Origin of the sequence: Mycobacteroides sp. LB1 (genome assembly GCF_013449725.1) — a bacterium.
In the GTDB taxonomy this organism is placed as follows: Bacteria; Actinomycetota; Actinomycetes; order Mycobacteriales; family Mycobacteriaceae; genus Mycobacterium.
The window spans coordinates 1,536,733-1,594,403 of the sequence record NZ_JACCFF010000001.1 but is presented as its reverse complement, the minus strand read 5'-3'; the positions used below and the strand labels follow the sequence as shown (position 1 = coordinate 1,594,403).

At 63.9% G+C, this 57,671-nt stretch carries 51 protein-coding genes and 2 riboswitches (2 of these 53 only partly in view); of the genes, 27 read left to right on the top strand and 24 right to left on the bottom strand.

Annotated features, from left to right (window positions below):
* Positions 1-678: the final stretch of an NtaA/DmoA family FMN-dependent monooxygenase gene (locus MLB1_RS07810; protein WP_180749062.1), read on the top strand. It extends 678 nt beyond the left edge of the window; 678 of the gene's 1,356 nt are visible here — the last part of the coding sequence; its start codon lies beyond the left edge, outside the window; it ends in the stop codon at positions 676-678.
* Positions 679-715: 37 nt separating this feature from the next.
* Here MLB1_RS07810 and MLB1_RS07805 read toward each other — a convergent pair whose 3' ends face one another.
* Complete coding sequence (locus MLB1_RS07805; protein WP_180749061.1) at positions 716-1,459, bottom strand: MBL fold metallo-hydrolase; 744 nt, start codon at positions 1,457-1,459, stop codon at positions 716-718.
* A 68-nt stretch (positions 1,460-1,527) separates the two neighbouring features.
* Here MLB1_RS07805 and fgd point away from each other — a divergent pair, with 68 nt between their 5' ends.
* The 5 genes from fgd to MLB1_RS07780 are packed head-to-tail and all read left to right on the top strand — an operon-like array spanning position 1,528 to position 9,131.
* On the top strand, positions 1,528-2,541 hold the full coding sequence (gene fgd / locus MLB1_RS07800) for a glucose-6-phosphate dehydrogenase (coenzyme-F420) (RefSeq protein WP_358145440.1): 1,014 nt from the start codon (positions 1,528-1,530) through the stop codon (positions 2,539-2,541).
* Between the two features lie 28 nt (positions 2,542-2,569).
* On the top strand, positions 2,570-2,917 hold the full coding sequence (locus MLB1_RS07795) for a hypothetical protein (protein WP_180749057.1): 348 nt from the start codon (positions 2,570-2,572) through the stop codon (positions 2,915-2,917).
* A 30-nt stretch (positions 2,918-2,947) separates the two neighbouring features.
* Positions 2,948-5,941 carry a glycoside hydrolase family 38 C-terminal domain-containing protein gene (locus MLB1_RS07790; protein WP_180749056.1) on the top strand — a complete coding sequence of 998 codons (2,994 nt, stop codon included), beginning with the start codon at positions 2,948-2,950 and terminating at the stop codon, positions 5,939-5,941.
* Positions 5,938-8,016, top strand: a complete 2,079-nt coding sequence (gene pta, locus MLB1_RS07785; RefSeq protein ID WP_180749055.1) for a phosphate acetyltransferase — start codon at positions 5,938-5,940, stop codon at positions 8,014-8,016. Before MLB1_RS07790 ends, pta begins: the two co-directional genes overlap by 4 nt.
* On the top strand, positions 8,013-9,131 hold the full coding sequence (locus MLB1_RS07780; protein WP_180749054.1) for an acetate kinase: 1,119 nt from the start codon (positions 8,013-8,015) through the stop codon (positions 9,129-9,131). The genes pta and MLB1_RS07780 overlap by 4 nt, the downstream gene beginning before the upstream one ends.
* On the opposite strand, the gene MLB1_RS07775 is transcribed toward MLB1_RS07780, so the two are convergent.
* From MLB1_RS07775 to MLB1_RS07765, 3 genes are read right to left on the bottom strand one after another with little or no spacing between them, the layout of a single operon-like run.
* A complete protein-coding gene (locus MLB1_RS07775) occupies positions 9,120-11,402 on the bottom strand; it encodes a serine/threonine-protein kinase PknG (RefSeq protein ID WP_180749053.1) in 2,283 nt (760 codons plus the stop codon). The genes MLB1_RS07780 and MLB1_RS07775 overlap by 12 nt on opposite strands.
* Positions 11,402-12,382 carry a glutamate ABC transporter substrate-binding protein gene (locus MLB1_RS07770; protein ID WP_371750595.1) on the bottom strand — a complete coding sequence of 327 codons (981 nt, stop codon included), beginning with the start codon at positions 12,380-12,382 and terminating at the stop codon, positions 11,402-11,404. The genes MLB1_RS07775 and MLB1_RS07770 overlap by 1 nt, the downstream gene beginning before the upstream one ends.
* Positions 12,379-13,707, bottom strand: coding sequence for a hypothetical protein (locus tag MLB1_RS07765; RefSeq protein WP_180749052.1), 1,329 nt, complete (start codon positions 13,705-13,707; stop codon positions 12,379-12,381). The genes MLB1_RS07770 and MLB1_RS07765 overlap by 4 nt, the downstream gene beginning before the upstream one ends.
* A 77-nt stretch (positions 13,708-13,784) precedes the next feature.
* Between MLB1_RS07765 and MLB1_RS07760 the strand changes: the two genes are divergently transcribed.
* Positions 13,785-14,333, top strand: a complete 549-nt coding sequence (locus MLB1_RS07760; protein WP_180749051.1) for an NUDIX domain-containing protein — start codon at positions 13,785-13,787, stop codon at positions 14,331-14,333.
* Positions 14,334-14,401: 68 nt separating this feature from the next.
* Here the strand turns inward: MLB1_RS07760 and thiE are convergent, their stop codons facing one another.
* On the bottom strand, positions 14,402-15,076 hold the full coding sequence (thiE, locus tag MLB1_RS07755) for a thiamine phosphate synthase (protein WP_180749050.1): 675 nt from the start codon (positions 15,074-15,076) through the stop codon (positions 14,402-14,404).
* 24 nt (positions 15,077-15,100) lie between these two features.
* A riboswitch (TPP riboswitch) is annotated at positions 15,101-15,216 on the top strand.
* Here thiE and thiO point away from each other — a divergent pair.
* From thiO to MLB1_RS07715, 8 genes are all read left to right on the top strand, one after another.
* Positions 15,213-16,262 carry a glycine oxidase ThiO gene (gene thiO, locus MLB1_RS07750; RefSeq protein WP_180749049.1) on the top strand — a complete coding sequence of 350 codons (1,050 nt, stop codon included), beginning with the start codon at positions 15,213-15,215 and terminating at the stop codon, positions 16,260-16,262. It overlaps the preceding riboswitch by 4 nt.
* The gene (thiS, locus tag MLB1_RS07745; protein WP_180749048.1) at positions 16,259-16,456 is read left to right on the top strand and encodes a sulfur carrier protein ThiS; all 198 of its coding nucleotides are present in this window, start codon (positions 16,259-16,261) and stop codon (positions 16,454-16,456) included. The genes thiO and thiS overlap by 4 nt, the downstream gene beginning before the upstream one ends.
* 5 nt (positions 16,457-16,461) lie before the next feature.
* A complete protein-coding gene (locus MLB1_RS07740) occupies positions 16,462-17,244 on the top strand; it encodes a thiazole synthase (RefSeq protein WP_180749047.1) in 783 nt (260 codons plus the stop codon).
* 30 nt (positions 17,245-17,274) lie between these two features.
* A complete protein-coding gene (locus tag MLB1_RS07735; RefSeq protein ID WP_180749045.1) occupies positions 17,275-18,249 on the top strand; it encodes an ATP-binding cassette domain-containing protein in 975 nt (324 codons plus the stop codon).
* Positions 18,249-19,001 (top strand): ABC transporter permease, encoded by a 753-nt coding sequence (locus MLB1_RS07730; protein WP_180749044.1) that lies wholly within the window; start codon positions 18,249-18,251, stop codon positions 18,999-19,001. The genes MLB1_RS07735 and MLB1_RS07730 overlap by 1 nt, the downstream gene beginning before the upstream one ends.
* A gap of 20 nt (positions 19,002-19,021) precedes the next feature.
* Positions 19,022-20,524 carry a M28 family peptidase gene (locus MLB1_RS07725; protein ID WP_180749042.1) on the top strand — a complete coding sequence of 501 codons (1,503 nt, stop codon included), beginning with the start codon at positions 19,022-19,024 and terminating at the stop codon, positions 20,522-20,524.
* 175 nt (positions 20,525-20,699) lie between these two features.
* The gene (locus MLB1_RS07720; protein ID WP_180749040.1) at positions 20,700-22,199 is read left to right on the top strand and encodes a M28 family metallopeptidase; all 1,500 of its coding nucleotides are present in this window, start codon (positions 20,700-20,702) and stop codon (positions 22,197-22,199) included.
* A 38-nt stretch (positions 22,200-22,237) separates the two neighbouring features.
* Positions 22,238-22,633 (top strand): hypothetical protein, encoded by a 396-nt coding sequence (locus tag MLB1_RS07715; protein WP_180749754.1) that lies wholly within the window; start codon positions 22,238-22,240, stop codon positions 22,631-22,633.
* Between the two features lie 3 nt (positions 22,634-22,636).
* Here MLB1_RS07715 and MLB1_RS07710 read toward each other — a convergent pair whose 3' ends face one another.
* The gene (locus tag MLB1_RS07710; protein ID WP_180749038.1) at positions 22,637-23,356 is read right to left on the bottom strand and encodes a CoA pyrophosphatase; all 720 of its coding nucleotides are present in this window, start codon (positions 23,354-23,356) and stop codon (positions 22,637-22,639) included.
* Between the two features lie 85 nt (positions 23,357-23,441).
* Here MLB1_RS07710 and MLB1_RS07705 point away from each other — a divergent pair, with 85 nt between their 5' ends.
* A complete protein-coding gene (locus MLB1_RS07705) occupies positions 23,442-24,386 on the top strand; it encodes a TauD/TfdA dioxygenase family protein (RefSeq protein WP_371750570.1) in 945 nt (314 codons plus the stop codon).
* A gap of 4 nt (positions 24,387-24,390) precedes the next feature.
* Here the strand turns inward: MLB1_RS07705 and MLB1_RS07700 are convergent, their stop codons facing one another.
* The 4 genes from MLB1_RS07700 to gabT form a co-directional block, all read right to left on the bottom strand.
* The gene (locus MLB1_RS07700) at positions 24,391-26,397 is read right to left on the bottom strand and encodes an amidase (protein ID WP_180749036.1); all 2,007 of its coding nucleotides are present in this window, start codon (positions 26,395-26,397) and stop codon (positions 24,391-24,393) included.
* Positions 26,398-26,400: 3 nt separating this feature from the next.
* Positions 26,401-27,426, bottom strand: coding sequence for an agmatine deiminase family protein (locus MLB1_RS07695; RefSeq protein ID WP_180749034.1), 1,026 nt, complete (start codon positions 27,424-27,426; stop codon positions 26,401-26,403).
* A 107-nt stretch (positions 27,427-27,533) separates the two neighbouring features.
* Positions 27,534-28,988: an NAD-dependent succinate-semialdehyde dehydrogenase gene (locus MLB1_RS07690; RefSeq protein ID WP_180749032.1), complete on the bottom strand. Its 1,455-nt coding sequence runs from the start codon at positions 28,986-28,988 to the stop codon at positions 27,534-27,536.
* Positions 28,985-30,334 carry a 4-aminobutyrate--2-oxoglutarate transaminase gene (gene gabT, locus MLB1_RS07685; RefSeq protein ID WP_180749031.1) on the bottom strand — a complete coding sequence of 450 codons (1,350 nt, stop codon included), beginning with the start codon at positions 30,332-30,334 and terminating at the stop codon, positions 28,985-28,987. Before gabT ends, MLB1_RS07690 begins: the two co-directional genes overlap by 4 nt.
* A gap of 800 nt (positions 30,335-31,134) precedes the next feature.
* Between gabT and MLB1_RS07680 the strand changes: the two genes are divergently transcribed.
* Together MLB1_RS07680 and MLB1_RS07675 are read left to right on the top strand one after the other, a co-directional pair.
* The gene (locus MLB1_RS07680) at positions 31,135-32,316 is read left to right on the top strand and encodes a hypothetical protein (RefSeq protein ID WP_180749030.1); all 1,182 of its coding nucleotides are present in this window, start codon (positions 31,135-31,137) and stop codon (positions 32,314-32,316) included.
* Positions 32,317-32,335: 19 nt separating this feature from the next.
* Entirely contained in the window at positions 32,336-32,950 is a 615-nt protein-coding gene (locus MLB1_RS07675; protein WP_180749029.1) for a hypothetical protein, read from the top strand.
* Positions 32,951-32,989: 39 nt separating this feature from the next.
* Here the strand turns inward: MLB1_RS07675 and MLB1_RS07670 are convergent, their stop codons facing one another.
* Genes MLB1_RS07670 through MLB1_RS07655 form a run of 4 tightly spaced genes read right to left on the bottom strand, consistent with a single transcriptional unit; the run spans position 32,990 to position 38,799 of the window.
* Entirely contained in the window at positions 32,990-34,531 is a 1,542-nt protein-coding gene (locus MLB1_RS07670; protein ID WP_180749028.1) for an APC family permease, read from the bottom strand.
* Positions 34,524-35,414, bottom strand: coding sequence for a universal stress protein (locus MLB1_RS07665; protein ID WP_180749027.1), 891 nt, complete (start codon positions 35,412-35,414; stop codon positions 34,524-34,526). The genes MLB1_RS07670 and MLB1_RS07665 overlap by 8 nt, the downstream gene beginning before the upstream one ends.
* Positions 35,415-35,416: 2 nt before the next feature.
* Positions 35,417-37,360, bottom strand: coding sequence for a primary-amine oxidase (locus tag MLB1_RS07660; protein WP_180749026.1), 1,944 nt, complete (start codon positions 37,358-37,360; stop codon positions 35,417-35,419).
* A 2-nt stretch (positions 37,361-37,362) separates the two neighbouring features.
* Entirely contained in the window at positions 37,363-38,799 is a 1,437-nt protein-coding gene (locus MLB1_RS07655) for a gamma-aminobutyraldehyde dehydrogenase (RefSeq protein ID WP_180749025.1), read from the bottom strand.
* Positions 38,800-38,960: 161 nt separating this feature from the next.
* On the opposite strand from MLB1_RS07655, the gene MLB1_RS07650 reads away from it, so the two are divergent.
* Positions 38,961-40,490 carry a PucR family transcriptional regulator gene (locus MLB1_RS07650; RefSeq protein ID WP_180749753.1) on the top strand — a complete coding sequence of 510 codons (1,530 nt, stop codon included), beginning with the start codon at positions 38,961-38,963 and terminating at the stop codon, positions 40,488-40,490.
* A 102-nt stretch (positions 40,491-40,592) separates the two neighbouring features.
* Entirely contained in the window at positions 40,593-41,207 is a 615-nt protein-coding gene (locus MLB1_RS07645; RefSeq protein ID WP_180749752.1) for a TetR family transcriptional regulator, read from the top strand.
* On the opposite strand, the gene MLB1_RS07640 is transcribed toward MLB1_RS07645, so the two are convergent.
* The 3 genes from MLB1_RS07640 to thiC form a co-directional block, all read right to left on the bottom strand.
* Positions 41,204-41,839, bottom strand: a complete 636-nt coding sequence (locus tag MLB1_RS07640; RefSeq protein WP_180749024.1) for an alpha/beta family hydrolase — start codon at positions 41,837-41,839, stop codon at positions 41,204-41,206. The genes MLB1_RS07645 and MLB1_RS07640 overlap by 4 nt on opposite strands.
* Positions 41,840-41,870: 31 nt before the next feature.
* Positions 41,871-42,701 carry a bifunctional hydroxymethylpyrimidine kinase/phosphomethylpyrimidine kinase gene (thiD, locus tag MLB1_RS07635; RefSeq protein ID WP_180749751.1) on the bottom strand — a complete coding sequence of 277 codons (831 nt, stop codon included), beginning with the start codon at positions 42,699-42,701 and terminating at the stop codon, positions 41,871-41,873.
* 2 nt (positions 42,702-42,703) lie between these two features.
* Positions 42,704-44,344 (bottom strand): phosphomethylpyrimidine synthase ThiC, encoded by a 1,641-nt coding sequence (gene thiC / locus MLB1_RS07630; RefSeq protein WP_180749023.1) that lies wholly within the window; start codon positions 44,342-44,344, stop codon positions 42,704-42,706.
* A riboswitch (TPP riboswitch) is annotated at positions 44,336-44,444 on the bottom strand. It overlaps the preceding gene by 9 nt.
* A gap of 228 nt (positions 44,445-44,672) precedes the next feature.
* On the opposite strand from thiC, the gene MLB1_RS07625 reads away from it, so the two are divergent.
* Both MLB1_RS07625 and MLB1_RS07620 read left to right on the top strand, forming a co-directional pair.
* On the top strand, positions 44,673-46,415 hold the full coding sequence (locus MLB1_RS07625; protein ID WP_180749022.1) for an MFS transporter: 1,743 nt from the start codon (positions 44,673-44,675) through the stop codon (positions 46,413-46,415).
* A 27-nt stretch (positions 46,416-46,442) separates the two neighbouring features.
* A complete protein-coding gene (locus MLB1_RS07620) occupies positions 46,443-47,753 on the top strand; it encodes a hypothetical protein (protein WP_180749021.1) in 1,311 nt (436 codons plus the stop codon).
* Here MLB1_RS07620 and MLB1_RS07615 read toward each other — a convergent pair.
* Genes MLB1_RS07615 through MLB1_RS07590 form a run of 6 tightly spaced genes read right to left on the bottom strand, consistent with a single transcriptional unit; the run spans position 47,716 to position 51,856 of the window.
* The gene (locus MLB1_RS07615) at positions 47,716-48,264 is read right to left on the bottom strand and encodes a hypothetical protein (protein ID WP_180749020.1); all 549 of its coding nucleotides are present in this window, start codon (positions 48,262-48,264) and stop codon (positions 47,716-47,718) included. The genes MLB1_RS07620 and MLB1_RS07615 overlap by 38 nt on opposite strands.
* A complete protein-coding gene (locus MLB1_RS07610; protein ID WP_371750569.1) occupies positions 48,261-48,845 on the bottom strand; it encodes a hypothetical protein in 585 nt (194 codons plus the stop codon). Before MLB1_RS07610 ends, MLB1_RS07615 begins: the two co-directional genes overlap by 4 nt.
* Positions 48,842-49,510 carry a hypothetical protein gene (locus MLB1_RS07605; protein WP_180749019.1) on the bottom strand — a complete coding sequence of 223 codons (669 nt, stop codon included), beginning with the start codon at positions 49,508-49,510 and terminating at the stop codon, positions 48,842-48,844. The genes MLB1_RS07610 and MLB1_RS07605 overlap by 4 nt, the downstream gene beginning before the upstream one ends.
* 30 nt (positions 49,511-49,540) lie before the next feature.
* Positions 49,541-50,341 (bottom strand): exodeoxyribonuclease III, encoded by an 801-nt coding sequence (locus MLB1_RS07600; protein WP_180749018.1) that lies wholly within the window; start codon positions 50,339-50,341, stop codon positions 49,541-49,543.
* Between the two features lie 9 nt (positions 50,342-50,350).
* Positions 50,351-51,262 (bottom strand): GNAT family N-acetyltransferase, encoded by a 912-nt coding sequence (locus tag MLB1_RS07595; RefSeq protein ID WP_180749017.1) that lies wholly within the window; start codon positions 51,260-51,262, stop codon positions 50,351-50,353.
* Complete coding sequence (locus MLB1_RS07590; protein ID WP_180749016.1) at positions 51,263-51,856, bottom strand: peptide deformylase; 594 nt, start codon at positions 51,854-51,856, stop codon at positions 51,263-51,265.
* Positions 51,857-52,017: 161 nt separating this feature from the next.
* On the opposite strand from MLB1_RS07590, the gene MLB1_RS07585 reads away from it, so the two are divergent.
* From MLB1_RS07585 to MLB1_RS07570, 4 genes are all read left to right on the top strand, one after another.
* Positions 52,018-52,353 (top strand): DUF3263 domain-containing protein, encoded by a 336-nt coding sequence (locus tag MLB1_RS07585; protein WP_180749015.1) that lies wholly within the window; start codon positions 52,018-52,020, stop codon positions 52,351-52,353.
* A gap of 72 nt (positions 52,354-52,425) precedes the next feature.
* Entirely contained in the window at positions 52,426-52,887 is a 462-nt protein-coding gene (locus MLB1_RS07580) for a LytR C-terminal domain-containing protein (protein WP_180749014.1), read from the top strand.
* Between the two features lie 51 nt (positions 52,888-52,938).
* Positions 52,939-53,658, top strand: coding sequence for a superoxide dismutase family protein (locus MLB1_RS07575; protein ID WP_180749013.1), 720 nt, complete (start codon positions 52,939-52,941; stop codon positions 53,656-53,658).
* 10 nt (positions 53,659-53,668) lie between these two features.
* Entirely contained in the window at positions 53,669-54,811 is a 1,143-nt protein-coding gene (locus MLB1_RS07570) for a glutamate--cysteine ligase (RefSeq protein ID WP_219602585.1), read from the top strand.
* Between the two features lie 9 nt (positions 54,812-54,820).
* On the opposite strand, the gene eccE is transcribed toward MLB1_RS07570, so the two are convergent.
* Positions 54,821-56,539: a type VII secretion protein EccE gene (eccE, locus tag MLB1_RS07565; protein ID WP_371750568.1), complete on the bottom strand. Its 1,719-nt coding sequence runs from the start codon at positions 56,537-56,539 to the stop codon at positions 54,821-54,823.
* Between the two features lie 131 nt (positions 56,540-56,670).
* Here eccE and eccB point away from each other — a divergent pair, with 131 nt between their 5' ends.
* On the top strand, positions 56,671-57,671 hold the 5' portion of the coding sequence (gene eccB / locus MLB1_RS07560) for a type VII secretion protein EccB (protein ID WP_180749012.1). 529 nt of this gene lie beyond the right edge of the window; the window shows 1,001 of its 1,530 coding nt (coding positions 1-1,001); its start codon is at positions 56,671-56,673; its stop codon lies beyond the right edge, outside the window.

Genomic DNA, 57,671 nt, shown 5'->3' with positions numbered 1-57,671 from the left:
GGCGCCAAGCATGCCGATGCGCTGTTCACCATCCATTCCTCGATTCCGGCGGGGCAGAAGTATTACGCCGACGTCAAGGCTCGGGCCGTCGCGCACGGTCGAAACCCGGATCAGCTCAAGGTCTTTCCCGGAGTCGCCTATGTCCTCGGTGACACCGAACACGAGGCGATCGATAAGGCGGCGCATATCAGGGATCAGCAGGTGGGCCCGCATACCGCTCTCGCCTATCTGGAACAGGTGTGGGGCCGTGACCTTTCCGAGTATGACCCGGATGGACCATTGCCGGACGTCGAGCCGACGGGGGACGAGTCGATTACCCGTGGCAAGGCCCGCCATGGCGACCCACGGGAGATCGCTGCGAAGTATCGGGAGCTTGCGGAGGCCAAGAACCTGTCCATCCGCGAACTGATCAAGGAAGTCACCTCGCGCCAGCAGTTCATTGGTACCCCGTCACAGGTGGCGGCGGAGGTGGACCGCTATATCCAGGCAGATGCCTGCGACGGATTCATCCTTGTCCCGCACCTGACTCCGGGCGGCCTCGACGACTTCGTCGACACCGTGGTGCCGCTGTTACAGGAGCGTGGCGCGTTCCGCACCGAGTACGAGGGTGAGACCCTGCGCGAAAATCTCGGGCTAGACCCCGTCAACTCAACCGCCGAGACGGCGCTGAGAGCGTGACAACGTCGCGGTCTCCGATCTGAGTGCCGTCTCGCCGTTAGGCGCGGAGGGCGATCTGGACGGCGTCGCGCAGTGATCCCGTCCACGCCGGTCCGTGACCGGGGGCCAGCACGTCGACCTTGGCATCCCCCACGGCATCCGGTAGGGCCTCGACGCTGCGGCGCGCCTGCTCCATGTCCTTGGTAAACGGTGTGGGTAGCAGCTGTGGCCCGGAACGTGTCGCGATCGGGTGCCCGGTGATGATCGCATCGCCCACCACCAGCACGTGACCGGCGACCAGGAACGAGCAGTGACCGCCGGAATGCCCGGGGGTGGGGATGGGAACCGGCGCACCGGGCAGCTCCGCGAGCTCGGGGCCTATCGGCGCAGCCGTCGGAATGCCGTCGCGCACCCCTGCCCCTAGACGCATCGCGTGGATGACCCACGGCAGCCATCCCGGGCGCCACAGATTCAGCACCACCTTGAACGGCTGAGCCTGGTCGACATAGTCGCGCCGCACATTGCCTAACTCGGCGCTGTGGGCGTATACGGGGACCCTATGCTCGGCAGCCCACCAGATCGCGGTTCCCATGTGGTCGATGTGCCCGTGTGTGAGCACCACCGCCCGCACGTCTTGCGGTTTATGCCCGAGCGCCGCAATGGATTTCAGTACGTCGTCACGATCTCCCGGATAGCCGGAATCGAAGAGAGTGACACCGGAGCCGTCCGACGCGATCACCCAGTTCACCGCTTCCCCGTTGACCACATGCACGGCGTCGCTGACCTGGGTGATCTCGACCATGGAATGGAGACTATCCGGGGTGTGGTTAGGGTGGTTGGAGATCCGACTAGTCAATGGGAGAAGCGCCTGTGGCACGCGAACTGAAACTGGGATACAAGGCATCGGCAGAGCAGTTCGCGCCGCGTGAGCTCGTGGAGTTGGCCGTTGCCACCGAGTCTCACGGTTTCGACAGCGCCACCGTGAGCGATCACTTCCAGCCGTGGCGCTACAACGGTGGCCACGCCCCGTTCTCGCTGGCCTGGATGACCGCCGTCGGTGAGCGCACCCAGCGTCTGCAGCTCGGCACCTCGGTGCTCACCCCGACGTTCCGGTACAACCCGGCCGTCACCGCACAGGCCTTCGCCACCATGGGCTGCCTGTACCCGGGCCGCATCTTCCTGGGTGTCGGTACCGGCGAGGCGCTCAATGAGATCGCCACCGGGTTCATCGGCGAGTGGCCGGAGTTTAAGGAGCGGTTCGCGCGGCTGCGCGAGTCGGTACGGCTGATGCGCGAGCTGTGGACTGGTGAGCGCGTCGACTTCGAGGGCGAGTACTACCGCACCAAGGGTGCTGCCATCTACGACGTGCCCGAGGACGGCATCCCCGTCTACATCGCCGCGGGCGGTGCCGTCGTCGCCAAGTACGCGGGCCGTACCGGCGATGGCTTCATCTGTACCTCCGGTAAGGGCGAGGAGCTGTACAAGGACAAGCTCATCCCCGCGGTCAAGGAGGGTGCGGCGGCTGCCGAGCGCACATTCGACGATATCGACCGGATGATCGAGATCAAGATCTCCTACGACCCGGACCCGGAGAAGGCGCTGGAGAACACCCGCTTCTGGGCGCCGCTGTCGCTGACCCCCGAGCAGAAGCACAGCATCCACGACCCGATCGAGATGGAGCGGGCCGCCGACGAGCTGCCCATCGAGCAGGTCGCCAAGCGCTGGATCGTCGCCTCCGATCCCGACGAGGCCGTCGAGAAGGTTGCCGACTACGTCGGTTGGGGCCTGAACCACCTGGTGTTCCATTCTCCCGGGCACGATCAGAAGCGATTCCTGGAGCTCTTCAAGAACGATCTCGAACCACGCTTGCGGAAGCTGGGATGAGCGCTAGCGCGAAGACCCGGAGGCACAGATGAGCCTGCTGCGGCGTTTCGTCGACGCGGTGAACACCGTGCCGGTGATAGCGCTGAACGTGCCGGGGCTGCGCAGCCTGGCGGGCCGGTACTTCACCGTCGTCACCTACACCGGCCGCCGATCCGGACAGATTTTCAGCACGCCGGTGAACTACTGGCGCTCGGGCGACGACATCGTGATCTGGGTCGGAATCCCAGACACCAAGACGTGGTGGCGCAATTTCCTCGGCGAAGGGCAGCCGCTGCAGCTTCAGCTGAATGGGGTTGACGTGCCCGGATACGGTATCGCGAAGCGCGACGACAACGGTCGCGTGACGGTGACGGTTCGTCTCGGTGAGAGCGCCTGAGCAAGGTCAGTCAGTCGGTAGGGTCAGGCCATGCATGACGACCGACGCATTGTCGAGGACCGCATTCGGCGCTTCGTTGACAAGCGGCTGAACGGTGCCATCTACGTGGACGCGGTTCCGCTGACGGTGACCGCGTGGGCTGTGCCCGGAGAGCCCGTGCCCTTCACCGAAGCGGTGGAGCACCAATTCAGCGAGATCGATCCCGGGACGCCGTGGGGGCCGCCATGGTCGACCATGTGGCTGCATGTGACGGGAACCGTTCCCGAACAATGGCGCGGTCGTTCTGACGGCGCCCCCGAGATGAGAGTGGAACTCGGCTTCACCGGAGGCCCCGGCTTCAACGCCGAGGGGCTGGTGTACCGGCCCGACGGCACGGTGGTGAAGGGGATCGCCCCGCGCAACGCCTTCGTGCCGATCGACGATCTGGATGCGCCGGTGGACCTCTATATCGAGGCCGCCGCCAACCCCGATATCGGTAAACACTTCTGGTCGCCGATGCCGTTGGGGGACAAGGCCACCTCTGGAGACGAGGCGCTCTATCGGTTGGGGGGTATCGATCTCGCGCTGCGGGACCTGAACCTGTGGGGGCTGCAGCAGGACATCGCCACCTTGGACGGCCTGATGCACACGCTCCCCGAGGATCTGCCGCGCCGACACGAGATTCTGCGTGCCCTGGAACGCATGTTGGACACGGTGGATCCCGATGACCTCGCGGGCACCGCGTCCGCCGGACGTGCCGAACTTGCCGAGGTACTGTCGCGACCCGCGTATGCCAGCGCCCACCGGATCACGGCTGTCGGGCATGCGCACATCGACTCGGCCTGGTTGTGGCCGGTCCGGGAGACAGTCCGCAAGTGTGCGCGCACCTTCTCCAACATGGTCGATCTGATGGACCGGCATCCGGACTTCCGGTTCGCCTGTTCCTCGGCGCAGCAATACGCCTGGATCAGGGACAAGTACCCCACCCTCTTCGCCCGTATCAAGGAGAAAGTCGCTGCGGGACAGTTTATTCCGGTAGGAGGCATGTGGGTCGAGGCCGACACGAACATGCCCGGCGGAGAGGCGATGGCGCGCCAGTTCGTGGCAGGCAAGCAATTCTTCCTGGACGAGTTCGGAATCGACACCCCGGAGGTGTGGCTACCCGATTCGTTCGGCTACTCCGCGGCGATGCCTCAGATCGTGACCGCTTCTGGATCGGAATATTTTCTTACACAGAAGATTTCGTGGAATTCTGTCAACCCGATGCCACACCACACCTTCATTTGGGAAGGGATCGACGGCACCGGGGTGTTCACGCATTTCCCGCCCGTCGACACCTACAACTCCGACCTCGGCGGCGGAGACCTCGCCCACGCTCAACGCAACTACCGCGACTCCGGTGCGGGCACGATGTCGCTGGTGCCCTTCGGCTATGGGGATGGCGGCGGTGGCCCCACCCGTGAAATGCTCGCTTACGCAAAGCGAAAGCGATCCCTGGAGGGATCGCCGACGGTAACCTTGGGGACCCCGGCAGAGTTTTTCGCAGCCGCCCAAGCCGAATACGTCAACCCGCCGCGCTGGTCCGGTGAGCTGTACCTCGAGCTGCACCGCGGCACCTACACCTCTCAGGCGAACACGAAGCAGGGAAACCGCCGCAGCGAGCATCTGCTGCGTGAGGCCGAGCTGTGGGCGGCGACGGCCGCCGTGCGCGTGGGCTTCGAATACCCGCATAAGGAGCTGCAGGAGATCTGGGAATTGGTGCTGCTGCAGCAGTTCCACGACATCTTGCCCGGTAGCTCCATCGCCTGGGTCCACAGGGACGCCGAGCGAAACTATGCCGCCATCGCGAAAAGGCTTGGCGCCATCATCGAATCAGCGACTCGGGCGTTGGCAGGAACCGGCGACCGCGCACTGGTTTTCAACGCCGCCCCCCACGATCGCGACGGGGTACCCGCACTGGGCGCAGCTGTCGCCGAGCAGCCGCGGTCGGTCACTCCCACAACAGTCTCGGGAGGGTTCCGGCTGGACAACGGCATTCTCTCCGCCGCGTTCGACGCCGACGGCCTGTTGGTCTCGCTCATCGACGCTGCCAGTGGGCGCGAGGCCATGGCCGGCCCCGGAAATCTGATGCAATTGCATCGCGATACACCGAACCAATGGGATGCCTGGGATATCGATGGGTTCTATCGGAACACCGTCACCAACCTGACGTCGGCGGAATCGGTCGCCGTAGCCGGCGATGCGCTGGTCATCGAGCGGGCATTCGGCAATTCGCATCTTGTGCAACGGATCACGCTGCGGGACGGATCGCCTGCGCTGGACATTGAGATCGATATCGACTGGCACGAATCCGAGAAGTTGCTCAAGTTGGCGTTCCCCTTCGATGTGCAGGCCGACCGGTCGGCATCGGAAACCCAGTTCGGCCACGTGTATCGGCCCACGCACGCCAACACCTCGTGGGATGAAGCCAAGTTCGAGATCTGCGCACACAGGTGGGTGCATGTGGGTGAATCCGGGTACGGGGTGGCGGTGGCCAACGATTCGACCTATGGGCACGACATCAGCCGGCGCGGGTCCACCACCTTAGTGCGGATGTCGCTGCTACGAGCGCCACTTTTTCCGGACCCCGACTGCGACCAGGGACGTCATCAGCTGAGGTTCGCGGTGCGTCCGGGCGCGCTGATCGGTGACGCCGTCGAAGAGGGATACCGGCGCAACCTCGACCCGAGGGTCGTCAACGGCGGGTTGGAGAGCATCGAACCGCTTGTCAGCCTTGATAATCCGGCCATTGTGGTGGAATCGGTGAAGTTGGCCCTCGATGGCTCGGGAGACGTCATCGTGCGGCTCTACGAGTCGCGGGGCGGACGGGCCGATGCAAAACTCCTCACGAACTTCGACCACCAACGGGCGATCGTCACCGACCTGCTGGAGCGTCCGATCGACGCGCCAGCAGGTGTCAGCATTGATGGCAACGAGATTCGGCTGACGCTGCGACCGTTCAAGATCCTCACGCTGCGATTCCCTGGCGTAGAAAGGCGCGCATGACAGAGCCCAAGGCCTCAAGTATCTACATCGCCTCACCCGAAGGCGATACCGGAAAGTCCACTGTCGCATTAGGTGTGTTGCATCGGCTGGCCGCATCGGTGGCACGCGTGGGTGTCTTCCGCCCCATCGCGCGGTCCGGGGAAAGCGTGGACTACATCCTGGAACTGCTGCTGGAGCAGAGCACCGCCGACCTCGCGTATGAGGACTGTCTTGGCGTCTCGTACCACGATGTGCACCAGGATCCGGACGCGGCGATCGCGGAGATCGTCGACAGGTACCACGCGGTCGCGGAGCGTTGTGACGCGGTGGTCATCGTCGGCAGTGACTACACCGATGTCGCCAGCCCCAGCGAATTGAGCACCAACGCCCGTATCGCCGTCAACCTGGGTGCGCCGGTTCTGTTGACCATCAAGGGATTCGATCGGAGCCCCGAGGAGGTGGCTGCCGTCGCCGAGCTCTGTCTCGGGGAGCTCAAAGCGCAGCGTGCGCACACCGCCGCGATCATCGCCAATCGGTGCAACCCGGATCAGCTGGACAAGGTGAGCGAGGCTCTCGCGCGATTCGGCAAGCCCGCCTGGGTGCTGCCCGAGGTGCCGTTGCTGGTCGCGCCATCGGTCGAGGAACTCATGAAGGCCGTTGACGGCTCATTGGTCAGCGGCGACGAGGCGCTGCTGTCTCGCGAGGCCACGAGTTTCATGGTGGCGGGAATGACTGCCGAGCATGTCCTGGAGCGTCTGGAGGAGGGGCAGGCGATCATCTTCCCTGCCGATCGGTCAGATGTGCTGTTGGCGGTGGCGAGCGCACATGTGGCGGAGGGGTTTCCGTCGCTATCCGCCGTCATTCTCAATGGTGGGCTTAAGCTGCATCCGCGGATCGAGGACCTGGTCGACGGACTCGGCCTGCGGCTGCCGATCATCGCGACGGATTCGAGCACCTTCGAGACGGCAAGTGCGGCCGCGCATTCCCGCGGCCGGGTGACGGTTGCCTCGGCCCGCAAGATCGATACCGCGCTCGCGCTGATGGACCAGTGCGTCGATGGGGCTGAACTCATTGCGCAGCTCGCTATTCCGATACCTTCGGTCACCACCCCGCAGATGTTTGAGTACCAACTCCTGGACCGGGCACGTGATAACCGCAAGCGCATCGTGCTCCCCGAGGGAGATGACGACAGGATTCTCAAGGCGGCGGGGCGACTGCTCCAGCGTCGGGTTGCCGATCTGACCATCCTGGGCGAAGAGGCCGAAATCCGCGCGCGGGCTGCCGAACTGGGTGTCGATATCTCGAACGCCGTTGTCGTCAATCCCAAGTCTAGTGAGCTCGCCGAGCAGTTCGCGGGCCAATACTTCGAGCTGCGCAAGCACAAGGGGATGACGGCCGATCGAGCGCGCGAGATCATGCGCAATGTCTCGTACTTCGGAACCATGATGGTGTACAACGACATCGTTGACGGCATGGTCTCGGGTGCGGCCCACACCACCGCACACACGGTGCGCCCGGCCTTCGAGATCATCAAGACCAACCCGGATGTTTCTACGGTATCCAGCATCTTCCTGATGTGCTTAGCCGATCGGGTACTGGCGTACGGGGATTGCGCCATCGTGCCCGATCCCACGTCCGAACAGCTGGCCGATATCGCCATCTCCTCGGCGCGGACTGCCGCACAGTTCGGCATCGATCCCCGTATCGCGATGCTGTCCTATTCGACCGGATCGTCGGGCAGCGGAGCCGAGGTCGAAAAGGTCCGCATCGCAACGGAACTGGTCCGTACCAGGCAGCCCGAACTATTGGTGGAAGGGCCCATCCAGTACGACGCGGCGGTCGAGCCCTCGGTGGCAGCCACCAAGATGCCCGATTCCGTTGTCGCCGGACGCGCGACGGTGCTGATCTTCCCCGATCTCAACACCGGGAACAACACCTATAAGGCGGTGCAACGCAGCGCCGGTGCCATCGCCATCGGACCCGTCCTGCAGGGATTGCGCAAGCCGATCAATGACCTTTCCCGCGGGGCGTTGGTGGAGGACATCGTGAACACCGTGGCTATCACCGCGATTCAGGCCCAGGACCTGACCCGATGAGTGCAGTTCTGGTTCTCAACTGCGGCTCGTCCTCGGTGAAATATCAAGTTATCGAGCCGGATTCGGGCCGCGTGGATGCGCACGGCCTCGTCGAGCGCATCGGCGAGGAGCCGGTCCGCGATCATGAAGAAGCGCTGCGGCTGGTGTTCGGCTCCATCGACACCGACGACGTCGTCGTGGTCGGTCACCGCGTGGTGCATGGCGGGCAACGTTTCTATCAACCGACGGTGCTCGATGACGCGGTGGTGGCGCAGATCGCCGAGCTGTCCTCATTGGCGCCTTTGCACAACCCGGCAGGAGTGCAGGGCATTGAGGTTGCCCGGCGCCTGCTCCCCGATGTGCCACAGGTGGCAGTGTTCGATACAGCGTTCTTCCACAGTCTGCCGCCTGCCGCGGCCACCTATGCGCTCGATCGCGACGTGGCGGAACGATATGGTGTGCGGCGCTATGGATTCCACGGCACCTCGCATCAGTATGTGTCCCAACAGGCGGCCGCCTTCTTGGGCCGCGGGTACGCCGATGTCAATCAGATTGTGCTGCATCTGGGTAACGGTGCGTCGGCATCGGCCATTCGTGGTGGAAGTGCCGTGGAAACCTCGATGGGGCTCACTCCGCTGGAGGGCCTGGTGATGGGCACCCGCACCGGTGATATCGACGCAGGCATCGTGTTCCACCTGGCACGCCACGGCATGAGCATCGACGAGATCGACGGCGTGTTCAATCGACGCTCCGGCATGCTCGGACTATGCGGTGCCAACGACTTTCGCGAGGTGCACCGCCTGATCGAGGCTGGAGATGCTGCGGCGAAGCTTGCCTACGACGTGTACGTGCACCGGCTCCGCAAGTACATCGGTGCCTATATTGCGACGCTGGGTGGCGCCGACGCCATCTCATTCACCGCCGGAGTGGGGGAGAACGACGCGGTGCTGCGTGCCGATGCCATGGCCGGGCTGGAAGTGTTCGGTATAGAGATAGATGCGGATCGAAACCTATTACGCTCCGGCGAGATTCGGCGTATCTCCACCGACGAATCACGGGTGACGGTGCTGGTGGTGCCGACCAATGAGGAACTGGCCATCGCCAGGGCAGCAGTGGGTGCCGCGCTAGAGCAGTGAAGGCGGGCGCGTGGCATTGGCCAGATCGATCAGCGCATAGCGATGTGTGCGCTCGGTGGCTCGGCGGGCCAGCGCTCGCAGGCTCGTCTCAACCCCTTGGCGTAGGCCGCGTTTGGTGAACGGAACACCAAGGATGTGATGTCCTGTCGAATAATTGGTCTTGATCCAGTCCAGCGCCGTGCCGAGCACCAGCGCCCTAATCTGCAGCACACGGGGTTCCGCCTCGGGGAGCGCCTCGACTCTGCGGGCCGCCTCGCGGATATCGTCTTCGGTGACCTCCGAGAGCGTGCGACCGGACAGTAGCGTGACGGCGCTGGTGAGGCGTGCGGTGGTGAAATGCCTTGAGGTGGGTGGCACGTTATCGAGCATGCGCACGGCCTCTGCGCGTTCTCCGCGTGCGGCCAGGGTACGGGCCAGCCCATATCCGGCGGAGATGACGCTGTTGTCCGTGGACCATACGGTGCGGTAGAAGTCGAGGTTTTTCTCATCACCGGCAAGTTCGGCGGTCGAGGCCAGTGCCATCTTCGGGGCGATCTCACCGGGCAGGACATCCAGAACGGCAGTGAAATGCTTTGTGGCCTGGTCGTAGTCGCCATTGAGGAGTGCCGCCATGCCGCGGTACCAGGTCAGCCGCCACGGTGTGCCCACCCGGTCTTCGAGCTGGTCGAGCTTGCTGTTGGCCTTGGCGACATCACCCAAATCGAGGAGCGCCCGGGCCTCCATCAGCGGTAGTTCCATGGATTCGGTCAGATCCACGCCGTCGGCATCGATCCGGCCCAGTCGGGCGGCCTTCAGTGATTCGAGGGTCTGTATCGGCTGGCTCAGCACGGTCGCCTGTAGGATCGCGGCTCCCACATCGGTGGGATCGAGAAGCGGGACCTGAAGGGCCGTCACGATATCCGGAGCCGTCAGGCTCGGCGGATGGGCGAGCCCGTCGACGTACACGTCGGTATGCGCCACCAACAGGTCAACCCCGAACGTCGACCGGGACGGACTGAAGAGGGTGGACATACCCGGACGTGGAGTGCCTGAGTCCTGCGCCACCACCTCACGGAGCACGCCCACCAGCTGGGTGGCCATCTCCTCGGCACTACCGAATCTCGCGGTGGGATCGGGGTCGATGGCGCGGCGCAAGAACCGGTGGTACGAGTCGTATTTGCCGAGCACGGGGTCCTCGCTCGGCAACCCGTCTTTGTATCGGCCCTTGCGGGTGGGCATTCTCAAGGTCAGTACCGCGAGAGTCCGTCCCACCGTGTAGATATCCGAGGCGATCGTGGGGCCGGTCTTCGTGACCTCGGGTGCCTGGTAGCCGGGTGTTCCGTACAGATTGCCGTAGGCGTTGACGGCGGCCACCGCGCCAAGGTCGATGAGCTTGAGTTGCTCCTCGGTGACCATGATGTTCTCGGGTTTGAGATCGTTGTAGGTGAGTCCGACCGAATGTAGGAAGCCCAGTGCGGGAAGGATTTCGAGCATGTAGGCGATGGCCTGTGCGACGGGAAGAGCGCTGCCCTTGGGTTGCTTGAGCGAGGTGCCGCCGACGTACTCCATCACGATGTACCCGACCGGGTTTCCATGCTGGTCCGGATGCTCGACGAAGTTGAAGATCTTCACGATCGAGGGATGCGCCACCTCGGAGAGGAATCGTCGCTCGGCCATCGCGATGTTCTGTGCCTCGGCGTCGCCCGAGTGCACCAGACCCTTGAGCACCACCGGTCGGTCGTTGACGTTGCGGTCCACCGCAAGATAGATCCAGCCGAGCCCGCCATGGGCGATGCAGCCCTTTATGGCGTACTGTCCGGCGATCACGTCGCCCGGATTTAGTTGTGGCAGAAAGGAGAAGGCGGAGCCGCAGGCGGGGCAGGTTCCCTCACTCCGGGCAGGGCCGTCTTCTGTCGAACGCCCGACCGGCTTACCGCAGTTCCAGCAGAATCGTTTGGACTCCTCGACCACCGGATTGGTCATCAACGCTCTTAGCGGATCAATTTCCGGAACGCGCGGGATCTCGACCAGTCCGCCGCCGAGCCGTCGGGTGGGGGAGAGCCGCATCCGGGTGGTGGTGGCGCGAACCTCCGGCTGTGTGATGGATTGAGTGGTGGGCTGGGTGGCTGCTTGGGGGCGGAACACGGCCTGTGTCGACATGGGCCGCATAGTGGAGGCGGAGTCGACGTCCAAATCGGCCAGGGAGGCGGGCCGGGTGCCCGGGCACTCGTCCGCGGAGGGATCGTCGGCCCGATTATCGACGTCGTCGACGTCGTCCGGTTCTTCGCTCATCAGTCCCGGTACTTTGCGCTCGGAGGTGCGGGCGCGGGCCCGAGCACGCTCAACCACTTGCGGTACAAGGCATTCCATGTTCCATCGCGCCGGATACGTTCCAGAGTGCGATTGACGAACCGGACCAGATCTGTGTTCTCCAGCTTGATGCCGATGCCGTAGGGCTCATCGCTCATGTTTGGCCCGATGATGTGCAGATACGGATCCTGGGACATCAGGCCGGCGAGAATCGAGTCGTCCGTGCTCACCGCGTCGACCTGCCGCTGTTGCAGTGCCACAAGGCAATCAGCCCATGTCACCACCGAGATGATGACCGGGGGCGGGGTGATCTCCGAGAGGCGGTTCAGTGAGGTGGTGCCGCGTGCGGCGCACACTCGTCTGCCGGAGAGGTCTTGCGCATTGGTGATGCCCGAATCGCGGGCTGTCAAAATCCGTTGGTAGTTCATCAGATAGACGGTCGAGAAGTTGACCTCCTTGCGCCGCGCGCAGGTGATGGTCATGGTCTTGACGACGATGTCGACCGTCGAATTCTTCAATGCGGCGATGCGATCCGCCGAGGACAGAATCCGGTACTCGACCCGGTCGGGGGTGCCGAAGATATCGCGGGAAACCTCCCCGGCGATATCGACGTCGAATCCCGTCAGCTCACCGGTGATCGGGTCGCGGAAGCTGAACAGATTGCTCCCGATATCCAGCCCGACCACAAGGCGCCCCCGCTTGCGGATCGCCGCGACCGCATCGTCATTGGCGGCCCTGTCGTTGGTGGGCCGCAGGCTCGCCATGGGGTCGCATGAGGTGTCCACCTTGTTCAGGAGCGCGCGGGTGGGTTCCTGTTCGGTCATTTCGGCGGGGCTCGGTCTCGGCACCGTCAGCTGTGGCAACGGGGTGGAGTTCTCCGTCGTCGAGCATCCGGCCAGCACGGCCGCGATGACCGCCAGCGCGCCGAGCCGGTGGCACGTACGTGTCCGGGCGCCCATCATCGGTACTCGCTCAGTCTTGGCCACAAGCCGACTCCAACGCATATCGCGCCACTCACCGTAAGGATCAACGCTCCCGCGGACGACAAGGTCAAGGCGCGTTCGGCGTTGTGCACCCCCGACCGAAGTTGGCGTCGGCTGTCCTGCACGCCGTTGCGCAACGCCGCGTCGAGACTGTCGAAGGCCGGCGTCGAATCCGTTTCGCTGCTGCCCAGTGCCACCTGGGTGGCGGCCTGGTAGTTGCCGACGGCGATGTAGGCATTGATCCGGTCGTCCGCCTGCCGCCACCTGGTGAGCAGCTGCTGCGCCGTCTCCAGATCCGTGCGGGCGATGGCGTTCGGATTCGACAGGTACTCGCCGATCTTTTGTTCCATCTCGTCGATACGTTCGTAGTAGGACTTCTTGCGGATGCTCTCGTCACCGCGGCGGATGAGCGCGAGGGTCTCGTCGGCGCGGGCCTGTTGGGCCGAGATGACCAGTTGGGTGATGGTTTTCAAGGAGTAGGCGCCGCCGTTGCGCGCGTCGATACCCAGCGAGGCGGAGACGGCCAGCGCGATACTCACCCAAACCACCATAAGCAGTAAGGCGGCGCCGCCGGCGAGCATGCCGGGATTGATCATGCGTCGGGTCTTCTTGGACAACCAGCGATGAGCGAAGGCCCCGCCGATCATGGTGCCCAACACGATGAGGATCACCGGGAAGGGCACCCGAGTCGATGCATTCGTCTCCTGGTCGACGCGGTTGGACGTCTCCTCGTAGAGACGCTGCGCGTCCGGGAGGATGGTCCGTTGCATCAGCGCGGACGCCTCACTCAGATACGAGGCGCCGACGGGATTACTTGCCCTGTTGTTGGTGCGTGCGGTCTCGATCAATCCGGTGTAGACCGACAGTTCGGCGTTGATCCGGCTCAGTAGTTCTTGCATCGGCCTGTCGGTAAGCCCGCTGGAGGCTGCGACGAGCGCGGTCGAGGCATCGGTGATTGCCTGCTCATAGCGTTCCCGAACGCCCTGCGGTTCGGCTCCGGCGATGAAGGCGGTGGCCGCTGCAGCATCGGCGACCGACAGCGTGCTGTACAGCTGTCCGGCCGAGTAGGCCAACGGTTCGGTGTGGTTGAGCACTGTACTCAGGGCGAGCTGCCGGTTCTGCACGCTCGCGGAGGTGGCGACCGCGGAGAGCACTCCGGCGGCGGCGAGGGCGATACCGAGTATCAGAATCTTGCCGGGGGTGGACTTCAGGAACCACCACCACGGATGAGCTGGTACGACGGTAGTCGTCGCGCCGACAGGTTCGGTCGACGGGTGCGCTAGCGGCGTCGTCCCGACAGTCACCTTTTACCTTCCTCTCCCTGGCCTTAATAGGAAGTCTAAGAGCATATTTAGGGATCGGTGGCTCTACTGTGGACTCTGTGCGTGGCGACGGTGACGGTTGGGTGGTTGCCGACGCGGGCGCACGGTTCTGGGGGCGCTTCGGTGCGGCGGGGTTGCTGTTGCGTGCACCGCTGGCGAACGGCCAGCCCGCTGTCCTGCTACAGCATCGCGCCTGGTGGAGCCACCAGGGCGGTACCTGGGCTTTGCCGGGAGGCGCGCGGGACAGCCATGAGTCCGCCGAGGAGGCAGCGCTTCGCGAGGCGGCCGAGGAGGCCGGAATCGCTCCGGGCGCAATGACCATCCGTTCTTCAGTGGTGACGAAACGCATTGATGGTCAGGCGCATTGGACGTACACCACGGTGATCGCGGATGCCGCCGAATTGTTGCCGACGTCGCCCAATCACGAGAGTACCGAGCTGCGGTGGGTGCCCGAGGAGAAGATCGAGGGGATGCGGTTGCATCCGGGGTTCGAGTCGTCCTGGCCGCTGCTGCGGGTTGTCGAGACGATCCAGGGCGCGGTGAATGGTCTGGAAGGACACGGCACGGTCGAGCTTGAGCCGGGGCGTTTCGCCTGGCAGCTGCCGTAGCAGCCGTTGCCTGCCTCTCGCCGAGCGTGAAACTACGGCGAGAAATGGGCCCAAATCCCGCCATGGCTTCACGCTCGGTGAGGGAGGAGCCCGTGAAGCGAAGCTGCCGCTTCACGTGGATCATCGGCCGCGGTGATGGCCCGCACCACGACCACGCGCGACGATCCGGCGGCGACGACCTCGGAGACCCGCGTCTCGTCGATACCGCCGATCGCGAACCATGGCTTAGAAGTTCCCAGGTCAGCGGCGTACCGCACGAGACCCAGCCCGGGCGCGGTGCGGCCCGGCTTCGTGGGTGTCGGCCAGCATGGTCCGCAACAGAAGTAGTCGACCGCGGAATCGCGGGCGGCCACTGCAGCTTGCTCGGCATCGTGTGTTGACCGGCCGATCAGCACATCCGGTCCGACGATCTCTCTGGCGACCGAAAGCGGCAGGTCATCCTGGCCGAGGTGCAGGATGTCCGCCCCCGCTGCACGGGCGATATCGGCGCGGTCGTTGACTGCGAAAAGCGCGCCATGACGCGCCGCCGCCGCACCGAGAACCGCCAAACAATCGAGTTCTTCGCTGGGTTCTAGCCGCCCATACTGCTGCTCACCCGCCGACCCCTTATCGCGTAGCTGCACGATGTCCACTCCGCCCGCGAGGGCGGCATCCACAAACTCGGCGAGGTCGCCGCGCTCGCGGCGTGCATCGGTGCATAGATAGAGGTGAGCCGACTCAAGCCGGGCCGAACGCGGGTGCATAGTCGAAGACGCTAGCGTTGTAGGTGTAAGTAACGCGGGAGCCCCAAGGTTGTGGGGCTGAGAGTGGGCCGATGATCCTGGCCCTGACCGTCGGACCTGATCCGGGTCATGCCGGCGAAGGGAGTTGACTGGATTGATGCGTTCAGTTGCCGTTATCGGAAGCGGCGTCATCGGGCTTTCCGTCGCACGTGAGGCCGCGCGCAGCGGGTGGCACGTCACCATTCATGACGACATGCAGCGCGGTGCCTCATGGGTGGCGGGCGGGATGCTCGCGCCGTACAGCGAGGCCTGGCCCGGTGAGGACGAGCTGTTGCAGCTGGGGGTCGACTCGCTGCGTATCTGGCGTGACGGTTTCATCGAGGATGACGTCGAGGGCAGTGTGATCACCGCGCGGGGATCACTCACCGTGGCCGTCGACATCGCCGATGCGGCCGAGCTGCGGACAATGATGGACTGGTTGGGCGGGCACGGGCATGCGGTCGCCGAGACCGCCAACGCGCGGGATGTCGAGCCACTGCTGGCGCAGAACATCCGCCGCGGATTCACCGCACCCGAGGAACTCGCCGTCGACAATCGCAAGGTGCTGCACGTGCTCACCACCGAGTGCGAGACGCTCGGTGTGCGTTGGGAACCTGCGGTCGCCGGTCTCCAGGATGTGACCGCGGACCAGATCGTCATCGCCAATGGGGTGGGGGCAGCGGCACTCGCGGACTTGCCGGTCCGTCCGGTGAAGGGGGAGGTACTGCGGCTGCGGCGACGCCCCGGCGCGATGCCGCCACCCACGAGTGTCATCCGGGCGCGAGTCCACGGGCGTCAGGTCTATCTGGTGCCCCGGGAGGACGGCATCGTCGTCGGTGCCACGCAGTACGAGCACGGCCATGACACCGCTCCCGCGGTCGCGGGAGTGCGAGATCTGCTCGACGACGCATGCGCGGTGCTGCCCTGTCTGGGCGAGTACGAGTTCGTCGAATGTGCGGCGGGCCTGCGCCCCATGACCGATGACAACCTGCCGTTGGTCGGGAGGATCGACGACCGTACCCTCGTGGCCGCGGGGCACGGCCGCTCCGGATTCCTGCTCGCGCCGTGGACCGCGAGGACGATCAATGCAGTACTTGACGGTGGTGAGTCGCCGACCGTCGTGGACCCCCGCCGGTTTGAGAAGGCACATAGTCAGGAGACCCGATGAACATTCAGGTCAACGGTGACGCGCGCGAAGTCACCCAGGGTGCCAACATCTGGGAGCTGCTCGACCAGCTGGGTTTTCCCGAGTGCGGTATCGCGGTAGCGATCAATCACACTGTGGTGCCAAAATCCGATTGGGACACAGCGGTTTCCGATGGCGCGCTGGTCGAAGTTGTCACAGCGGTGCAGGGCGGATAGGCACTGTGGGTAACCCAGCGGACGACGCACTCTGTATCGCGGGCCGAACCTTCGGTTCCCGGCTCATCATGGGCACCGGGGGCGCCGCGAATCTCGCGATTCTGGAACGGGCACTGCAGGCGTCCGGTACCGAGCTGACCACCGTGGCGATCCGCCGGGTCGACGCCGCGGGCGGCACCGGGGTGCTCGAGCTACTCAAGCGGCTGGACATCACACCGCTGCCGAATACCGCGGGATGCCGTGGGGCCGCCGAGGCGGTGCTTACCGCTCAGCTGGCCCGCGAGGCCCTGGAAACCAACTGGATCAAGTTGGAGGTCATCGCCGATGAACGCACGCTGCTGCCAGACGCCGTCGAATTGGTGCGTGCGGCCGAGCAGCTCGTCGACGACGGTTTCGTGGTACTGCCCTACACGACCGACGATCCGGTGCTGGCCCGCAGATTGGAAGACGTGGGATGCGCGGCGGTGATGCCGCTCGGGGCCCCCATCGGAACCGGGCTGGGCATCATCAACACACATAACATCGAGATGATTGTGGCGGCAGCGGGAGTTCCGGTGATCCTCGACGCGGGGATCGGCACCGCCAGCGACGCCGCTCTTGCCATGGAACTCGGCTGCGATGCCGTGCTGCTCGCGACGGCCGTGACCCGCGCCACCGATCCAGAACGCATGGCCGCGGCCATGGCGGCGGCGGTGACCGCCGGACACCTCGCTCGCCACGCGGGCCGCATACCCCGGCGCTTCTGGGCGCAAGCCTCCAGCCCGGCTCCGGACGGTCCTGCGGAGTAGCTGGCTGGAATTGCTGGCATAGTGGGCCGCATGGTCGATGAGCCGCTTGCGCGAAGAGGAGCCAGCATCGAACTTCGGTCGCTGACCAAGGTCTATGGGCAGATTCCGGCGGTCGACGACCTCTCCGTCACCATCGAGCCGGGTGTGGTGACCGGGTTCCTGGGACCCAACGGGGCAGGTAAATCGACGACGTTGCGCATGCTTGTCGGGTTGGCGCGCCCCACCTCGGGGACCGCGACGATCGGGGGCAAGCAGTACCACGAGATCGACCATCCGCTACGTGTGGTCGGTGCGCTGTTGGATCCCAAGCAGTTTCACCCCAACCGGTCGGCGCGGAACCACCTCCGGTGGATCGCTGCCGCCAATGACATTGCGTCCCAACGGGTGGACGAGGTGCTGGAGATGGTCGGGCTCACCGACGTGGCCAATCGGCATGCCGGCACCTTCTCCCTGGGAATGTCGCAGCGACTGGGTATCGCGGTAGCGCTGCTCGGTGATCCCCAGGTGCTGCTGTTCGACGAGCCGGTCAACGGTCTAGACCCCGAAGGTATCCACTGGATTCGGACGCTCATGAAAAGTCTGGCCGCTCAGGGACGCACGGTACTGGTCTCAAGTCACCTGCTCTCCGAAATGGCCAATACCGCAGACCAATTGGTGGTCATAGGCCGTGGCCGCCTGATTGCGGCGACATCTATGCATGAGTTCGTCAGTCGGGCCGGTGCCGATGTGGTGCGGGTACGTAGTCCCCAGATCGAGACCCTGCGTTCGGCCGCCGAGGAAAGCGGTTTCTCGGTGCAAGTCGCGGAACGCGGAGGGGAAGAAAGCGTGCTCGAAATCAGCGGTGCTCTCATCGAACAGATCGGTGAGCTTGCCGCGCGCCGTGGCGTCACGCTGTACGAACTGTCCCCGCAACGAGTTTCGTTGGAGGACGCCTACCTTTCGTTGACCGATGACGCCGTGCAGTACCGCAGCCAGGTGTCCGCCGATGTGGAGGGTGCGCACTGATGGGTGTTATCGCGGCCGAACGGATCAAGGTATCCACCTCGCGTTCGGCGGTGTGGTGCAGCTTGCTCGCGCTGGCAGTGGGTCTGGGTTTCGCGGGCCTACAGGGCGGATCGGCCTCCGTCTACGCACCGGTCTCGCCGGGTGATGCGGCGGGGGCGACGTCCGTCGTGGGGGTGCCGCTGCTCATGGTGCTGGCTGCTATGACAGTGACCAATGAGAATCGAACCGGCATGGTTCGGACCACATTTCAGGCATCACCCAACAGGCTCGTGGTCATCGGTGCCAAAGCACTCGTAGCGGGTTGCTGGGTGGCCGCGGTCGCCGCGGTATCCGCGCTGCTCTCAATTGTGCTGGTGCGTGCCATGGCAGGTCCCGTCGCCGGGGCGGATCTGTCGTTGGACAGCACTGGAGTGTGGCGCACCGTCGGGGCGGTGACCGTCTACGCCTTTTTGTCCGCGGTACTCGCGGTGGCGGTCGGTGTGTTGCTGAAGCACACCGCGGGTGCTGTTGCGGCTCTCCTGCTATGGCCGACGGTTATCGAACTGATGCTGGGCTGGCTCACTGATGCCGGAAAGGCGTTGCAGCCCTTCCTTCCTTTCGCCAACGGAATCCGGTCCACCGGTGCGTCCTGGTTCACGGTGGACGGGGTCGAGTTTGTTTGGAACACCACGGGGTCCCTTATCTACTTTGCTACCGTGGTTGTCATAACGCTCGCTGCGGCACTTGCTGTCGTGCAGCGACGCGACGTTTAAGGTCGGGACAAGGGAGAACAATGGGGACCAAGCGTGTTGTGTATGCGGTCGCGGTGTCTGCGGCTTGCGTACTGGCGACCGTGACGGCATGCGATAGGGACGGCGGTGGTGACGCGCCCAGCTCGGCACCGCAGGCCGGATCTCAGGAGGCCGTCGGCTTCGCGCACTCGCTGCACGAGAAGGTGAACGTCGACAATGTCGTCAAGCATCTCTCGGCCCTTCAGGACATTGCCGACAAGAACGAGAACACTCGGGCGGCAGGTACTCCCGGCTTCAACCAGAGTGTTGATTACGTCGTAAAGGCTTTGAAGGACAAGGGTTTCGACGTGCAAACACCCGAGTTCAACTTCAAGTACTTTCAGGCTAAATCCCTTGAGCTGACGGTCGGCCCCAAGAAGGTGGACGCCGGAGTGCTGTCGTACTCGCCGGGTGGCCACGTGGAGGGGCGTTTGGTTCCGGCCCCCGCGGAGGAATCTCCGGGTTGCACCGCCAACGATTACGACGGCGTGGACGTCAAGGGTGCGGTGGTCCTGGTGGACCGCGGATCGTGCCCGTTCGCCGACAAGGAAAGGGCCGCCGCCGAGCGTGGCGCGGTGGGCGTGATCATCGCCGACAATGTCGACGAGGAGAAGGCGGGCGGGACCCTCGGTGAGGATGCCAGTCCGAAGCTCCCGGTGGTAGGTGTCACCAAGTCCGTCGGCGCCGATCTGCGGGCGCACCCCGACCACGTGGTCCTCAAAGTGGATGCCGAAACCAAGGACGTCAAGGCGCGCAATGTGATCGCGCAGACCAAGACGGGCGCCACGACGGATGTCGTCATGGCCGGTGCCCACCTCGACAGTGTTCCCGAGGGGCCCGGTATCAACGATAACGGCACCGGCACCGCGGCAGTTCTCGAGACCGCGTTGCAGCTGGGGCCGAACCCGGATGTCAAGAACGCGGTGAGGTTTGCGTTCTGGGGTGCGGAGGAGGAGGGGCTGATCGGCTCCACCGACTACGTCAAATCACTCGACGTAGATGCGCTCAAAAACATTGCCCTGTACCTGAATTACGACATGCTCGGTTCGCCGAACGCCGCGTATCTCACCTATGACGGCGACCAGTCCGAGGAGCCCGACCCGGACGTGATGCCGGTGCGGATTCCCGAGGGATCGGCCGGTATCGAACGGACCGAGGTTGGGTACCTCGCCGACCAGGGCAAGAAGGCCCATGACACCGGCTATGACGGCCGTTCGGACTACGACGCGTTCAGCAGGGCGGGCGTTCCGACCGGCGGCATCTTCTCCGGTGCCGAGGACAAGATGACAGCCGCGGAGGCGCGGGACTGGGGCGGCAAGGCTGACCAGCCGTTCGATCCGAACTACCACCAGGCCGGGGACACCCTGGCCAACGTGAACAAGGACGCGCTCAAGATCAACGCGGGCGGAGTCGCCTACACCGTCGGTCTGTATGCGCAGAGCCTCGAGGGGCGCAACGGCGTCCCCGTTTACGGGGACCGCACCCGCCACAAGCTGAAGGGCTAGTACATCCCCGGGTCGCTTCGCTCTCCCCTCAAGCGGGACGTACCCCCAGCCCGCCGAAACAGCGGTAACAGGTTCATTGCAACGCCCCGAAAGCCCTTGGGAAACAACGTTGGTGCGGTAGCGTGTGCGATTGCTCGATTCGCACAACTCCACTGACGTTCCAAAGAGGTTATTGATGCCGTTATTTCGCGTCCGGGGGTTCGCGCGCGGTTGCTCCGTGCTCGCGATTGCGGCGGTAGCGAGCTGCTGTGCGCACCCGACTTCACCGGGTGCCACTGCTCCACCCCCCAGCCCCAACCTGGCTGCGGACCTGGCGCGCACGGTCACCGTGGACGCGATGATGGCGCACCTGCAGCAGCTGCAGCAGGTGGCAGACGCCAACGGCGGGAACCGTGCCGAGGGCACCCCGGGTTACGACGCAAGTGCCGACTACGTCACAAAGGCGTTGAAGGACCGCGGTTTCGACGTGCAGGCTCCAGAGCTGTCCAGGCTCAAGGTGCTGACCGAGGGTAAGCCACTTGTCGAAATCGGTGGCCGTCCTTACGCGGTGGATCAGGCTTCCTATTTCGTCCAGACCCCCAAGGATGGGCTCAAGGCGAGCACCATCCGTCCGTCAGGCAAGGCCAGTGGTTGTGCCGCGGCCGATTACGGCACCCTCAAGGTCGCCGGTCAGATCGCGGTGGTGGATGGTGTCGGGTGCTCGGTGGTCGACAAACAGAATGTCGCCAAGGAGAAGGGCGCCGCTGGGGTGCTGGTGGTGATGCAGTCCGGTGGTAGCGAAGGGCTGTTCACCCCGAATTACTATGAGCAGCTGTCTATTCCGGTCGGGATTGTCGACTCGGGAGTCGATACCCTCCTGCGACGTAATTCGTCGGCGATAACGCTGGTGCTCGATATGAACATTGCGAAGGTGCGCTCACGCACCATCATCGCCCAGACCGCGACGGGCGATCCGGCCAATGTGGTGCTGGCCGGAGCTCACCTGGACAGTGTGTCGAAGGGGCCGGGTATCAACGACAACGGCACCGGTGTGGCCGCCGTTCTCGAGACCGCGCTGCAGCTCGGACCCAAGCCGGTGGTCAACAACGCCGTCAGGTTCGCGTTTTGGGCCGCCGAGGAAGACGGGTTGGCCGGCTCGCTGGAGTACGCCAAGGGCCGGAACGCCGAGGAGCTCAACGACATCGCGCTGTACCTGAACTTCGACATGCTGGGCTCACCCAACGCCGGGTACTTCGTGCTGGACGGTGACCAGTCGGCGGCCAAACCCGATCCGAACAGGCCGCCACTGGACGTACCCGAGGGCTCCGCAGGGATAGAACGGACCTTCGCCGGATATCTCAACCTGGCAGGTAAGCGACCGGCGGCCGAGCAGTTCAACGGCAGATCCGATTACGGGCCGTTCCTGGCCGCGGGTATCCCCGTCGGCGGTATCAGCTCGGGTGCGCTGGAACGGATGAGTGGCCCCGAAGCCATCACCTGGCAGGGCCGTGCGGGGCAGCCGTTCGACCCGAACTACCACGGTCCCAAGGACACCGTCGCGAATATCGGCAAAGAGGCGCTGGCGATCAATGGCTCGGCGGTGGCCTTCGCTGTCGGCACCTATGCGCTGGCGACCACAGGACCCAATGGGGTACCGGAGCGCAAAGTTCGGCGACACTCTCCGCAGCAGCGCTAGGGCCGATAGCATCCCAGCGCATGAGAAGAATTCTCGCTTTGCTGGTAGCTCTCGCGTTCGGCGCCGTGCTGGGATTGCCGGCCGCCGCAGTGGCGCAGGCCGAGCCCGGGGTGAAAATGACCTATCGCGTGACCGCGCAGGATCCGGGGAGCAATCGCCAAGTGGTCATCTCCTACCGCACGGGTAAGGGGGAGCAGGCGGTCAAGTACACCTGGCTCGACCCCTTCGTGCCCTGGACGCATGACATAGCGATGACGGCTCGTGAGGCGCAGGTGAGCATATTCAGCGACCAGGGCGGCAACTACCTCGGCGAGATCCTGCGCGACGGCAATGTGATCGCGTCCAACTCGGTGTATCTAGACCCGGGCTGGGTGGCGGAGCAAGACGCGCCCTATGGGACACCGACCGTGCTGGCTCGCGCCGGCGTGTCCTGATCCTCACTTCCAGGCGAAGACAGGCTGCTCCAGCTCGTCGACGCGATCGCCGCGGCCCTCTAGACAGAGCCATCTCACCTGCAGCAAGACTGCCCCCGTCGGCGCGTGGATGAGGTCATTGCCCAGCGGGACCTGCACCACCGGGCGTGGGCTTTCCGGAATCGTGACGAATCGAGGCGAATCGTCACGTTGCAGCTGGTGTAACCCCACCCGATACGCGGCGACCACTTCGTCAGGGGAGGGGCGCATCTCCAGGCGTCCGCCACCCCACACCACCACTGGGGTGATCACATACCCCGACCGTGTCGGGTAGTCGTCGAGCAGTCCGAGCACCGTCGAATCCGGAAGGGCGACACCCAGTTCCTCGTCGAGCTCACGCAACGCGGCTTGGACCGCGTCCTCGCCCGGATCCAATCGCCCGCCGGGCAGCGCCCACTGTGCGGCATGGGAATTGAGGCGGGAGGCTCTGCGGCACAGCAGGAATGCCGCGCCACCCGAAACGTCGACCATCCGGCCGTCGAGCCCACTCTCCGGGATCTCCCGGCCGCCGATCCACTCGTCAACCGGCGCCGGGTCAACGCGGTCCTCACCCAGATCTGAATCGACCAGCACCACGGCCACCGCGGCGCGGCGTTTGTCCGGGTCATCGACGGTGCGACGTTCATGGCCCGTCAGATGTCCGCGAATCCGGTCCCGCAGTTGCTCGTTGTACGCGATGGTCACGCTTCGACCATATGCCGGGACCGGAATTGGAATCGACCTGGCTCAATACCTGGGTTTGTGCGGCAGTGGTTGTTGTGATGCCGGGGTGACGCTGACGCAAGGTATATATCGGGATGCGGGTATCACCGTGGAAAAGCTCGGTGAACATATTGGTGCCCGGATTGATGGCGTAGAGCTCGGCGGCGATGTCCCGGCCGAACGTGTGGAGGCAATCCGTATCGCATTGGCCGTTAACAAGGTGCTGGTGTTCACCGGGCAGCATCGTCTTGACGACGCCGGGCAGTACGCGTTCGCCGGTCTACTCGGGGAGCCGACGCTGCCGCACCCGACGGTGACGTCCCATGGCACCGAGCTGCTGAACCTCGAAGGCGCGGCCAACGGCTGGCACACTGATGTCACGTTCGTGGACCGCATCCCCAAGGTATCGGTGCTCCGTGCGGTGACCTTGCCATCCTATGGAGGTGCCACCACCTGGGCGTCGACCGTCGCGGCCTATGAACAACTGCCGACGCCGCTGCGTGCGCTCGTCGAGGATCTGTGGGCCATCCACACAAACCTCTACGACTACGCATCCGCGGGGGCATCGGGTGGGGTTAGCGCCGAGCGTCGCGCCGCGTACTACAGCGAGTTCACCCACTCGGAATACGAAACCTTGCATCCGGTGGTGCGGGTGCATCCGGAAACCGGTGAACGCAGCCTGTTGCTGGGGCAGTTCGTCAAGAGCTTCGATGGCCTGGGCGGCTCCGAGTTTGCCGCCCTCATCCAACTACTGCAGGCGCGTATCACCAAGCTGGAGAACACCTTCCGGTGGAACTGGCGGCTGGGTGATGTCGCCATCTGGGATAACCGAGCCACCCAGCACTACGGGATTGCCGACTTCGGGCAGCAGCGCCGTGAGCTGCACCGCGTCACGCTGGCCGGTGACGTCCCGGTGGACGTTCACGGCCGGTCGAGCCAGGTCCTCAAGGGAGACGCCAGTCATTACTCGGTGATCGAGGAGCCGCGCCGGCTGGAGCTGTTCGCGGCCTGATCTGTCAGGCGATCCCGCAAGCCGTAGTCCACGCTCCAGAGGTTCGGCCATCGCGGGTTTGGACCAAGGCCACGATCAGAGAGCCGTAGGCGTCGCGCCACACCGAATGGCGTGGCCGTGACGTCGCGGCGCGCAGCGACGTCGAGGCGGTAAACGTGTTGTCGCCCCGCGCGAGCGTGAGCTCATCGCCGTCGACATACAGTTTGGCGTCGGCGATGGCGTCGGGGTCCATACCTTCGACGGCAAGGGTGATGGCGACGGCGCAATCACCGTCGCCGAGGTCTGACTCGTCGACCGTGAGCACGCATTGCGGCGCGATGCCGACAGCCGCCGCGGCGACCGGTAATGCGATAGGTGCCAGGGCCGGTGTCCGCAGGGGAGCGGTACGCCGATCTCGAGTTGCCTCGATGGCGGCGGCCAGGCGTAGTAACCGGACATCGTCATGGCCGCGACCGAGGATCGTGAGCCCGACAGGCATCCCAATATCGTTCAGCGTGCCCATCGGTACGGTGACCGAGGGGATTCCGAGGTGACGCGGCACGAGGTTGCCATTGGCCACCCAGGTGCCGTTGCGCCAGGCCGTATCGGCCGACGCCGGATTGACATCGGCGTCCGCGGCGCCGATATCGGCGACTGCGGGATGGACGACGGCGTCGAGGCCGAGCGTGTCCATCCACCCCTCGAGGTCTATACGACGCGCCGCCTCCAGCCCGGCGACGCCCTCGGCAATCAGTGGGATCTGTTCCAGCTCGGCGATACCGGCGGCGGCGCGGGCCGGATACTCGCCGAGGTCGACCTCCAGGTCGAGGTGGTGACGGTCATACTGATCGGGCAGTGCACCAGGTGGTGGCGGAAAGATCAGTGCACCGTCGATGTCGCGTACATGCGATAGCTCGGGATCGCCGTTGACCTGTAGGAATTCCTCCCAGCCCCAGATGGAAAGGTCCCACAGTTCACGTGCGTCGTATCCGGCCGGGATGAGTCCGCGGTCCAGCATCGTTGCCGCGCCCTCGTAATTGGTGACGACGGGGAAGTCCACTTCGAGCACCTCGGCGCCTGCCGCACACAGGTCGTCGGCGATGCGCCGCCATAGTTCGAGGACGCTTGGACGGGTCTGCACCGGTCGGTCACCGGAGGCATCGCCGATATACATCCGTGGCACCCCCAGCCGGACGCCGCGCAGTGCGTGGGCGTCGGAATCACCTAGTGCGCGGTAGCTTTTGGGTCGCAATGTCGATGCCGCCGGGATCTCGACCCACGGTTGGCGGCGCCAGAAGTCGCCGCGCGGCTCGGGGTCGTCGGCGACGATGATGTCCAGCAGCACCAGCAGGTCGGCGACGCTGCGGGTATGTGGAACGACGACATCCATCGTGGGCACGAGCGGCCAGTTGCCGCGTACCGAGATCACCCCGCGGGACGGGCAGTAGGCCACCAGGGCGTTGCACGAGGCCGGTGCCCGCCCGGAGCTCCACGTCTCCTCGCCGAGCCCGAACGCGCCAAAGCTGGCGGCCGTTGCGGTACCCGATCCGTTGGACGATCCCGATCCGAACGCCGACGTCAGATAGTCGCTGTTGTAGGGACTTTCGGCCCGGCCGTACACGCCGCGCTGCATGCCACCGTTCGCCATCGGCGGCATGTTGGTGAGCCCGAGCAGCACCGCACCGCCGGCGCGAAGTTGAGCGATGGTGAACGCATCGCGTTGGGAGATGAGTCGGGCGAAGGCCGGAGATCCGGCCGCCACCGGCAGCCCCGTCGCGGCGTACGAACCCTTGGCGGTGTACGGGATGCCGTCGAGCGGGCCGAGCGTGGCACCGGCGGCGCGACGCGCATCGGACTCGGCGGCGGCGCAGAATGCCTGCGGGTCGAGGACGGGTACGGCGTTGAGGGTGATCCCGCCGCGGTCGTAGGCGGCGATCCGGCGCAGATACTCGGCGACGAGTGCGACCGACGTCGATTCCCCGGTGATGAGTGCGGCCTGCAGATCGGCGATGCTCGCCTCCACGACATCCATCGCCTAGACCTTTGGTTGCTGCTGGGTGATGCAGTGAATGCCGCCGCCACCGGCGAGGATTGGCCGCGCATCGACCAGTACCACCTCTCGGCCGGGATAAGCCTCGGCAATAATCTCCGCGGCGTGCGAGTCGGCGGCCGGCTCGTCATAGCCGCACAGGATCACGCCGTCTCCGGTGACAAGGTGATTGATATAGCTCCAGTCGACAAATCCGTCGGCATCCCGCAGCGTCGCCGGCGCAGGCAGATCGACCACGTCGAAGGAGCGACCGCGGGCATCGACCGCATCGGCGAACGCGGCACGGAGTTGCGCCGATATTGCGTAGTCGGGATGGTCGCGATTGGTTTGTGCATGCAGTAAGACGGTGCCGGGTGAGGGCAGCGTCGCGATCATGTCGACGTGCCCCTTGGTGCCGAGTGGCTCGTAGTCGCGCGTGAGGCCGCGCGGTAGCCACACGGCGTGGTCGATGCCAAGGGTGCGAGCCAGTTCGGCCTCGACACGGCTGCGGTCGGCGTGCGGATTGCGCAGCGGATCAAGCAATACGGTCTCGGTCAGCAGTACGGTGCCATCACCGTCGACATGGATGGCACCGCCCTCGTTGACCAACAACGACGACACGAGGGTCGCGCCGGCGGCAGCCGCGATTGTGCGGCCGATCTCGCGATCATGTGACCAGCTCTGCGGAGTTGACGACCCCCAGCCGTTGAAGATCCAGTCGACGGCACCCAGTTCACCCGTGGTGTCGTCGACGACGAACGTAGGTCCGATATCGCGCATCCAAAAGTCGTCGAGCGGGGCGACGAGCAGCTCGATATCCGAGGACAACATTCGCCGGGCGCGCTCCTGCTGGCGCGGGTCGACCACCATCGTCACCGGCGTGAAGGCGAGCACCGCATGCGCTACGGCCGTCCAGGCCTGATAGCCGGCCTCGAGCGCGGCGTCATCGTCGCCGAACGTGAGTCCCGGACGCGGGAACGCCATCCAGATCCGCTCATGCGGTTCGGTTTCTGCCGGCATCCGCCATGCCATGTGTGCCTCCAAGGTTGCGCCGATGTGGGTAATCCCGGCTCGGTGGAAACGTTGCATCGATGGGGTGGATTCGGTGCGCTGTCAGGGCGGGCCGATCGTCACGGTATCTATGGCAGCGCTATGTATTTCGTTTCGAGGTATTCCTCGATACCTTCGCTGCCGGCCTCCCGGCCGATACCCGATTCCTTGATACCACCGAACGGCGCCGCCACATCGGAGATGACGCCACGGTTGACGCCGACCATCCCCGATTCGACGGCTTCCGAAACCCGCAGCGCGCGATCCAGATTCGTGGTGTAGACGTAGGCGGCCAGTCCATACTCGGTATCGTTGGCGGCAGCGATTCCCGCGTCTTCGCCGTCGAATCCGGCGATCGCGGCGATGGGGCCGAACACCTCCTCGCGGAGAATCCTTGCGTCCGAAGACACATCGGTGAGCACCGTGGCCGGATAGAAGAATCCGTCACCATCGGAGGCAGCCCCGCCAGCAGTGACGACGGCGCCCTTCGCGACGGCGTCTTGTACCAATTCGTCAACGGAGGCACGCTGTTTGGCCGTGATGAGCGGACCCACCTGGACACCGCTCTCGTCTCCGGGCCCCATGGTGAGTGCGGCCATGCGCGCGGTGAGCTTCTCGGTGAATTCGGCACGTACCGCGTTGTCGACGTGGAAACGGTTGGCAGCGGTGCAGGCTTCGCCGATGTTGCGCATCTTGGCTGCCATCGCGCCGTCGACCGCGGCGTCGATGTCGGCGTCATCAAACACCACGAACGGTGCGTTACCGCCCAGTTCCATCGATGAGCGCAAAACCCTCGTCGCACACTGCGCCAGCAGAATCTTGCCAATGCCGGTGGAGCCGGTGAAGGTGAGCTTGCGCAGCCGGGGATCGGCCAGCAGGGGTTCCGTCAGCTGGGCGGAGCGCGAGGTGGGAAGAATGGAGAGCACGCCGGGAGGCAATCCGGCATCGGCGAATACCTGTCCCAGTAGCAGCATCGTCAGCGGGGTCTCGCCGGCGGGTTTGACGACCATGGTGCAACCGGCGGCCAACGCCGGGCCGATCTTGCGGGTGCCCATGGCCAGTGGGAAGTTCCACGGGGTGATGGCCAGGGTTGGACCGATGGGCTGCTTGGTCACCAGGATCCGGCCCGTGCCGGTTGGCGAGGCGGTGTACCGGCCGTTGATGCGGACGGCCTCTTCGGAGAACCATCGCAGGAACTCGCCACCGTAGGTCACCTCGCCCTGGCTTTCCGCCAGCGGCTTGCCCATTTCGAGGGTCATCAACAGCGCGAAGTCATCGCGTCGGGCCATCACCAATTCCCATGCTCGGCGCAGGATTTCGGCGCGTTCACGGGGCGCGGTCGCTGCCCAGGAGCGTTGCGCGGCGACGGCCTCGTCGAGTGCGACGGCGCCGTCCGCGGCGGAGGCATCGGCCACGGTGGTGAGCACAGCACCCGTTGCCGGGTTGTGGACGGAGAACCGGGCACCCGTCGATGACGGGGTCTGCTTGCCCCCGATCCACAGGTCGGTCGGGACGGCATCGATCAATGTTGCGTGGTCGGTCACCGGTTGCTCGCCTTCTCGCGGATGATGTCGGCGAGGACGGTGATGCCCTCGTCGAGTAGATCGTCACCGATCACCAGCGGCGGTAGCAACCGAATGACGTTGCCGAACGTACCGCAGGTGAGGATCAGGACGCCCCGAGACAGTGCCTCGGCGGCAATGGCTTTGGTCAGCGCCGCGTCGGGTTCGAGAGTGCCGGATGCGACGATCTCGATGGCCAGCATGGCGCCGCGGCCGCGTACTTCGCCGATGACGCTCACTTCCTCGGCGAGTGCCCGCAGCCGGGGTACCACCGAGGTCTCGATGGCGCGTGCACGAGCCGGCAGGTCTAGGTCGCGCATGGCATCCAGTGTCGCGATGGCCGCCGCGCAGGCGACGGGATTGCCGCCGTAGGTTCCGCCCAGTCCGCCCGCGTACACCGCATCCATGAGCTCGGCGCGCCCGGTGATGGCCGCGAGCGGCATGCCGCCGGCGATGCCCTTGGCCATGGCGACGATATCTGGGACGACATCGTCGTGTTCGGAGGCGAACCATGCACCGGTGCGTGCGAATCCGGTCTGCACCTCGTCGGCGATGAAGACGACGCCGTTTTCCCGCGCCCAATTCGCGAGCGTGGAAAGGAATCCGGGAGCGGGGACGATGAACCCGCCCTCGCCCTGGACGGGTTCGATGATGACCGCGGCCAGCGACTGCACACCGATCTGGGTTTCCATGCGGGAGATCGTGCGGCGTGCGGCCTCTTCGCCGGTCAGTCCCGGCTCGTCACGCAGCGGGTAGGAGGCCGGCATCCGGTAGACCTCCGGCGCAAAGGGGCCGAACTGCGACTTGTAGGGCATGGACTTGGCGGTGAGCGCCATCGTCAGGTTGGTGCGGCCGTGGTAGGCGTTGTCGAAGGCGACGACCGCGGGGCGGCCTGTCGCCAACCGTGCCACCTTGATGGCGTTTTCCACGGCCTCGGCGCCCGAGTTGAACAGCGCGGTGCGCTTCTCGTGGTCGCCGGGCGTCATGGCGTTGAGGAGCTCGGCCACCCGGACGTATGCCTCATAGGGCGTCACCATGAAACAGGTGTGGGTGAAATGTGTTGCTTGATCGGCGATTGCAGCCGCAACGGCCGGATGAGAGGCGCCCACGGTGGTCACCGCGATACCGGAGCCCAGGTCGATGAAGGAGTTGCCGTCGGCATCGACGATGACACCGCCGTCAGCGTCGACGGCGTAGACGGGGGCGGTGGAGCCGACACCGGCGGATACCGCAGCACGCCGCCGTTCGGCGAGCGCGCTGGACCGGGGACCGGGCAGGGGTGTCACGATATTGCGCTTCTGGGCAAGGCGATACGTGATGTCGTTCATGGTGCGTCCTGTCCTGGATCTGACCTGAGATCTTGCGATCTCAGTCTGCCGCGATGGTCACTTTCTGGGAATGGCCGATTTGTCCATCAGCAGTCTGTGGACCCGCCGTTTTGGCATGTCGAGTACGGCCACCTTTGGGCGCATTGGTACCGGTACGCCGACATGGCTAGAGGTGTGGGTCTTCTTAGGGCCCCGCGAGCGCGTACGCGAAACGTGCAGGCCGATGGTTATGGCAATGGGGTGAAGTTCTCATCCTTCGCTACATTTGGCATTCGACCGAGGTTGGCAAACAATAGGTAATCATCCCTCGCGAACCCTTAGACCTGCGATCTGGCAATGTCGACGTGGGCGGGTGTCGTGACGATCAATCCTCGGGGCGAGCGCCAGGGAGGTGGCTCCGGCGGAAACCTGACAATTGGTTGACAAGGTTGCTGTATAGACATACTGTACCTTTGAACTGTTAGTTTCTAGGAATTAAAGTTATCTAATCGGGATGATCTCGCGGTAGCGGACCCGATTGGGGGGGAGTCGTTTTGGTCTCGCTCGGATGATGAGTTGGCCGTAGATTCGGGCTGCATGCCGTATTCAGGACCGTCGTCAATGGCTACTTATCCATGTGGTTTAGCTTGGTGTGCTGATAATAGACCCGGCGATCACGCTGGCGTACTGTCTGACGCGCCCATGCTGACCCCAGCGGTCCGTGTGTACCCGCTCTGCCAACCCGTAGCGCGTGGCCCCGACCGCCGTCCAATCGCAACCGCTAGTGCCGCACGTGAGCCTGAGGGAAAGGGAGAACGCCGATGACACCCATGAAGTCACCGAAAACTCGAACGCCCGTTGGTATCCGGCGTGCTCTCGCAGCCATCGCGGTCACGGCCGTCGCGATAGCGGGCTGGCACCTGAACATCAACGCCACGACTGGCATCGGTGTGCTCGGACTGCCAGCCGCGATCGCGGAACCGACCGGCCCGCCTGGGCCCACTGGCGGCATGACCGATGGCGGCGGCTCTCAATTCCAGCCACCCCAAATGCCAGCGTCACAGCCCGAATACCAGGGCGGCAACAACCTGCCGCCCCTAGACCAAAACAGCGGAATCAACATCTACAACAGCGGCGCGCCGCAAGCCGGACAACAGGCCGGAGGTCAGCAGCCTCAACAAGGTGGCCAGCAGCCCCAGCACGGCACCCAACCCCCGGGCTACCAAACTGCCACCCCGTACACCCAAGGCCCCGGCCAAGCCAACCCGGAATATCAAGCACCGCAACAGGGTAACCAGCCACAGCAGCCACAACAGGGCAACCAGCCACAGCAGCCGAGTCAGACGCCGCCCCCGACACAGACTGGACAGCCGACACAGACTGAGCGCGCGCCAGAGCCCCGCTCTGAGAATTCCAACGACGAGACTTCTCAAAAGGAAAACGGCAAGAACAACACAGATCAGCAGTGCGATGTGGGGTTTCTAAGCTTGGCGATGAGCGGTGCGCCGTTACCAGGTGCTGGCTCGCTACCCGCGGCGAATTTCAGTGAGCTGTACACGCTTTCGTACTCGGGGGTGACCGGCCCTCCTGGCGGGAAAGTTCTGAATGTCGACACCTCGGCTCTGCAAGGGCGTCAGCTTGATGCGGCTAACACGGCTATCGCGGCATGGAAGGCTGCCCAGCATGCGGTGTCAATTGTGAACGCGCCCGGCGAGGGTGCAATTAAGTTCTTATCGCTTGATCTTGGACTGAACACCCTCCCAGATGGCGGGACGGTCATTGGCCAGTATAAGCAGCTGAGCAATGTGATCGAACTCAATAGTGCCTGGCTACCAACGGCCGCTCAGGATAAAGTTGTCTCCAACATTGTCCACGAGATGGGTCATGCGCTTGGATTAGCGCACTCTTGCCCGACGACGGTAATGAACGCAAATATCGCTCCGTCGCCCCCGACAGCGCCCACGCCAATGGATATCGCGGTCGTCCGTCAACGATGGTCGTGATCGACAGGGAGAAAATGAGATGGGAATCGCAATGAAGAATCTAAGAATAGGAAGCCTCGCAGTCGCCTGCTTGATGGGCTTGCTGCCTCTTGGCTGCTCGTCCTCGCAACAGCCAAAAGCATCCCCGGACGAGCCCAAGAGCCCCCAGGTTACGCAAAGCGCCGCGACGCCGACACCAACCAGCAAGTGCGGTCTGATTGATCGGCAGTTTGACTATGACCGGAGTGACTGGCGCATCCTCTCAGGTAGGGCCGCCGTTGTCGCTGTTATTTCAGTAGAGCGTGTCGTAGATGAGAGTTTCGATATGTCGCCAGGGAACATCCCACGTACGATTTTTGAATTGCGACGGGTTAAGCCGATAAAGGGTGAATTGCCGGATGTATCGAAGGCCATCCAAGGCGGGACAAAGGAATGTCCGCTGCTAGGTGAGCCCCTCGTACAGGTTGGACACACCTATATTGTCGCTCTGGCTTTCAAACCTGATAACCCGAAGAATGAATACGGCGTGATGGGAAATGAGGAACTCTCGAGTGCCGATGCTCAAAATCTCATGGACGGCAGGCCGGTGAGTTCAGAGACTCAGGCCCTGCTGGATGCCATCGCAAACCCCGTGAGTCCCTCATCGGGCCGGTGAAACGCCCCGATGAGTCGGGTTCGTCGATGATTTCCTATCTCATTTCGGCAGCGGTGCGGTGCCCCGAGCCAGGGTGCGCCCCTGGAAGAAGTCGGGGTTTCGGAACCGCATGATCACCATGAGTATCGCCCCGACGAAGAGGACTCCGAAGCCCAGATAGAACACCAGGCCGATGCCGCCGATCGAGGCACCGCTTCCAGTCTTCTCGGGATCCATACTCTCGCGCACGGAGATCACGAACACCCCTGCCAGCATGAGCCCGCCCAGGAGCGGAAAGAGAAACTTATAGACGGCATTGTGGGCATTCTGGAACAGCTCCGCGCGGAAGTACCACACGCAGGCGAAGGCTGTGATGCCGTAGTACCAGCAGATCATGATGCCAAGGGCGGCAATGGTATCCAGCAAGGTGCGGTCGGACAGTAGGCTGACAACGGTGTAGAAGACTGCGGTGACCACACCGGCTACCACCGTGCTGAATGTTGGCGTCAGGAATCGTGGGCTGACAGTGGCGAACCGTTTCGGGAATGCGCCGTAGGTCCCCATGGCAAGCATGGTGCGGGCGGCGGGCAGGGAAGTGGTTTGCAGGCTCGCCACCGCAGAGGCGAATATCGCCAGGAGGAGTAGTGGGCCGAACCAGCTGCCCAACACCGGATTGGCGAGGGCGCCAAAGACATTGTCCTTGTTCTCCTCGTTGGCCAAGCCCAATTCGGTGTCGCCGACCCCGGCGAACATCATGACCGCAACTGCCACCAGCAGATAGGTCAGCAGGATCGACAGCACACACAGCAGGCCGGCACGTCCGGGTACCTTCGTCGGGTCCTTGCACTCCTCGCCGAGCGTCAGGCAGGTATCCCAACCCCAGAATGCGAATATCGAGCCGACGAGCCCAATGACAAAGGCGCTTAAGGTCAGTCCGGTCAGCGGGTTGAACCAGTCGAGGTCGAAGTCGAGATGTCCGGCGATGCTGGGTGCCTTCGTGATGGCGACGACGGCGAAGAGCACCAGCACGATCATCTGAAATCCGACGAGAACGTATTGCACTTTTTCGCTCGTGGTGATGCCACGGCTGGAGATGTACGTGGCGATGGCCAGCAACGCCACGGTCGAGATGATGTTGGTGGCCTTGTCATTGGCGAGTTCGGCGAGTGTTTGATTATGAAAGATGGCACCTAGGAACTGATACCCGTATTGCACACCGATTGATGCCAGGTTGGATAACACGATGATGGTAGCGATCACCATGCCCCAGCCGCACATCCAGCCGATGTAAGGTCCGAATGCCTTGGTGGACCAGGTGAATGAGGCCCCGCAGTCGGGTGCGCGGGAATTCAGCTCCCGATAGGCGTAGGCGGTGAGGAACATCGGAATGAATCCCGCGATCAGGATGGCCGGCATCTTGAGGCCGACGGCGGCGACGATCAGGCCGATGCTGGCGGTGAGCGTGTATCCCGGCGCCACCGTGGAGATGCCGAGGATCGCGCCGGTGAAGGTGCCGATACGCCCGGCCGCCAAGCCTTTCGAGACGAGTCCCTCGGCGTGCTCGGACTGTTCCAGCTCGGTACGAGCCACATCCTCAGTCATGGTCGGCCGCTTCTTCCTTGGGGATCACGACCATCGGTACCTGCAACACCCGGAGCATCTTGGCAGCCGTCGACCCGAGGAACAGTCGCCGTGGCTGCGCGAGGCGGCTGGAGCCGACCATGATGACGTCGCCTTCGTGCCAGTCGAGCTTATTGACGGCCGCCTCCACCGTCGGCCCGTTGGCCACGATCGAGGTGACCGGAAAGTTAGGCGGTAGTACTTGTTTGGCTGTCTCGAGGGACTGCTGGGCGTGAATGGTTGCGCGTTCGCGCGCCGACTGATCGTCGTCCCCGCCGGGAATCGGGTCAACGGAGACCAGTGACACCAGACGCAGCGGTGTTCCCGCGCGCTGGCAGGCATGCAACGCCGCGTCCAGTAGCACGCGTGCGCCTGGCCGGGTTCCCATGGCACAGGTGATTTCGCGAACTCGGAGGTTCTTCTGGTAGCGCGCACCACGCGGCGAGATCACCAGAGGTATCGGGGATGAGTGCACGAGCTCGTTGACCACTGATCCCAGCGACAGGCTGCCGACCAGCCCACCCCCGGATCCACCCACCACGACGGCCTCTGCTCCCAGGGCCTCGCACTGTGCGATGAGACCCTCGGCGATCGACTCGTGGAAGCTGATATGCGTTTTTACGGTGAGGTCGTCGGGAATGGTGGCCTCGGCATGTTTCAGCCAGTGAGTGGCGTTCTCGGACAATATGTCCTGGCGCTCCTGCTGCGGAAGCGGGGCGAGGATCGGACGGTCCTGGGGAAGCACCATGCACAGATCGAGGTGCGCACCTAGCGAGCGCGCGATCTGTGCTCCCACCGCCAGAGCGTCATCGCCGCCCGGAGTGGCCAGGTATGCAACGGCAATCCTTTTGGCGGCGGTGTTCACGGCTAGGCCTCCTCGTGTCCGGACGTGTGACAGTTCTTTGGCGGGGTGGGCGCCACGTCGATGGATGGGTTGCGGTCGAAGAACCCGACCGGTTTGAGCCAGAAGTTCACGGTGTCGACGGGCATGATCGGCCAGTCCTCAGGCCGGGTGATGTGGTGGATACCGAACACGTACCACAGCACCACATCGGTGTTCTCGATTGAGCGGTTGCGTTCGGTCCAGGCGGGCAGGCCGTGGTCTTCCTTGCTCTGTGTGACAAATTCTCCTGCAGGCCAGCGTTCCTCGGGTGAGTTGGGGGTCACCCAGAGGGTGTGTTCGATCGCGCGGCAGCGCGCCAGCACCGGTGAGGATGGATCGAACATGGCCGGGATGGCCGCGCCGGGCACCAGCTTGTAAGCAGGCGCGGTGCCGATGCCGTTGCGAGTGTTGTCGTTGACGACCTTCCAGGCGCGCTGGGTTTCCCAGCAGAAGTCCTGTTTGCCTTCCGATTCGGTGCGAAGGGGAGTGTTCCGCTGCCGTAGGGACAGCCCGTACGGATTATCGGGACCGACGGGCACGATCTCGGTTTCGGTGGCGTACACGGTGTTCTCGGTGCCGTCGACATCCAGATCCAGCCTCGCGACCAGGAAATGCTGGTGATACGGGGCATAGGTGCGGTTGTCGACGAGGGTTCCGTGGGGGTGTGCGGCCCCCTCGGGGAAGTTGCTCACCACCATGATTCCTGTTGCACGGACCTCACATTCGATGTTTCCGTCCTGGTAGAACCGCCAGTAGGTGAGGTACTCGTAGTTGGCGACGGTGACGTGGAAGGAGACGGTGAGGCGCCGCATGCGCCGCACTTCGGCACCGTGGTCGTGGTCGACGTGCTTCCACAGGACGGCGTTGTCCTCTTCGTGGATGCAGATTGCGTTCTTGATGGTGAACGGCTCACCCTTGCTGTTGTGCAGCACGGCATCGAGGTATCGGATCTCGCCGAGGCAGTCGCACCCAAGTTCCAATGAGGTGGTCATGAAGCCGATGCCCCACTCGCCGATATCGAAAGCAGTTCTGCGGTAATGATCTTCGCAGTGATCCCGGTACGGCACCATCATCTCGGCGAAGGATAGCCGGTTGGCGACCGACCGTACCTTGCCGTTGTCGTTGTACGTCACCGCGTGCAGCGTCATGCCCTCGCGGTAGTTGAAACCGACCCGCAGCGACCAGTTCTGCCATTCGAGTTTGTTGCCCTCGATGGTGAAGGAGGGGCCGTCGGGCTGGGTGATGTTCAGTGGTCGAAGCGATTCCCGAGTGCTCTGCTGGCGCACGCGTTCCGGTATGTGCCGCGGTACGTACTCGCCCATCATCTCGGGCCGTTCGACGGTGAACGTATCCTCGATTTCGAGTAGCTCCATGCTGTTCATATCGATGATGCAGTGGAATCCGTTGACGGGGCCCGCGTACGGGTTGGCCCCTTGGGTGGAACGCACCCAGGTGTCCGACCACCCGAGGCGTCTGCCCTTGTATTTCTCGGGCATGACCGCATCGCCGTATGTCCAGGTGTCCATAAACACCAGGTCCATGTTGGTGATGCCGCGTTTGGCCAGGGCGGCGATGACGTCGGGGTTGCGCCGAAGGGCCGCGTCGGCCTCTTCCCACTCATCGACGGTGAAGTTGGGTTGCACGCCGGGAATGTGCGTCCAGGACAGCACTTCGCCGGAGGTCAGCGAGACGACCGCCTTGTAGGTGGCGTTTCGCGCGGTGTCCAGACACGTGGCGAGCACTTGACGATCGGGCCGCACGCCGTGCTGGTCGAATGCCGCGATCTCCGCCTTGGCAGGCTCGGACAGCTCGATGGAGGTGTACCGCCAGTGCTGTCCGACATCGCGCGCCTGCGCCAGAATCTTGGCGGTCGCGCTGAATTCCTCCGCGGCCAGAGGATCGAGGGGGTGGAACGTATCAGTCGTCATCGCTAGTGCGCACTCATCACGTGCTTGATCCGGGTGTAGTCCTCCACGCCGTAGGCCGACAGGTCCTTGCCGTAACCGGAGTATTTGAAGCCGCCGTGTGGCATCTCGGCGACCAGCGGGATATGGCAGTTGACCCATACGCAACCGAAATCCAGTTCGCGGGTGAATTTTTCGGCGGTTGCGTGATCCTTGGTCCACACGCTGGAAGCCAGCGCGTAGCGCACTCCGTTGGCGAGACGGACGGCTTCGTCTGCGTCGGTGAAGGATTGGACCGTCAGGATCGGCCCAAAGGTCTCTTCCTGAACTATCGAGTCGTCCTGCCGAACGCCGGTCACGATGGTGGGCTCGATGAAGTACCCCTTGTCACCCCAACGCTTTCCGCCGGTCACTACCGTGGCATGCGCGGGTAGGTTATCGAGCTTCTTGGTGACCGCGGTGAAGTGGTTGACGTTGTTCATCGGCCCATAGAAGGCGTCCGGGTCATCGGGCAGGCCGGGGCGCAGCGTCTGTGCCGCGGAATTGAGGGCGTTGACGAAATCGTCGTGGATCGACTCGTGCACGATTACCCGGGTGGCCGCCGTACAGTCCTGGCCCGCGTTGAAGAAGGCGGCCTGCGCGATGCCGATGGCGGCCTTCTCGAGATCGACGTCACCGAATACCACGACCGGTGCCTTGCCGCCGAGTTCAAGGTGACTCCGCTTGAGTTGCTCGGCCGCCGAGGCGGCGACGGCGATACCGGCACGCACCGAGCCGGTGATCGAAACCAGCCCAACGGCAGGATGACTCACCAACTCGGAGCCGGTGGTGGCGGTCCCAAGCACGACGTTGAACACCCCATCCGGCAGGATGCCCTTCGTCAATCGGGCCAGCACCAGAGTGCTTTCCGGAGTGGTGTCGCTCGGTTTGAGCACGATGGTGTTCCCGGCCGCCAACGCTGGGCCGATCTTCCAGATGGCCATCATGAACGGGTAGTTCCACGGTGTTACCTGCCCGACGACCCCGATCGGCTCGCGGCGGACATATGAGGTGAACCCCTCCATGTACTCGCCGGCCGACTTGCCTTCGACGAGCCGTGCCGCTCCCGCGAAGAAGCGGACTTGATCCGCACTCACTGCCACCTCTTCAGCGGCGATGACGGCCTTGGGCTGGCCGGTGTTGCGGCTTTGAGCCTCGACAATTTCATCCGAGTGCGCCTCAATGGCGTCGGCGAGTTTGAGCAGCGCTTGCTGACGGACGCTCGGTGTGGTTCTGCCCCAGGAGGCGAAGGCGCGTTCTGCGGCGGTCACGGCCGCATTCACGTCCTCGGCGTTGGATACCGGCGCGCGGCCGACAACCGATTCATCGACCGGACTGATCAGGTCGATCGGCTCGGAGGATTTCAGGGACAAAGAGTCGACGAACTTACCGTCGATGTAATTCTGGAGTACCGAGTCCGGCATATCGCACAGTCCGTCCGTCGAGGGGTCCCTTAAGCACCTAAGCGCCCAGAAGTCAGTGTCCGCCAGTGTGGCGCACGGCACATCCGTGATCATCTGACAATTTCGGGAATCTTCGCGGTATTTTTCACCATTCTGTACAGTCCCGTGAGATGAGCGTTCCGGTGCGCTGGGTGCTGGATCAGCCAGAACTGAAACTCGCCCTGAGGGGCGGTGCCGCCGGTCTGGGGCGTGAGGTCAATTTGGCCCTCACCACAGAACTCGCCGACCCCGCACGATGGCTGTCCGGTGGAGAGCTGGTGCTCACCACCGGCATCGGTCTGCCTGCCAGTGCCCGGGAACAGCGGAAATATCTGCGGGCGCTCGACGAAAATAGCGTTGCCGCATTGGGATTCGGCACCGGACTGACATTCGATGAGGTGCCGCCGGAATTGGTGGCGGCCGCAGACGAGCTGGGCATGCCGCTGCTGGAGGTACCGCTTCGCACCCCGTTTGCCGCGGTCGTCAAGGGGGTAAGCACTCGTATCGCCGAACTGGAGTACGACGCGGTGCTGCGGGCATCGCGGGCCCAGCCCAGGATCACCCGAGCGATCGTCAGTGGGGGTGCGCAGGCGGTCGCCGCGGAATTGGGACGGTCACTGCGTGCCAGCGTGGTGGTTCTGGACACCGGTGGCACGGTGGTCGCGAGTCATCCGCGCAATCTGGATGTCGCGACGGTGAATCTGGTTCGGGGCGCGTTGACCCCGAGCGCATCGGCGGGTGTACAACTGCTGGACCCAGACGTCGCCGTCTCACAACAGACCATCGGCGTGGGCGGGACCTCGTACGGGGTGCTGGCCGTCGTCAGCAAGACCCCGTTGACCTTCGTGGACCAGGTGCTGCTGGGGCATGCAAATTCCTTGTTGGCCTTGGACTTCGACAAGCCAACGCGGCTGCAGGAGGCGCAGCGCCAATTGAATGGGCAGGCGTTGGGGCTGCTGCTCAGCGATGAACGGAATCTGGATCCGGTGTGGGCGCAATTGGCACAGGCCGCCGACGGGCGCGGAAGGATCAGGGCGTTAGTGGTGAACGTCGGAAGCGGATCGGCATCCGCATCGATGGTGCGGCGGGTGCTGCCCGCACTCACCGGGGCCCTGGAATCCGCGGGTTATGCGGTCTTCGCGCACGCCGCCGACTCCGAGCTGACGGTCGTGATACCGGGTTCGGAGACCGCCGACTTTGCCCGGCAGTTGTTCATCGAGTTGGATGGGCGCACCCGGAAGGGGCTACGGGTGGGGTTGAGCGGAGCGCACCCGGTGGGGCGGCTTGTTGATGCGGTGCGGAACGCGAAGCTCGCCGCATCGGTGGCCGAACGCGGCGGGACGCCGCTGGAGTTCACCTCGCTTGCGGGTAGCGCACTACTGTCCTTCGGTGCGAGTCGCGAGGTGCTGGTCGCCGTCGCGAACGCGACGTTGGCTCCCGTCGCCGAGCACGACACCACCCACGGCACCGAATTACTGGCCTCCCTGCGGGCTTACCTAGAGGCCAACGGCCACTGGGAATCGGCTGCCGCCACCATCGGCGTGCACCGCCATACGCTGCGAAAACGCATCGAAACTGTGCAGTCGCTGCTGGCCTGTGACCTCGATGTCGCGCGGGTGCGTGCCGAGCTGCTGCTAGCGATGCTCGCGGGCACGCCGACAACCGGGAACTGATCACGCATATTCCCGCCCATACGGCTCACAACTGGTGCTACCTTATTTAGAACAGGTTCCAGTTTTGGGGTTATTTATGCAGGTGAATAGATCGTGAGCGCGATGGTGGATGAGTCACCGGTGCGGCCAGCCGCCATGCCGTCGACCAGGCGTCAGCACGAGCAGTACAAGCGCATGCTCGACGCGGCTGAAGAACTCGCGATGACGCGCGAGCTCGATCACGTCCAGATGCACGATGTCGCCAAGCACGCCAACGTTGCCATCGGCACGTTGTACCGGTACTTCCCGACGAAGCGTCATCTGTTTGTGGCGGCACTCTCCCGGGAGTCGGAGCGTCTGGTCAGCCGGGTTCCATCGTCGCAGGATGCCGAGCAAAGTCCCGCGGGCCGGGTGGCCGATGCACTGGTGCGGGCGCTGCGGGGTTTGACGCGTCGCCGCATGCTGGCGATCGCGATGATCCGGTCCTCCAATTCGGCGTCGCTGGCCGAGGTGCCCGATTTGATGCAGATGGAGAAGCGATTCCACGAGCTGATTTTCGAGGTGGCCGGACTTTCCGATCCGACCGAAGAGGACGAGGCCGTGATCAGGCTGCTGGTACACCAGTGGTTCGGCTGCATTCAGGTTTGCCTCAACGGTGGTCTCACCGTCGCGCAAGCCGAGGCCGATCTACGCCGGGCATCGCAGCTATTGATGCGTGACTGGCGCGCGGTGGGCTAGCCGCTCTTCAGGGCAGCCAGTGCGGCATCAATGGCCAGCGCCGGGACATCGAGTGTCTTGGACCCCAGGTCATGTCGCGCGCCGGTGATTTCCACAATGGTCGCTCCGTCGGGGATCAGCGCCGCAGCCTCCCTGAGCTCCGCGATGGTGCCGAATGCGTCTGAGGTGCCGTGGGTAAACACCGTGGGAACGTGTATATCCGGGAGATGTTCGACACGCAGCCGGTCGGGCTTTCCTGGCGGATGCAGCGGGTAGGAGAACAGGGTGAGGACGTCGACGATTGGCCCCATTTCCGCTACGAGCATTGATGTTTGGCGTCCGCCGTACGAATGACCGCCCGCCAGCACTGGGCCGTCCACCATTGCGCGAGCCTGGCTGATCACCTCGGCGATACCGGCACGGTCCTTATCGGCCGACGAGGCCGAGGGTGGTCCGCTGGGCCGGTTGCGTCGGAAGGGCATATCGAAACGTATTGCCAACCAACCATGTTCGGCCCACGATGTGCACAACAGCCGCAACATGGCGGAATGGCAGCTGCCGCCCGCGCCGTGGGTGATCACCACCGCACCCTGTGGGTGCCCGTCGGGGTGATGGGCGATTCCGGCGATATCCGGAAGCTCCTCGGTGCTCACGAGCCGCGCCTAAGGCTCTTCGCGCGGGCGCTCATCGCAGCCTGAACAGGGCCGATACCGGGCCATGACCGCGGCCCAGCGGGTAGGCGGCTTTGAGACATTCGGTGACCCAGCGTTTTCCGAACGCGACTGCTTCGGGCACAGAAAATCCGTGTGCCAGTGCGCAACTAATGGATGCCGCGAGTGTGTCCCCGGCGCCGTGATCGTGTCCGGTGTCCACCCGTTCGACGGGGAAGTAATGAAACTCCGTGCCGTCAAAGAGTAGGTCGGTGCTGGTGTCGCTGGAGCGCAGGTGCCCGCCCTTCACCAGAACCCACTGCGGGCCAAGGGCATGCAGCTTGCGTGCCGCCTCCCGCTGGGTTTCCTCATCGATGACTTCTACACCGGCAAGCAGCCGTACCTCGTCGAGATTGGGAGTCACCAGTGTCGCGAGCGGAAACAGTTGAGTGCGTAGGGCATCCAGTGCGCTCGGATGCAGCAGCGGGTCGCCGTGCATCGATGCACACACCGGATCCACGACCAGCGGCGCCGTCATCTCGAGTCCGCGCCAGGTACTGGCGATGGCTTCGATGATCGGGGCAGAGGCCAGCATCCCGGTTTTGGCGGCCTGGATGCCGATATCGGTGATCACCGCCTCCATCTGGGCGGCCACCACCGGCGGTGGAATTTCGTGGAAACCCTTGACACCCACTGAGTTCTGCACCGTCACCGCAGTGACGGCAACGCATCCGTGCACGCCGAGAAGCGCCATGGTCCGCATATCGGCCTGGATACCTGCCCCGCCCCCGGAGTCGGAACCGGCGATGGTCATCGCCCGCACCGGGGTGACGCCCGGCTCCGGGACGGGCAGGAAGGTATCCATGCTCACGCGATCGGCAGGTACACCCGGTTGCCGTGCTCGGCGAACTCGACGGACTTCTCCTCCATGCCGCGCGCCAGCATCGCGTCGATGTCCTCCTGTGTCTCGAGTCCGTTTGCGGCGGCGAACTCCCGGATATCGGCGGTGATGCGCATCGAGCAGAACTTCGGGCCGCACATCGAGCAGAAGTGTGCCGTCTTGGCCGGCTCGGCGGGCAGCGTTTCGTCGTGGAACTCCCGGGCGGTATCCGGGTCCAGTGAGAGGTTGAACTGGTCATCCCAGCGGAATTCAAAACGAGCACGCGATAGCGCGTCGTCTCTCAGCTGGGCGCGGGGATGCTGCTTGGCGAGATCGGCGGCGTGCGCGGCGATCTTGTAGGCGATCACCCCGTCCTTGACGTCCTTGCGGTCCGGCAGCCCCAGGTGCTCCTTGGGGGTGACGTAGCAGAGCATCGCGGTCCCGGCCTGGGCGATGATCGCGGCCCCGATGGCCGAGGTGATGTGGTCGTAGGCCGGTGCGATATCGGTGGCCAGCGGCCCGAGGGTGTAGAAGGGAGCCTCCTCGCAGAGCTCCTCCTCGAGCCTCACGTTCTCGACGATCTTGTGCATCGGCACATGGCCGGGGCCTTCGATCATCACCTGCACGCCATGGGATTTCGCGATCTTCGTCAGCTCACCAAGGGTGCGCAGCTCGGCGAACTGCGCCTCGTCGTTGGCATCGGCGATGCATCCCGGACGCAGACCGTCGCCGAGGGAGAAGGTCACGTCATAACGTGCGAGGATCTCGCATAGCTCCTCGAAATGCGTGTACAGGAACGACTCCCGGTGGTGGGCCAGGCACCATGCGGCCATGATCGAACCGCCGCGCGAGACGATGCCGGTGACGCGCTTGGCGGTCAGCGGCACGTAGCGCAGCAGCACCCCGGCATGCACGGTCATGTAGTCAACGCCCTGCTCGGCCTGCTCGATCACGGTGTCGCGGTACAGCTCCCAGGTCAGCGCGGCCGGATCGCCATTGGTCTTCTCCAGCGCCTGGTAGATCGGCACGGTGCCCACGGGGACGGGGGAGTTGCGCAGGATCCACTCACGGGTCAGGTGGATGTCCTTGCCGGTGGAGAGGTCCATGATGTTGTCGGCACCCCAACGGATGGCCCACACCATCTTCTCCACCTCCTCGGCGATCGAGGAGGTGACGGCCGAGTTGCCGATGTTGGCATTGATTTTCACGCCGAAGGCCTTGCCGATGATCATCGGCTCGCTCTCGGGGTGTTTGTGGTTGGCGGGGATCACGGCGCGGCCCATCGCGACCTCACTGCGCACCAGCTCGGCGGGCACACCTTCGCGGACGGCGATGAACTCCATCTCGTTGGTGATCTCACCGGCGCGGGCACGCTGCAGCTGAGTGCCGCGATCGGTGACGATGCCCGGGCGCGGCGGCAGCCCCTTCTGTAGATCGATGGTGGCGTTGGTATCGGTGTACGGACCGGACGTGTCATACAGGTCCAGGTGCTCACCGTTGGTGAGGTTTACCCGGCGCTGCGGCACGCGCAGGCCACTGCCGAGGTCCTGGTAAATCTTCTCGCTGCCCTGGATGGGGCCCGTGGTGACGGTTTCCGGGGCCTGAGAACGGGTTGATTGAGTCGACATGATCTTCCTCCCTACGCCGGCATTACCCGGTCAGGTTCATACGGTCGACGGCCCTAGCCGTCCTCTCAGCGCGCTGGTGCACGCTCCCGTGTTTTTTGGTGTTGGGGCTGTTCGTTGACGAACACTGGCCACGCTACCTCGGCTTGTCGCGCCGAGTGTGACGTGCTGGCGAGATTTCCGCATGAGCCTCACGCTTGGCCCGATATGACAGACACCGTTCCATGGTTTTGGGAATATAGTTTCCCTTGCTAAAGTTACTCACGGTGGTAACCAAAGACGGCCGGTCGGTGCTGCCCGCGTCGGGGAGAAGCGCGCAGCAAGGGTGACGATGACTGACTTGACCACACGGACTGACGAGATATCGGCTGATCTCGAGACTGAACGGCGTCGGCTCAGGGTGGATCGCGACCACCCGCATTACAAATGGGTGGCACTGTCGAACACGACGCTGGGTGTGCTGCTCGCGACCGTCAACTCATCGATCGTGCTGATCTCGCTGCCCGCCATCTTCCGGGGTATCGGTCTCAACCCCCTCGCGCCGGGCAACGTGAGTTATCTGTTGTGGATGCTCATGGGCTATCTGCTGGTCTCGGCCGTGCTGGTGGTGCTTTTCGGCCGCCTCGGCGATATGTACGGGCGGGTGCGGATCTACAACCTGGGCTTCGTGGTCTTTACCGTTGCGGCGGTGGTGCTGTCCTTCGATCCGTTCCACTACGGCGGCGGAGCGGTGTGGCTCATCGCCTGGCGAGTGGTTCAGGGAGTCGGTGGCGCCATGCTGATGGCCAACTCGTCGGCCATCCTCACCGACGCCTTCCCGTCGACCCAGCGTGGACTTGCGCTGGGCATCAATCAGGTGGCGGCGGTGGCCGGATCATTTCTGGGCCTGCTCATCGGAGGCGTGCTCTCCGAATGGGATTGGCGCGCCATCTTCTGGGTGGGTGTGCCCCTGGGTCTGCTCGGCACCGTGTGGTCCTACCGCTCACTCGTCGAGATCGACGAGCCGGTACCGGGCCGGTTGGACTGGGCGGGAACCGTGACCGTTGCGCTGGGGCTGACTGTGCTGCTCACCGGAATCACGTACGGCATTCAGCCGTACGGTAATTCGAGCACCGGCTGGGGTAATCCACTGGTGTACGGCTCGCTGATCGTCGGGGTCGCCTTCTTGGTGTTGTTCTGCGTGATCGAGTCCCGAGTGGCCGAACCCATGGTCGATATGCGGCTGTTCAAGAACCGGGCCTTTGGCCTGGGGAACCTGGCGAATCTGCTGGCATCCATCGGTCGCGGTGGGCTGCAGTTCATGCTCATCATTTGGCTGCAGGGCATCTGGTTGCCGCTGCGTGGATACAGCTATGAGTCGACTCCGCTATGGGCGGGAATCTTCTTGCTACCCATGACACTTGGCTTCCTGCTCGCCGGGCCGGTCGCCGGTGTGTTGTCGGACCGATACGGCGCCCGGCCCTTCGCCACAGGTGGCATGGTGCTATCGGCGGTGACGTTCCTGGCGCTCATCGCCGTCCCGGTGAACTTCAACTACTGGGTGTTCGCGGCGCTGATCTTCCTCAACGGATTGGGCTCGGCCATCTTCACCGCACCCAATACCGCGGCCATCATGTCAAGTGTGCCCGCGCATCAGCGCGGCGCGGCCTCGGGTGTGCGTGGCACCTTCTTCAACGCGGGCAGCTCGCTGTCCATCGGAATCTTCTTCTCGCTCATGATCGTCGGGCTCTCCGCGACGATGCCCGCGACAATGCAGTCGGGGCTCACCGCCCAGGGTGTGCCCGCATCGACCGCCGCAGAGGTCGCCGGCCTGCCTCCGGTAGGCAGTTTGTTCGCGGCGTTCCTGGGGTACAACCCAGTCGGCGAATTACTCGCCCCGTCAGGGGTTCTGGACCAGCCTGGTGTCAACGCGGCGGAGCTGACGGGGCAGTCGTTCTTCCCGACTCTGATCACCGAGCCGTTCCATGCGGGGCTGGTGGTCGTGTTCGTCGCCGCGGCGGTGATGATGGCGGTTGCCGCATTGGCCTCGTTCGGTGCCGGTGGCAAGTACGCCCACGCGGAGGATGGCGAATAGTTACCATCTGCGCATGGTGATGCGGGGGTGAGCGGCGCACTGGACATCTTGAAGAGGACCGCCACGCTGTGGTGGCGGCACTGGCCGTGGCTGCTGGCGATCTATCTGGTCGGTTGGTTGGCCAGGTACGGCGCGCTGAAGCTAGCCCTCTTCGTCTCAGTGCATGTCGGCGGTCTGTGGGGGGATCTGGTATTCCCGTTGGTCCCACTGACGCGCATGCTCACCTACGTCGCGATGTTCTGGCTGGTACGCAGTGCGGTGACGAGCACCAGAACGAGCTGGGCGGAGGCGGCCAATACCGTTATCCGGGCGATCCTTCCGGTCTTCGTGCTGTTCTCTGCGTGGAAACTTCATCTAGAAGACCGGGCTGGATATCTGAGCGTGCGATATCTCGAGTACTACGGCTCCACGATGGAGGGCATCTCGTCGACCAAGACCAATGAGCAGATCGGCCAGTATCTGAGTCCGACTGACTGGCGGATTTACGCCGTCATCGCCATCGCATTCATGATCAGGATGCTGCTCACGCGGTTCAGGGACAGGCTCCCCACCTGGACACAGCTGCTCGCTCTCTATTTCGAGGCAACGTGGGTGCTCCTCTTGGTGACGGCCACGGCAGACAAGTTGTTCGGCACTCCAGAGTGGATCAAAGAGCGCCGGGTCGTGGTGTGGTATCTGGACCAGAAGGAGAGCCTGCTCGCAAGCCTGGGCCCGTTCAAGCCCCTGTGGGAATGGCTCGCGCAGTTCACCAGTGCCGCCATACCTGCGGTGCTCATACCGATGACGTGGATCGCTATCGCGGCAGCGATTTACGGGATTCAGTCAATGAGTACCTGGTCGATGAGCGGACAGGCGTTTCTTGGCGAGAAGCATGCGACGCGAGTCGCGGATGCAGGGCAGTCGGTACTGGAGCGAGTTCGACCACGGTGGTCGCGCGTTCCGGCAGGAATTCAGGCACGAACAACAGAGTTCGCACGAGGGTTCCTGGGGATACTCGAGAAACTTGCGGACTCCATCCGTGTGACACTGCACGGTGGACCACTAGTCGTGACGACCTATGTATTCGCGTTCATGTTCTTGGTGTTTCTCTACCCGTCAGGTTCGTACTACGGGCCGCAGGTGGGCGAGGGACTCCTCTGGCGTGTAGTCGTCAACTTCGTTGGTCCTCATGAACTCTCGTGGTGGTCGGTTTATGGGCAAGCGTTCATGGTCGCGATCGCGTCGCTCATCGAGCCCTTAAAGGTGTGTCTGGTCGCAGTGACCTATGGCTACTGCGTCGAGCGGTATCGCGTCACGCACGCTAGTCAGGTGGAGACTCAAAGCGCACCACCTCGGTGACGTCCGACTTCGGCATTCGGATGGTCACCTCAAGACTCAGATCGCTGGCGTCGGGTGGGACAAGTCCGACCACCATGAACGGCCCAGGTTCGGCGCAGAATGCCCGATAGCCCATCCGTTTGAGGGAGTCCTGAATCGAGATCAGGGCGGTGTGGCTCTGTTTGGTCCAGCGGCGGTCGTTCTTGTCGACGATTGCGATTTCGCAGAACGTCTTCTTGACATCGTCCGCTGACAGAGGGCGTCCGGCTTTGAGACGGTCTAACACGAACACAACCGCCTTCGTGCCCTCCGGCACGGGGGCGTCGTACTTTCCCGGCGGGGGCGGGTCGACTCTGCGAAGCCGCCACTCGATGCCATTGATCGTCGCGGAGTCGCCGGGATGTACGACGATGCCAGGCTGCTTGCTGTCGATGTCTCGTTCCCGGCGCGGTTCTACGACGAGAAACGCGTATGCGGCGAGGGCAATTGCGATCACCAGGAATGCGGCGCCGTTGCGCTTCAACCAGGTCATTCGGACAGCTTTCCCTCGTAGAGGTCGAGGACATCCCGGTGGATCAGTGTGGAGACTGGGATGCGAACATCCAACTGGGTGTCGATACCCCATCCGCGGGTGGCCCCGAGATCAGCGTTCTTGACGCCAGACAAGCTCCTGACAATAAGAGACAACGCGCTTGGCGATTCGGGTACGTCGAATACAAGGGCCATGCGTTCGGGAATCCCAGGCTGATTGAAGAGTCTTGCCCTGGATCTGGTGGCCTGGATTCTCAGGTCGTCGGCGACGAGATACATGACGTGGTCTTGGACTGTTGTCAGGGTTTCGTAGACGACATCGAGCACAATCCATTGTCCCTGGGTGCGCTGCGTGAAATTGTCAGAGCGGTCTTTGAATGTGTACTTCAATGCAGATGCAGAGTACGCAGCACGGATGGAGACCCCGTTGTTTCGTCCTCGGACTTCGCCGGACGAGTCGCCGTGGATAGCGACCGGTCCGTAAGACTCCTGGAGTGTGGAAACGTTGGCGTACAACATGATTGCACCGACGAGCAGCAACGTGCTTAATACGGCCGTTGGCACCTTGCTCGGTTTCTTCACGAGTCGCACTCTCGAAGTGCGGTGTGGACATCGCCGTAAGACGGGTCCGTTTTTGGAATACTCCACGCCTCCGATCCTGCCGAATTAGGTTTCCACTCAAGGTCATTCATTCGGAAACCTATCTTGTCCCCGGTGCGCATCCCGGGACGAGCGAAGGGGATGCCCCAAACCGCTAGTAGATCGACGGTTTTTCCAGGAGGCAGTGAGAACAGCTTGCCAAATCCGGAATCCGGAATGTAGTCGCCGTAGTACTTGAACTCTGTCGGTGTGGTGAGCGTGAATATCTCACGGTATGTCGGAGAGCTACTCTTCCGTTCATCGTCCAGGTTCACGTTGATCTTGTCGGTATTTTTCACCGTCGCGCTCAGCGCAATCATCTGGTACGTCTTCAACTCGTACTTGAGTGCCTTCATGATCATCGGGTCGAGGTTCGAGGTTTGGCAGATTGCAAATACGGAGTGCGGGGTGATCTGCAATGGGCCGTTGTCGTACACGTCATTGAGCGCAACCGGCGTCTTGGGATCAGCCTTATCCAGCCCGCCGAATCCCGCAGTCAGACCCAGTACGGCGACAACGGCCACGCGCCACAGATTGTTCAGCGACAGGCGATCGAGAAACGGGCGCTTCTGATCCTCCGGCTCGCCCGCTGGTCCGTTCCACCCCATGGGCAAATCCTAAGCGCAGGGTTGCTGATATCAGTCCAGATCGACGACGACGGGTGCGTGGTCGCTGGCGCCCTTGCCCTTACGTTCCTCGCGGTCGATATGCGCGTCGCCCACCCGCTTGGCGAACTCCGGCGAGCCGAGCAGGAAGTCAATGCGCAGCCCGCGCTTCTTCGGGAAGCTCAGCTGGGTGTAGTCCCAGTAGGTGTACACCCCTGGGCCGGGGGTGAAGGGCCGCACCACATCGGCGAATCCGGCGTCGTTCATCGCGGTGAACGCGGTGCGCTCGGGCTCAGATACATGGGTGCTGCCCTGGAAGTACTCGACGCTCCAGATGTCGTCGTCGGTGGGGGCGATGTTCCAATCGCCGACCAGCGCCACCTGCGCCGCGGGATCGGCGGCCAGCCAGCCGGCGGCCTCATCACGCAAAGCGGACAGCCACCGCAGCTTGTACTGGTAGTGCGGGTCCTCCAGCGTGCGGCCGTTCGGGACGTACAGGCTCCACACCCGCACCCCGTTGCAGGTGGCGCCCAGCGCGCGCGCCTCGACGGACTCTTCGACATCTTCGCCGGACGCCCACCCGGGCTGACCGTCGAATCCGACGGTCACATCCTGGAGTCCGACCCGCGACGCGATGGCCACGCCGTTCCATTGGCTGTACCCCACATGCGCCACCTCATACCCGGCATCGGTGAACGCCTGCATGGGGAACTGCTTGTCCGAGCACTTGGTCTCCTGCATGGCGAGCACATCGGTGCCCGATCGCTCAAGCCACGAGATCACTCGGTCGACACGGGCACGGATCGAGTTCACATTCCAGGTGGCCAATCGCATGACGCCACCCTACTTTTCATGCCCGACAGCGCCGATATGCGCATACCGGTAGCGGTGCTGTTCGGTGAAACCTAAGGTCGGATACAGCGCCAACGCCGCATTGTTCTCGGCGCGTACCTGGACGTACGCGCGGCGCGCGCCTTGCGCGGCACCCCAGCCCAGCAGCGTGTTGCACACCTGCCCGGCCAGCCCACGCCGTCGGTGCGCCTCCGCCACTCGCACGCAGGAGATGCCGAGCCAGCCCTCGGTGACCGCGCCGCGCGCGATGGCCACCGTGGAATCGTCGTCGGTGACAGCGGCGAAATCCAGTAACCCGTCTACTACCGCCGTCAGCACGGGGACCGCTTGTGGATGGTTATCCCCGTGCAGGGCAAGCCAATCCGACGACGGCGCGGAGGGCTCGAAGGGTAGAGAGGTGGCGTTCGAGTCGTCCAGATCGCGCACCATCACTACGGTTTCGTCGCTCGTTATCAGCTCATCGGGCGGGTGGACCAACCGGTCGGGTAGGCACAACAGGGTTGGCAGCTCGCGTTCGGAGTACCATGCGCCCACATCGCCAAGTGAGCTGGGTGAAGCCGAATGATCCAGCGGTACAGCGGAATTACCGCGATGCGTATGTCCGCCCGAGGCTCTGACGAACCATCCATCCACCCAATCGTGCTCGATGCCGGGCCAGGCGAAGGATGCGGCCCGCTGCGCCGACCTGATGTCCCGATTCAGCACCGGAACCGGCGGCAGTACGCGCACCGAGGCGATATCGGCGACCGAAATATTCACCACCGCACCGGATTTGTGCAAAACCTGCACCATGGGTTCGATGGCGACCAATTCGCCGACGGTATCGGTAAACGGGGGAACTGAACCGGCCGGCCGCCGACTGCGGATGGCCACCCGCGTCCCGAGATCCGGCAGGGCTGTCAACTAATGTCCGAATGGATCGGCGACTTGTCCTGGTGTCCAACTCAATCCGGGCACGCCCCAGCCATTGGACTTGACTGCGCGCTTGGCCGCCCGGGTATTGCGGCCGACCAGCTTGTCTATATAGAGGAATCCGTCGAGGTGTCCGGTCTCGTGCTGCAGCATGCGCGCGAACAAGTCGGTGCCCTCGAGGATGACCTCCTTGCCATCGGCATCCAGGCCGGTGACCCGCGCCCAGCTCGCGCGCCCGGTGGGGAAGGACTCGCCGGGCACCGACAGGCACCCCTCTTCATCGTCGTCCGGGTCGGGCATCGACTCGGGAATCTCGGAGGTCTCCAGCACCGGGTTGATCACCACACCGCGATGGCGGGTTCCACCGCCTCGGGTGTCGGCGCAGTCGTAGACGAAGAGGCGCAAGGGCACGCCGATCTGGTTGGCGGCGAGCCCGACGCCGTTGGCGGCGTCCATGGTCTCGTACATGTTCGCGATCAGTTCGGCCAGATCGTCGGGCAGCGAACCGTCGGAACCGACCGAAACGGGCTCGGTTGGCGTATGCAGCACCGGGTCGCCGACAATACGAATGGGAACAATAGCCACGGAAGGCAAGCTATCGGCTCGGTATTGGGGGCCGACGCGCGGGGTTGGCTAGCCGCAGTTGCGGTTTGAGCGTGGTTAAATATCGCCGAACCACAGTGTTGTAGTTATCGCGATCGATCAAGAGACAAGACGACCACGGCGGGAAGGGTCTAGGAGCTTTTATGGACGGCGCCCAGGCACGAGCTGAGCAGTTAAAGGCTGCAGACTCGGCTGCCGTCGGCTCGGACGGAGTCGAGATTGCCGCCGGTCTGAGTCGACGCGAGCACGACATCCTGGCCTTCGAACGGCAGTGGTGGAAGTACGCGGGCTCCAAGGAAGACGCCATTAAGGAACTCTTCGGCATGTCGGCCACCCGCTACTACCAGGTACTGAATGCCCTGGTGGATCGTCAAGAAGCGCTGGCTGCGGACCCAATGCTGGTCAAGCGGCTACGTAGGCTGCGTGCAAGTCGGCAGAAGGCCCGAGCCGCGCGCCGCCTGGGGTTTGACGTCACCTGATACTCCCCGCGGGGAGTCGGCACCGCCTGGCTAAATAGGTGCTGACGTCTGCGGACCGTAGAGTGGATCACAATGAACGAACGCGTACGCGATTCCCATGGCCTGCCGCTGCGCGCCATGGTGATGGTGCTGCTTTTCCTCGGTGTCATCTTCCTGCTGGTCGGATTCAATGCACTCGGATCCGATAAGTCCGCGTCATCCGACTCGACCACGACTTCGGTCGCCGCAGCAGCCCCCAAGTCGACGCCACCGCCCCCGGCTCCCAAGCCCGATGTTCGCGTCTACAACACCACCTCGGTACCCGACCTGGCACGGGGTGCCGCCGACCAGGTGGCGAGTGGGGGATGGAAGGTCACCGAGGTGGGCAACCTACCGATGCCCGATGTGAACGTGACGACAGTGTTCTTCGGCAAGACCGCCGGCGAGGAAGAAGCCGCGCACGAGATCGCCAAACTGCTCGCCATTCCGGCCGCACCGCGTCCGCCGGAGCTCGCCGAACAGCCGCCGGGTGTCGTCGTCGCCGTCGCCATCTGATCGATCTGACGGATCAGCACAGTGGGTGCTACGCGCTGTAGGAGGGGTGGCATGATGAGGCCCATGGTTAAGCCCGTCGCTCTCGCCACTGGAACCCTTGCCGCCGTTGCGTTGTCCCTGACCGGATGCAGTCCGGATCAGCCGGCCAGCACCGTGCCGGGGACCACGCCGCCGGTGTGGACCGGTTCCACCGCGCCATCGACCGCGGGCGAACATGGTGGCCACGGGGGTGGCGAGCAGCCGGTCCCATCGGGCGAGAAGCTCAATGCCACACTCAAGCTCGCCGATGGCACCCCGGTGGCATCCGCCGAGTTCGTCTTCCAGGACGGACAGGCCACCGTCACGGTCAAGACCACCGAGAACGGCAAGCTCACCCCGGGTTTCCATGGGCTGCACATCCACTCGTACAAGAAGTGCGACCCCAACTCCACCGCGCCGGCCGGCGGCACCCCGGGTGACTTCCTGTCCGCGGGTGGGCATTTCAACGTCCCCGGCTACACCGGTCACCCGTCCAGTGGCGACTTGGTATCGCTGAACATCCTCAAGGACGGCTCCGGTGAGCTGGTTACCACCACAGACTCGTTCACCAAGGACGATCTGACCGCGGGCAACGGCACTGCGATCATCATTCACGAGAAGGCGGACAACTTCGCCAACATCCCTCCGGAGCGGTACACCCAGGCCAACGGCACCGCCGGCCCCGACGACACCACGAAGTCGACGGGCGACGCAGGCAAGCGCGTGGCTTGCGGTGTCATTGACGCGGGCTAGCGGGCTCACGTTGAATCGTCGCGGCCCCGCGACGGGTGGCGCTTCCATCGAGTTCCGCGGGTCACCGCGGCCCACGCTCGGGGTGGAGTGGGAATTCGCGCTCGTCGATGCCCAGACCCGGGACCTCACCAATGAGGCGTCCGCGGTGCTCGCGGCGATCGGCGACAACCCGCACGTCCACAAGGAGCTGCTGCGCAACACCATCGAGGTCGTCACGGGTATCTGCGGGACGGTTGGTGAGGCGATGGCGGATCTGCAAACAACCCTCGCAACCGTGCGGCCCACCGTGCGGTCGATGGGGATGGAGCTGTTCTGCGCCGGAACGCATCCTTTCGCCCGCTGGTCTGCGCAACAGCTCACCGATGCCCCGCGTTACGACGAGCTGATTGCCCGCACCCAGTGGTGGGGACGCCAGATGTCGATCTGGGGTGTGCATGTGCACGTCGGTATCTCCTCCAAACACAAGGTGATGCCGATCGTCACGTCGATGCTGAACTACTACCCGCATCTGTTGGCGCTGTCGGCCTCATCGCCGCTGTGGGAGGGGCAGGACACCGGGTACGCCAGTAACCGAGCCATGATGTTTCAGCAGCTGCCCACGGCGGGCTTGCCCTTCCATTTTCAAACCTGGGAGCAGTTCGAGGGTTTCGTCGATGATCAGATGAAGACGGGAATAATCGACCAGCTCAACGAAATCCGTTGGGATATAAGGCCTTCACCTGCACTCGGCACGGTTGAGATCCGGATATTCGACGGGGTCTCCAATGTCGCCGAACTCGAGGCACTGGTGGCGCTGACCCATTGCCTGGTGGTAGACCTGGACCGCAAGCTGGAGGCGGGGGAGTCACTGCCCACCATGCCGCCCTGGCATGTGCAGGAAAACAAATGGCGCAGTGCACGTTATGGGCTTGACGCGGTCATCATCCTGGACGAGGACAGTAACGAGAGGCTCGTCACCGAGGATCTCGACGACCTGCTGACCCGATTGCAGCCGATTGCACGCATGCTGGAGTGTGAGAACGAGCTGGCCGCGGTGGAGGAGATCTACCGTCACGGTGGGTCATATCAACGGCAGCGCCGGGTGGCCGAAGAGCATGACGGCGACCTGGGGGCGGTCGTCGACTCGGTGGTCAACGAATTAGACTCCGCCTAGCCGCGTGCTCTAGGCGTACTGCGCATCGAATGATGCCTTGAGATAACGCATTTCCTCGTCCGTAGCCACCATGGTGACGATGGCAGAACCTGCCCGGGTGCTCACTTGAACGGCATCGGTGTCGTTATCCAACTGCTCCAACGAGACATCGGCGTCGGACGAGGGAACGGTGTTGGGCGGCATCACGACGATCGCGGTCATCCCCACGCGAACCGGCTGCTCGGTGGCTCCGTCGAAAACCGCGACTGAGTAGTTCCGATCTGAACCCGCCTGCATCGCACCGCGATTGAACTCGGTGACCCACAACAGGTTGTTATCCCCGACGGCCTCGACCATCTCCCGCCACATGGCGGGGCGACGGGTGTGCACCAGAACCCTCGCGCCGAGCGCCAGCGCGCGCAGCACCGCCTGCTGCGCGAGGTGCAGGGTGCCGCAGATCTCCACCCGGGCGATCTGCGGACCGAAGATCGGCAGCGCGATGGCTCGGCCGTACTCGTCGGCGCCTATCACCTGACCGCAGCCGGATGCAGGCAGCGCCAGCTCCCGGAAATCCCCGATCCCTCGTCCGTACACCCAGTGGCCCAGTGGCCGCTTCGGTTGCGGCAGAGGGAGGCTGGATGCCAGGGCGTTGAACTGCTGCCCGCGTAGCGGTGCCAACCCCTTCAGGTTGATGCGGCTGCCCAGCCCGTGGCTGTCGAACCGCACCAGGCCGCGGATCTTGATGTAGTCGTCCTCGCTGGCGTTCTGCAGCGAGACACATACCGTGGTCGAGTAACTCGGGATGGTCCACATCATGCCCAGTCCGGCAGTTGTCAGCGTGCTGCCCTTCAGGGCGTAGCTGCGCAACTGAAAGTTGCCCTCGCGGCAGTGGGTCCAGGTTTCGTCGACGTTGGTGAGGTTCACGCCATCGGACAGCTGGTTGGTGGCGTAGGAGATCTCGGCGGCCGTGAGGATTCGGGTCCGCAACCCGGCCTCGGTGAGTCGGTTGGCCACTCGGCGCGTGGCAGTCGTTGCGGTGCGGAGGATTCCACTGCGACCGCCGCTGCGGTGATTGACCGCCTCGGCGCACCGGGTGGGGTCGAAGCGCACCGCGATCCACACATTGCGTTGCGCGATGGCCGGTAGCGGCCCGAGTACCGCGTCGTACACCGCGGCAATCTGGGTGTGCCCGGACGACCGCGCGCCCTGGCTGATGACGTCGATCGAATCGAGGCTGATGTCGAACTGGCGCAGGCATTCGACCAGCAGCTCCACCGAGACCGTTTCCCCGGATACGGTCATCCCGGGTTCCATGACCGTCAGCGCCTGCGGATTCTCTTCAATCTTCAACAGTGAGAGCAGAGTTCGGCCGTCCCAGCGGAACCCGATCTGCGCGTCGTCACCCAGCGGTACGTCGAACGGCTCGGCCGCGGCCTTCTTGCGGGTCTTGCTGTGCTGGCCACGGAAGAAGTCGAACCGTGCCGCGAGCGCACGCGGCAGTGTGGTGCCACGCATCCGGATCACCAATATGAGTGACAGGACCAGGCCGGCGATTCCGCCTTGCCACCACGGCACATTGATGAGCAACGCGATGCCGATTCCCAATGCCGCCATGAATTCCAGGATCAGCATGTCGGCTATCGGCAACACGCGCTGCGGCACTATATCCGTAGTGCCGAGAAGCTTGCTGGGTTCGATCGGCGCGGGGCGGCCTCGCCGTGATGTGGCGTTGCGAGGACGAGCTGCCACGTAATCGCCTTCCTGGTCGTTCCCCGTTGTACCCGGTGTGGCTTTCCTGGTCCTCAACCGAGGACCTGCGGTACGCTACCGTCGCCTGTTGGGGGGACCTATTCCCGCCATTGATGCAGATGGGAGCGGTTATGCCAGCGCAGGTTACCACGCGCGCACAGGTAAACGGCTACCGTTTCCTGCTCCGTCGCCTGGAGCACGCGCTCATTCGTGGCGACTCCCGAATGATCCACGATCCCATGCGTGGGCAGATGCGATCGATGGTTGTCGGATTGGTCATCGGCATCATCATCACGGGTGCTTGTGGTGTGCTGGCGTTCTTCAAACCCTCACCCGCCATTGGCAATGCGCAAATTCTGCTCACCAAGCAGGGCGGCGCCATGTACGTGCGCATCGGCGACACCGTGCATCCCGTATTGAATCTTGCCTCCGCCCGGTTGATCTCCGGCAAGCCCGAAGAGCCCGCGGCCGTCGACGAGAAGAAACTCGGCGCATTGCCGCGTGGATCGGTGGTCGGGATCGTCGGCGCGCCAGATGCCATCCTCGGTGGCGACGATATGAACACATCGCATTGGACGGTATGTGATTCGTTGACGACGGCGCACGCGGTTCCGGGACAGCCGGAGACGGGTGGAAGCAAGCTCCTGACGACCGTGCTTGGCAATAAGCCGGTGCTGGGCAAAGACATTCGCGCGGCGAGTACGGCGGATATGTTGCTCGTGGGATCGGAACAGAACGCCTTCCTGATTTACGACGGTGTGCGCGCGCCCATTGACCTGACCGATGCGGTTGTGGTGCGGGCTCTGCACCTTGAGCAGGCTCCCCGCCGGGAGATATCGCCAGGGCTGTTGAACGCATTTCCACGGGTCGAGCCCATTAAGAGGGTCGTCATCGACGGCCTGGGCGAGTGGAGTAACAACGAAGCGCTGCGCTCCGCCGGTGCGCGAATCGGTTCGATCGTCGAGACCGAGGACTCCAGCGGCAAGCGCTTATTCGTCGTGCTGCGTGAGGGTATGCAGCCGGTGTCACCGGCGACCGCCGACATCATCCGGTACGGCGACCCGACCCCTAATCCCACGGTCCGCGAGATCCGGACTCTGCCGCCCGTGGTGGCCAGTACGACGCCCATCGT

What these genes read in the sequence shown, in the direction of transcription:
- MLB1_RS07805 (WP_180749061.1), bottom strand. Translation starts at nt 1,459, where the DNA reads ATGGTCGAGATCACCCAGGTCAGCGACGCCGTGCATGTGGTCAACGGG.
- MLB1_RS07795 (WP_180749057.1), top strand. Translation starts at nt 2,570, where the DNA reads ATGAGCCTGCTGCGGCGTTTCGTCGACGCGGTGAACACCGTGCCGGTG.
- MLB1_RS07790 (WP_180749056.1), top strand. Translation starts at nt 2,948, where the DNA reads ATGCATGACGACCGACGCATTGTCGAGGACCGCATTCGGCGCTTCGTT.
- pta (WP_180749055.1), top strand. Translation starts at nt 5,938, where the DNA reads ATGACAGAGCCCAAGGCCTCAAGTATCTACATCGCCTCACCCGAAGGC.
- MLB1_RS07780 (WP_180749054.1), top strand. Translation starts at nt 8,013, where the DNA reads ATGAGTGCAGTTCTGGTTCTCAACTGCGGCTCGTCCTCGGTGAAATAT.
- MLB1_RS07775 (WP_180749053.1), bottom strand. Translation starts at nt 11,402, where the DNA reads ATGAGCGAAGAACCGGACGACGTCGACGACGTCGATAATCGGGCCGAC.
- MLB1_RS07770 (WP_371750595.1), bottom strand. Translation starts at nt 12,382, where the DNA reads ATGATGGGCGCCCGGACACGTACGTGCCACCGGCTCGGCGCGCTGGCG.
- thiE (WP_180749050.1), bottom strand. Translation starts at nt 15,076, where the DNA reads ATGCACCCGCGTTCGGCCCGGCTTGAGTCGGCTCACCTCTATCTATGC.
- thiO (WP_180749049.1), top strand. Translation starts at nt 15,213, where the DNA reads ATGCGTTCAGTTGCCGTTATCGGAAGCGGCGTCATCGGGCTTTCCGTC.
- thiS (WP_180749048.1), top strand. Translation starts at nt 16,259, where the DNA reads ATGAACATTCAGGTCAACGGTGACGCGCGCGAAGTCACCCAGGGTGCC.
- MLB1_RS07735 (WP_180749045.1), top strand. Translation starts at nt 17,275, where the DNA reads ATGGTCGATGAGCCGCTTGCGCGAAGAGGAGCCAGCATCGAACTTCGG.
- MLB1_RS07730 (WP_180749044.1), top strand. Translation starts at nt 18,249, where the DNA reads ATGGGTGTTATCGCGGCCGAACGGATCAAGGTATCCACCTCGCGTTCG.
- MLB1_RS07725 (WP_180749042.1), top strand. Translation starts at nt 19,022, where the DNA reads ATGGGGACCAAGCGTGTTGTGTATGCGGTCGCGGTGTCTGCGGCTTGC.
- MLB1_RS07720 (WP_180749040.1), top strand. Translation starts at nt 20,700, where the DNA reads ATGCCGTTATTTCGCGTCCGGGGGTTCGCGCGCGGTTGCTCCGTGCTC.
- MLB1_RS07700 (WP_180749036.1), bottom strand. Translation starts at nt 26,397, where the DNA reads ATGGATGTCGTGGAGGCGAGCATCGCCGATCTGCAGGCCGCACTCATC.
- MLB1_RS07695 (WP_180749034.1), bottom strand. Translation starts at nt 27,426, where the DNA reads ATGGCATGGCGGATGCCGGCAGAAACCGAACCGCATGAGCGGATCTGG.
- gabT (WP_180749031.1), bottom strand. Translation starts at nt 30,334, where the DNA reads ATGAACGACATCACGTATCGCCTTGCCCAGAAGCGCAATATCGTGACA.
- MLB1_RS07680 (WP_180749030.1), top strand. Translation starts at nt 31,135, where the DNA reads ATGACACCCATGAAGTCACCGAAAACTCGAACGCCCGTTGGTATCCGG.
- MLB1_RS07675 (WP_180749029.1), top strand. Translation starts at nt 32,336, where the DNA reads ATGGGAATCGCAATGAAGAATCTAAGAATAGGAAGCCTCGCAGTCGCC.
- MLB1_RS07670 (WP_180749028.1), bottom strand. Translation starts at nt 34,531, where the DNA reads ATGACTGAGGATGTGGCTCGTACCGAGCTGGAACAGTCCGAGCACGCC.
- MLB1_RS07660 (WP_180749026.1), bottom strand. Translation starts at nt 37,360, where the DNA reads ATGACGACTGATACGTTCCACCCCCTCGATCCTCTGGCCGCGGAGGAA.
- MLB1_RS07655 (WP_180749025.1), bottom strand. Translation starts at nt 38,799, where the DNA reads ATGCCGGACTCGGTACTCCAGAATTACATCGACGGTAAGTTCGTCGAC.
- MLB1_RS07645 (WP_180749752.1), top strand. Translation starts at nt 40,593, where the DNA reads ATGGTGGATGAGTCACCGGTGCGGCCAGCCGCCATGCCGTCGACCAGG.
- thiD (WP_180749751.1), bottom strand. Translation starts at nt 42,701, where the DNA reads ATGGATACCTTCCTGCCCGTCCCGGAGCCGGGCGTCACCCCGGTGCGG.
- thiC (WP_180749023.1), bottom strand. Translation starts at nt 44,344, where the DNA reads ATGTCGACTCAATCAACCCGTTCTCAGGCCCCGGAAACCGTCACCACG.
- MLB1_RS07625 (WP_180749022.1), top strand. Translation starts at nt 44,673, where the DNA reads ATGACTGACTTGACCACACGGACTGACGAGATATCGGCTGATCTCGAG.
- MLB1_RS07615 (WP_180749020.1), bottom strand. Translation starts at nt 48,264, where the DNA reads ATGACCTGGTTGAAGCGCAACGGCGCCGCATTCCTGGTGATCGCAATT.
- MLB1_RS07605 (WP_180749019.1), bottom strand. Translation starts at nt 49,510, where the DNA reads ATGGGGTGGAACGGACCAGCGGGCGAGCCGGAGGATCAGAAGCGCCCG.
- MLB1_RS07600 (WP_180749018.1), bottom strand. Translation starts at nt 50,341, where the DNA reads ATGCGATTGGCCACCTGGAATGTGAACTCGATCCGTGCCCGTGTCGAC.
- MLB1_RS07585 (WP_180749015.1), top strand. Translation starts at nt 52,018, where the DNA reads ATGGACGGCGCCCAGGCACGAGCTGAGCAGTTAAAGGCTGCAGACTCG.
- MLB1_RS07580 (WP_180749014.1), top strand. Translation starts at nt 52,426, where the DNA reads ATGAACGAACGCGTACGCGATTCCCATGGCCTGCCGCTGCGCGCCATG.
- MLB1_RS07575 (WP_180749013.1), top strand. Translation starts at nt 52,939, where the DNA reads ATGATGAGGCCCATGGTTAAGCCCGTCGCTCTCGCCACTGGAACCCTT.